This is a genomic window from Salinadaptatus halalkaliphilus (assembly GCF_006543045.1).
Classification (GTDB): Archaea; Halobacteriota; Halobacteria; order Halobacteriales; family Natrialbaceae; genus Salinadaptatus; species Salinadaptatus halalkaliphilus.
In genome coordinates this window covers 225,024-280,801 of record NZ_RBZW01000058.1, presented here as the reverse complement: position 1 = coordinate 280,801, position 55,778 = coordinate 225,024, and the positions used below count along the sequence as shown (strand labels likewise).

General features: G+C 64.0%; 56 protein-coding genes and 2 tRNA genes (1 of these 58 only partly in view). 34 read left to right on the top strand and 24 right to left on the bottom strand.

The features are described 5' to 3' along the window. Window positions 1–148 precede the first annotated feature (148 nt). Together D8Y22_RS17865 and D8Y22_RS17860 are read left to right on the top strand one after the other, a co-directional pair. Window positions 149–850, top strand: a complete 702-nt coding sequence (locus tag D8Y22_RS17865) for an MBL fold metallo-hydrolase (protein WP_141466044.1) — start codon at window positions 149–151, stop codon at window positions 848–850. A 129-nt stretch (window positions 851–979) separates the two neighbouring features. Further along, window positions 980–1,963: a zinc ribbon domain-containing protein gene (locus D8Y22_RS17860; RefSeq protein ID WP_141466043.1), complete on the top strand. Its 984-nt coding sequence runs from the start codon at window positions 980–982 to the stop codon at window positions 1,961–1,963. Window positions 1,964–2,033: 70 nt separating this feature from the next. Here the strand turns inward: D8Y22_RS17860 and D8Y22_RS17855 are convergent, their stop codons facing one another. Both D8Y22_RS17855 and D8Y22_RS17850 read right to left on the bottom strand, forming a co-directional pair. Next, entirely contained in the window at window positions 2,034–2,765 is a 732-nt protein-coding gene (locus D8Y22_RS17855) for a competence/damage-inducible protein A (RefSeq protein ID WP_141466042.1), read from the bottom strand. Between the two features lie 188 nt (window positions 2,766–2,953). Further along, window positions 2,954–4,672, bottom strand: a complete 1,719-nt coding sequence (locus D8Y22_RS17850; protein WP_141466041.1) for a glutamate--tRNA ligase — start codon at window positions 4,670–4,672, stop codon at window positions 2,954–2,956. A gap of 151 nt (window positions 4,673–4,823) precedes the next feature. On the opposite strand from D8Y22_RS17850, the gene D8Y22_RS17845 reads away from it, so the two are divergent. Both D8Y22_RS17845 and D8Y22_RS17840 read left to right on the top strand, forming a co-directional pair. Then, window positions 4,824–5,633: a cyclase family protein gene (locus tag D8Y22_RS17845; RefSeq protein ID WP_246084490.1), complete on the top strand. Its 810-nt coding sequence runs from the start codon at window positions 4,824–4,826 to the stop codon at window positions 5,631–5,633. Continuing rightward, the gene (locus D8Y22_RS17840) at window positions 5,630–6,583 is read left to right on the top strand and encodes a fumarylacetoacetate hydrolase family protein (protein ID WP_141466040.1); all 954 of its coding nucleotides are present in this window, start codon (window positions 5,630–5,632) and stop codon (window positions 6,581–6,583) included. The genes D8Y22_RS17845 and D8Y22_RS17840 overlap by 4 nt, the downstream gene beginning before the upstream one ends. Window positions 6,584–6,621: 38 nt before the next feature. Here the strand turns inward: D8Y22_RS17840 and polX are convergent, their stop codons facing one another. Both polX and D8Y22_RS17830 read right to left on the bottom strand, forming a co-directional pair. Next, window positions 6,622–8,373: a DNA polymerase/3'-5' exonuclease PolX gene (polX, locus tag D8Y22_RS17835; protein WP_141466039.1), complete on the bottom strand. Its 1,752-nt coding sequence runs from the start codon at window positions 8,371–8,373 to the stop codon at window positions 6,622–6,624. After that, window positions 8,373–8,813, bottom strand: a complete 441-nt coding sequence (locus tag D8Y22_RS17830; RefSeq protein WP_141466038.1) for a DUF5788 family protein — start codon at window positions 8,811–8,813, stop codon at window positions 8,373–8,375. Before D8Y22_RS17830 ends, polX begins: the two co-directional genes overlap by 1 nt. A 199-nt stretch (window positions 8,814–9,012) precedes the next feature. Here D8Y22_RS17830 and D8Y22_RS17825 point away from each other — a divergent pair, with 199 nt between their 5' ends. The 4 genes from D8Y22_RS17825 (at window position 9,013) to D8Y22_RS17810 (ending at window position 13,441) form a co-directional block, all read left to right on the top strand. After that, a complete protein-coding gene (locus D8Y22_RS17825; protein ID WP_141466037.1) occupies window positions 9,013–9,954 on the top strand; it encodes a rhomboid family intramembrane serine protease in 942 nt (313 codons plus the stop codon). A gap of 114 nt (window positions 9,955–10,068) precedes the next feature. Next, a complete protein-coding gene (locus tag D8Y22_RS17820; protein WP_141466036.1) occupies window positions 10,069–10,866 on the top strand; it encodes an endonuclease V in 798 nt (265 codons plus the stop codon). Window positions 10,867–11,037: 171 nt separating this feature from the next. Next, window positions 11,038–12,258 (top strand): MFS transporter, encoded by a 1,221-nt coding sequence (locus D8Y22_RS17815; RefSeq protein ID WP_141466035.1) that lies wholly within the window; start codon window positions 11,038–11,040, stop codon window positions 12,256–12,258. Between the two features lie 106 nt (window positions 12,259–12,364). Continuing rightward, the gene (locus D8Y22_RS17810; RefSeq protein ID WP_141466034.1) at window positions 12,365–13,441 is read left to right on the top strand and encodes an SDR family oxidoreductase; all 1,077 of its coding nucleotides are present in this window, start codon (window positions 12,365–12,367) and stop codon (window positions 13,439–13,441) included. Window positions 13,442–13,607: 166 nt separating this feature from the next. Here the strand turns inward: D8Y22_RS17810 and D8Y22_RS17805 are convergent. Beyond that, window positions 13,608–13,690, bottom strand: a tRNA-Leu gene (locus tag D8Y22_RS17805). A 439-nt stretch (window positions 13,691–14,129) separates the two neighbouring features. Here D8Y22_RS17805 and D8Y22_RS17800 point away from each other — a divergent pair. The 3 genes from D8Y22_RS17800 to D8Y22_RS17790 all read left to right on the top strand — a co-directional run bounded on the left by D8Y22_RS17800 (window position 14,130) and on the right by D8Y22_RS17790 (window position 16,785). Further along, entirely contained in the window at window positions 14,130–15,074 is a 945-nt protein-coding gene (locus D8Y22_RS17800; protein WP_141466033.1) for a DUF5794 domain-containing protein, read from the top strand. 46 nt (window positions 15,075–15,120) lie between these two features. Beyond that, window positions 15,121–15,294, top strand: a tRNA-Trp gene (locus D8Y22_RS17795). Window positions 15,295–15,543: 249 nt separating this feature from the next. Beyond that, a complete protein-coding gene (locus D8Y22_RS17790; RefSeq protein WP_141466032.1) occupies window positions 15,544–16,785 on the top strand; it encodes an alkyl sulfatase dimerization domain-containing protein in 1,242 nt (413 codons plus the stop codon). Between the two features lie 48 nt (window positions 16,786–16,833). Here the strand turns inward: D8Y22_RS17790 and D8Y22_RS17785 are convergent, their stop codons facing one another. After that, complete coding sequence (locus D8Y22_RS17785; protein ID WP_141466031.1) at window positions 16,834–17,769, bottom strand: LLM class flavin-dependent oxidoreductase; 936 nt, start codon at window positions 17,767–17,769, stop codon at window positions 16,834–16,836. A gap of 255 nt (window positions 17,770–18,024) precedes the next feature. Next, window positions 18,025–19,698, bottom strand: a complete 1,674-nt coding sequence (locus D8Y22_RS17780) for an aldehyde ferredoxin oxidoreductase C-terminal domain-containing protein (protein ID WP_141466030.1) — start codon at window positions 19,696–19,698, stop codon at window positions 18,025–18,027. 145 nt (window positions 19,699–19,843) lie between these two features. Between D8Y22_RS17780 and D8Y22_RS17775 the strand changes: the two genes are divergently transcribed. From D8Y22_RS17775 to D8Y22_RS17765, 3 genes are all read left to right on the top strand, one after another. Then, entirely contained in the window at window positions 19,844–20,428 is a 585-nt protein-coding gene (locus D8Y22_RS17775) for a GNAT family N-acetyltransferase (RefSeq protein WP_141466029.1), read from the top strand. Between the two features lie 126 nt (window positions 20,429–20,554). Further along, a complete protein-coding gene (locus tag D8Y22_RS17770) occupies window positions 20,555–21,616 on the top strand; it encodes a zinc-dependent alcohol dehydrogenase family protein (RefSeq protein WP_141466028.1) in 1,062 nt (353 codons plus the stop codon). A 711-nt stretch (window positions 21,617–22,327) separates the two neighbouring features. Next, on the top strand, window positions 22,328–22,543 hold the full coding sequence (locus tag D8Y22_RS17765; RefSeq protein WP_141466027.1) for a hypothetical protein: 216 nt from the start codon (window positions 22,328–22,330) through the stop codon (window positions 22,541–22,543). 53 nt (window positions 22,544–22,596) lie between these two features. On the opposite strand, the gene D8Y22_RS17760 is transcribed toward D8Y22_RS17765, so the two are convergent. After that, on the bottom strand, window positions 22,597–22,878 hold the full coding sequence (locus tag D8Y22_RS17760) for a ubiquitin-like small modifier protein 1 (protein ID WP_141466026.1): 282 nt from the start codon (window positions 22,876–22,878) through the stop codon (window positions 22,597–22,599). Between the two features lie 148 nt (window positions 22,879–23,026). On the opposite strand from D8Y22_RS17760, the gene D8Y22_RS17755 reads away from it, so the two are divergent. The 4 genes from D8Y22_RS17755 to D8Y22_RS17740 all read left to right on the top strand — a co-directional run bounded on the left by D8Y22_RS17755 (window position 23,027) and on the right by D8Y22_RS17740 (window position 25,890). Next, on the top strand, window positions 23,027–24,160 hold the full coding sequence (locus tag D8Y22_RS17755; RefSeq protein WP_141466025.1) for an ArsA family ATPase: 1,134 nt from the start codon (window positions 23,027–23,029) through the stop codon (window positions 24,158–24,160). Between the two features lie 110 nt (window positions 24,161–24,270). After that, window positions 24,271–24,501: an Lrp/AsnC family transcriptional regulator gene (locus tag D8Y22_RS17750; RefSeq protein ID WP_141466024.1), complete on the top strand. Its 231-nt coding sequence runs from the start codon at window positions 24,271–24,273 to the stop codon at window positions 24,499–24,501. A 96-nt stretch (window positions 24,502–24,597) separates the two neighbouring features. Continuing rightward, on the top strand, window positions 24,598–25,350 hold the full coding sequence (locus tag D8Y22_RS17745) for a sugar phosphate isomerase/epimerase family protein (RefSeq protein ID WP_141466023.1): 753 nt from the start codon (window positions 24,598–24,600) through the stop codon (window positions 25,348–25,350). Between the two features lie 135 nt (window positions 25,351–25,485). After that, window positions 25,486–25,890 carry a hypothetical protein gene (locus tag D8Y22_RS17740; RefSeq protein ID WP_141466022.1) on the top strand — a complete coding sequence of 135 codons (405 nt, stop codon included), beginning with the start codon at window positions 25,486–25,488 and terminating at the stop codon, window positions 25,888–25,890. On the opposite strand, the gene D8Y22_RS17735 is transcribed toward D8Y22_RS17740, so the two are convergent. The 3 genes from D8Y22_RS17735 to D8Y22_RS17725 form a co-directional block, all read right to left on the bottom strand. After that, window positions 25,887–26,348, bottom strand: coding sequence for a universal stress protein (locus D8Y22_RS17735; protein WP_141466021.1), 462 nt, complete (start codon window positions 26,346–26,348; stop codon window positions 25,887–25,889). The two genes, D8Y22_RS17740 and D8Y22_RS17735, sit on opposite strands and share 4 nt — an antisense overlap. A gap of 61 nt (window positions 26,349–26,409) precedes the next feature. After that, window positions 26,410–27,153: a class I SAM-dependent methyltransferase gene (locus D8Y22_RS17730; protein WP_141466020.1), complete on the bottom strand. Its 744-nt coding sequence runs from the start codon at window positions 27,151–27,153 to the stop codon at window positions 26,410–26,412. Window positions 27,154–27,185: 32 nt separating this feature from the next. Then, window positions 27,186–28,019 carry a VOC family protein gene (locus tag D8Y22_RS17725; RefSeq protein ID WP_141466019.1) on the bottom strand — a complete coding sequence of 278 codons (834 nt, stop codon included), beginning with the start codon at window positions 28,017–28,019 and terminating at the stop codon, window positions 27,186–27,188. Window positions 28,020–28,178: 159 nt separating this feature from the next. On the opposite strand from D8Y22_RS17725, the gene D8Y22_RS17720 reads away from it, so the two are divergent. From D8Y22_RS17720 to D8Y22_RS17705, 5 genes are all read left to right on the top strand, one after another. Further along, the gene (locus tag D8Y22_RS17720) at window positions 28,179–29,180 is read left to right on the top strand and encodes a 5-methyltetrahydropteroyltriglutamate--homocysteine methyltransferase (RefSeq protein WP_141466018.1); all 1,002 of its coding nucleotides are present in this window, start codon (window positions 28,179–28,181) and stop codon (window positions 29,178–29,180) included. Continuing rightward, complete coding sequence (locus D8Y22_RS17715; protein WP_141466017.1) at window positions 29,177–30,250, top strand: methionine synthase; 1,074 nt, start codon at window positions 29,177–29,179, stop codon at window positions 30,248–30,250. Before D8Y22_RS17720 ends, D8Y22_RS17715 begins: the two co-directional genes overlap by 4 nt. Window positions 30,251–30,582: 332 nt before the next feature. Beyond that, window positions 30,583–31,197, top strand: coding sequence for a nitroreductase family protein (locus D8Y22_RS17710; RefSeq protein WP_141466016.1), 615 nt, complete (start codon window positions 30,583–30,585; stop codon window positions 31,195–31,197). Between the two features lie 234 nt (window positions 31,198–31,431). Beyond that, window positions 31,432–31,593 (top strand): hypothetical protein, encoded by a 162-nt coding sequence (locus D8Y22_RS22515; protein ID WP_174811904.1) that lies wholly within the window; start codon window positions 31,432–31,434, stop codon window positions 31,591–31,593. A gap of 60 nt (window positions 31,594–31,653) precedes the next feature. Next, window positions 31,654–32,811: an epoxide hydrolase family protein gene (locus tag D8Y22_RS17705; protein WP_141466015.1), complete on the top strand. Its 1,158-nt coding sequence runs from the start codon at window positions 31,654–31,656 to the stop codon at window positions 32,809–32,811. Window positions 32,812–32,850: 39 nt separating this feature from the next. Here the strand turns inward: D8Y22_RS17705 and D8Y22_RS17700 are convergent, their stop codons facing one another. From D8Y22_RS17700 to D8Y22_RS17690, 4 genes are read right to left on the bottom strand one after another with little or no spacing between them, the layout of a single operon-like run. After that, window positions 32,851–34,239 carry a UDP-glucose dehydrogenase family protein gene (locus D8Y22_RS17700; protein ID WP_141466014.1) on the bottom strand — a complete coding sequence of 463 codons (1,389 nt, stop codon included), beginning with the start codon at window positions 34,237–34,239 and terminating at the stop codon, window positions 32,851–32,853. A gap of 43 nt (window positions 34,240–34,282) precedes the next feature. Next, a complete protein-coding gene (locus tag D8Y22_RS22510) occupies window positions 34,283–34,459 on the bottom strand; it encodes a hypothetical protein (RefSeq protein WP_174811903.1) in 177 nt (58 codons plus the stop codon). A gap of 1 nt (window position 34,460) precedes the next feature. Then, the gene (locus D8Y22_RS17695; RefSeq protein WP_141466013.1) at window positions 34,461–35,171 is read right to left on the bottom strand and encodes a helix-turn-helix domain-containing protein; all 711 of its coding nucleotides are present in this window, start codon (window positions 35,169–35,171) and stop codon (window positions 34,461–34,463) included. A gap of 50 nt (window positions 35,172–35,221) precedes the next feature. Then, the gene (locus D8Y22_RS17690) at window positions 35,222–35,806 is read right to left on the bottom strand and encodes a hypothetical protein (protein WP_141466012.1); all 585 of its coding nucleotides are present in this window, start codon (window positions 35,804–35,806) and stop codon (window positions 35,222–35,224) included. 109 nt (window positions 35,807–35,915) lie between these two features. Between D8Y22_RS17690 and mvk the strand changes: the two genes are divergently transcribed. The 3 genes from mvk to D8Y22_RS17675 all read left to right on the top strand — a co-directional run bounded on the left by mvk (window position 35,916) and on the right by D8Y22_RS17675 (window position 38,970). After that, the gene (gene mvk, locus D8Y22_RS17685; protein WP_141466011.1) at window positions 35,916–36,902 is read left to right on the top strand and encodes a mevalonate kinase; all 987 of its coding nucleotides are present in this window, start codon (window positions 35,916–35,918) and stop codon (window positions 36,900–36,902) included. Beyond that, window positions 36,899–37,666 carry an isopentenyl phosphate kinase gene (locus tag D8Y22_RS17680; RefSeq protein ID WP_141466010.1) on the top strand — a complete coding sequence of 256 codons (768 nt, stop codon included), beginning with the start codon at window positions 36,899–36,901 and terminating at the stop codon, window positions 37,664–37,666. Before mvk ends, D8Y22_RS17680 begins: the two co-directional genes overlap by 4 nt. Window positions 37,667–37,731: 65 nt before the next feature. After that, entirely contained in the window at window positions 37,732–38,970 is a 1,239-nt protein-coding gene (locus tag D8Y22_RS17675; RefSeq protein ID WP_141466009.1) for a hypothetical protein, read from the top strand. A 54-nt stretch (window positions 38,971–39,024) separates the two neighbouring features. Here the strand turns inward: D8Y22_RS17675 and D8Y22_RS17670 are convergent, their stop codons facing one another. After that, a complete protein-coding gene (locus tag D8Y22_RS17670) occupies window positions 39,025–41,325 on the bottom strand; it encodes a universal stress protein (protein WP_141466008.1) in 2,301 nt (766 codons plus the stop codon). Window positions 41,326–41,813: 488 nt separating this feature from the next. On the opposite strand from D8Y22_RS17670, the gene D8Y22_RS17665 reads away from it, so the two are divergent. Beyond that, window positions 41,814–43,163, top strand: coding sequence for a ribonuclease J (locus tag D8Y22_RS17665; protein WP_141466007.1), 1,350 nt, complete (start codon window positions 41,814–41,816; stop codon window positions 43,161–43,163). Between the two features lies 1 nt (window position 43,164). Beyond that, the gene (gene idsA3, locus D8Y22_RS17660) at window positions 43,165–44,265 is read left to right on the top strand and encodes a geranylfarnesyl diphosphate synthase (RefSeq protein WP_141466006.1); all 1,101 of its coding nucleotides are present in this window, start codon (window positions 43,165–43,167) and stop codon (window positions 44,263–44,265) included. Window positions 44,266–44,586: 321 nt separating this feature from the next. Here idsA3 and D8Y22_RS17655 read toward each other — a convergent pair whose 3' ends face one another. After that, on the bottom strand, window positions 44,587–45,351 hold the full coding sequence (locus tag D8Y22_RS17655) for a PHP-associated domain-containing protein (RefSeq protein ID WP_141466005.1): 765 nt from the start codon (window positions 45,349–45,351) through the stop codon (window positions 44,587–44,589). A gap of 118 nt (window positions 45,352–45,469) precedes the next feature. Here D8Y22_RS17655 and D8Y22_RS17650 point away from each other — a divergent pair, with 118 nt between their 5' ends. Then, window positions 45,470–45,757: a DUF7565 family protein gene (locus D8Y22_RS17650; protein ID WP_141466004.1), complete on the top strand. Its 288-nt coding sequence runs from the start codon at window positions 45,470–45,472 to the stop codon at window positions 45,755–45,757. A gap of 95 nt (window positions 45,758–45,852) precedes the next feature. Here the strand turns inward: D8Y22_RS17650 and D8Y22_RS17645 are convergent, their stop codons facing one another. Both D8Y22_RS17645 and D8Y22_RS17640 read right to left on the bottom strand, forming a co-directional pair. Next, window positions 45,853–46,290 carry a transcription elongation factor Spt5 gene (locus D8Y22_RS17645; protein ID WP_141466003.1) on the bottom strand — a complete coding sequence of 146 codons (438 nt, stop codon included), beginning with the start codon at window positions 46,288–46,290 and terminating at the stop codon, window positions 45,853–45,855. Further along, window positions 46,290–46,472 (bottom strand): protein translocase SEC61 complex subunit gamma, encoded by a 183-nt coding sequence (locus tag D8Y22_RS17640; protein ID WP_141466002.1) that lies wholly within the window; start codon window positions 46,470–46,472, stop codon window positions 46,290–46,292. Before D8Y22_RS17640 ends, D8Y22_RS17645 begins: the two co-directional genes overlap by 1 nt. Window positions 46,473–46,634: 162 nt before the next feature. On the opposite strand from D8Y22_RS17640, the gene D8Y22_RS17635 reads away from it, so the two are divergent. Next, a complete protein-coding gene (locus tag D8Y22_RS17635) occupies window positions 46,635–46,826 on the top strand; it encodes a hypothetical protein (protein ID WP_141466001.1) in 192 nt (63 codons plus the stop codon). Between the two features lie 208 nt (window positions 46,827–47,034). On the opposite strand, the gene D8Y22_RS17630 is transcribed toward D8Y22_RS17635, so the two are convergent. Further along, window positions 47,035–48,129, bottom strand: coding sequence for a S1C family serine protease (locus tag D8Y22_RS17630; RefSeq protein WP_246084489.1), 1,095 nt, complete (start codon window positions 48,127–48,129; stop codon window positions 47,035–47,037). Window positions 48,130–48,179: 50 nt separating this feature from the next. After that, the gene (locus D8Y22_RS17625; protein WP_141465999.1) at window positions 48,180–48,863 is read right to left on the bottom strand and encodes a protein sorting system archaetidylserine decarboxylase; all 684 of its coding nucleotides are present in this window, start codon (window positions 48,861–48,863) and stop codon (window positions 48,180–48,182) included. Window positions 48,864–48,987: 124 nt separating this feature from the next. Between D8Y22_RS17625 and D8Y22_RS17620 the strand changes: the two genes are divergently transcribed. Next, a complete protein-coding gene (locus D8Y22_RS17620; protein ID WP_141465998.1) occupies window positions 48,988–49,698 on the top strand; it encodes an RAD55 family ATPase in 711 nt (236 codons plus the stop codon). 1 nt (window position 49,699) lies between these two features. Beyond that, entirely contained in the window at window positions 49,700–50,401 is a 702-nt protein-coding gene (locus tag D8Y22_RS17615) for a hypothetical protein (protein WP_141465997.1), read from the top strand. Window positions 50,402–50,442: 41 nt separating this feature from the next. On the opposite strand, the gene D8Y22_RS17610 is transcribed toward D8Y22_RS17615, so the two are convergent. Genes D8Y22_RS17610 through cheB form a run of 3 tightly spaced genes read right to left on the bottom strand, consistent with a single transcriptional unit; the run spans window position 50,443 to window position 54,000 of the window. Further along, window positions 50,443–50,937, bottom strand: a complete 495-nt coding sequence (locus D8Y22_RS17610; RefSeq protein WP_141465996.1) for a chemotaxis protein CheD — start codon at window positions 50,935–50,937, stop codon at window positions 50,443–50,445. A 40-nt stretch (window positions 50,938–50,977) separates the two neighbouring features. Further along, window positions 50,978–52,963, bottom strand: coding sequence for a chemotaxis protein CheA (gene cheA, locus D8Y22_RS17605; protein WP_141465995.1), 1,986 nt, complete (start codon window positions 52,961–52,963; stop codon window positions 50,978–50,980). Continuing rightward, window positions 52,951–54,000 carry a chemotaxis-specific protein-glutamate methyltransferase CheB gene (gene cheB, locus D8Y22_RS17600; protein WP_141465994.1) on the bottom strand — a complete coding sequence of 350 codons (1,050 nt, stop codon included), beginning with the start codon at window positions 53,998–54,000 and terminating at the stop codon, window positions 52,951–52,953. Before cheB ends, cheA begins: the two co-directional genes overlap by 13 nt. A gap of 331 nt (window positions 54,001–54,331) precedes the next feature. On the opposite strand from cheB, the gene D8Y22_RS17595 reads away from it, so the two are divergent. Both D8Y22_RS17595 and D8Y22_RS17590 read left to right on the top strand, forming a co-directional pair. Continuing rightward, on the top strand, window positions 54,332–55,120 hold the full coding sequence (locus D8Y22_RS17595; RefSeq protein WP_141465993.1) for a ParA family protein: 789 nt from the start codon (window positions 54,332–54,334) through the stop codon (window positions 55,118–55,120). Continuing rightward, window positions 55,117–55,778 carry the 5' portion of a chemotaxis protein CheW gene (locus tag D8Y22_RS17590; RefSeq protein WP_141465992.1) on the top strand. Its footprint extends 445 nt past the window's final position, so only the first 662 of its 1,107 coding nucleotides appear in the window; it begins with the start codon at window positions 55,117–55,119; its stop codon lies beyond the right edge, outside the window. The genes D8Y22_RS17595 and D8Y22_RS17590 overlap by 4 nt, the downstream gene beginning before the upstream one ends.

Genomic DNA, 55,778 nt, shown 5'->3' with positions numbered 1-55,778 from the left:
GGCCGAAACACATAAAAGGGTTTCGGCTGGCTTATAACTGGATCGGTATTATTTTATATATGTTTCGGTTACATGGTGATTAATCATCCAGGTCGGGCACCAGTCGAGAGACGAATCTTTTTCCGCCGCGCCGAGCGAAGGAATTGCTATGACTGTACAATTCGGTGCCGTGACGATCGACTGGTTCGGGCTCGCGACGATTCGACTTGCGGGACGAACCGGTGTCGTCATCTACGTCGACCCCGGGCCCGAGCAGTACGATGTCCTCGAGGGGGCGCCGGCCGACGGCGACCTCGTGGTCGTCTCGCACGGCCACCACTACGATCCCGAGTCGATCCGCCGGGTCGCTCACGAGGACGCGATCGTCGTCGTCCACGAAGCGGTCGACGCCCGCGACCTCGAGCATACCGACGAACAGCCCGAAGCACTCCCCTACGAGATCGAGCGCGTCCGTGCCGACGAGTCGTTCATCCTTGGGCCGCTCGATCTCTACACGACGCCGGCGTACAACGACCCTGCCGGCCCGCACGTCGACGAGGATGGTCAGCCACACCATCCAGAAGGAGAGGGGTGTGGATTCGGGGTAACGATCGACGGCGTCTCGGCGTTTTGGCCCGGCGATACCGACGCGTTCGCGTTCCACGAAGCGCTCGGGGTCGACGCTTTCTTTCCGCCGATCGGCGGGACGTTCACGATGGACCGCCACGAGGCGGCGGAACTGGCCGAACGTCTGGCGCCGGATCTGGTTCTGCCGGTCCACTATGGGACGTTCGATGCGATCGCCGCCGACGCGGACGCCTTCGTCGTCGACATCGCGAACCGGGGCGTGCCGGTGGTCCTCGATTCGTGATTCCGGAGTCAGTTTATCGCCCCAGCTAAACGAGAAACGTGCGTTCACACCCTACAGAACCGATAGAAAGACAGTACACGAATCCGACCGCTCCAAAGAGTTAGTGTCGCCGTCGACGACTGCCACCGTATGGACGGCGACCGTGGTCCGAACGGCTCTGTCGATCCGCGATACTGTTCGTCCTGTGGCACGGCGCTCGAGCCGGCGGCAAACTACTGTCCGGACTGTGGCGCGGCGACCGGCCGGTGGAACGTCGACTCGAGCCGGCCACTCGACGACCGTCCTCGGTCGAAGACGGCACCGACATCGAACAGCCCGTCGGCCGATCGAGTGCGATCACGGAGGGCGACCGATCGACCCCCGCTGGAGTACCGGATCGCCGCGGCGACGAAAGACGGCTGGCGCCTCGAGCACGACTTCGGCGATCACGTCGTCATGGTCCGACGAACGGTCGGTAGTGTCGCCGACCACCTGCTCGTCGCGCTGATCACCGCCTGGTGGACAATGGGCCTCGGCAACGTCATCTACGGCGTCTATCGCTACGGCAACGACGCCGAACGAATGGTTCTCAGTGCCGACGAAAGGATGGCGGCGAACCCTCTGAGGAGGTCGTTGCTGTTTCGCTGGGCTATCGCTGCCGTCTGCTGGCTCTCGGCTGCGATACTCCTCGCAACCGCGGTCCAGCTTTCGACGGGAGCGATGCTCCTCGTCGGTGCCATCGCAGTCTTCGTCGGCCTCGTGGGGACGACACTGCTTCCCTCGGTTCGGCGCCGCCTCGAGAACCGCCACTCGATTAGGGCAACCGGACGCGTTCGCACCGTCGACGAGCGAAGCGTTCGCTCCCCCGACGAGCCCTGTACCGCCTGTGCATCGTCGATCGAGGACGGCATCGAGCGAACCTATCGGACGGACTACTGCGTGTTCGGCATTCCCGTGAACTCGAGCGCCGATCACAACCACTACTGTCGCGTCTGCGCGAACGCCGAACGCGATCCCGTCGATCCGATAGGTTCGCTCGAGACCGGCCGACCTTCGGGGCGGCGAGGACGGGACGCCGTTCGCGAGCCACAGCCGTCCGATTCCGATGGGGAGCCCGACCTCGACCGCCGCTGATCGGGTACCGTCCCGAGGCGTCCGCCGATCGACTCGTTGGGGCGGTTCCTCCCGTCTGCCCGGCCAGGGGCTACGAATCGTCGATCGTGATCTGCTCGCCAAGCCACGCGACCGCGTCCTCGACGGCCGCCGGGTCGGTGCCGGTCACTTTCAGCCGATTCTGGCGTTCGGTGTCCGGATAGCTGCCGACCGTCACGTCGAAGCGCGCTCGAGCCTCCGCGACCGTCTCGACTACCGCTGCCTCCGGAAGCGGGGTATAGAGCGTCTCCGAGACCGTATCGCCGTCGAACTCCGCAGCGACGAGGTCGAACAGGGCCTGGACCTCGGTCGGGACGCCCGGAAACGCGTAGACGTTCTCGAGGACGCAGCCGGGACAGAGCCCCTCCGGGTTGATGAGTGCGCGACTACCCGTCGGCAGAGCCGCCCACGCGTCGACGTCGAACCCGAGGTCCGCTTCGGTGACGGTGTCCGGATCGAGATCGCGATACTCCGCGACGGTCTCGAGAACGTCATCGCGAACCGTGTCGTCGACGACCAGCGAGCGATCGAACGCGTCGGCGATCGCATCCGCGGTCACGTCGTCGTGGGTGCCGCCGAGCCCGCCGGTGACGATGACCGCGCCGAAGTCGTCGGCCCACTCGGCGACGGTGTCGGCGATGAGCTGACGCTCGTCCGGGACGGTCAGAATGCGTTCGACCGTCGACCCGCGATCGGTGAGTTGGCTCGCGAGCCACGTCGCGTTCGAGTTCGTAATGTCGCCCGCCAGCACCTCGTCACCGACGGTGAGAATAGCGACCTGCATCGACGGTGTAAACGACCGCGTTCGATAAAAGGAGTGCGGTAGGCGAGGGGTTGTTTCGGGGACGATAGACGAGGGCGTGTTTCATACGGTCTGCTGTAAGTCATTGCCGGTGCAATCGCGACCGCCCTGTGATTGCACCGGTAATTCGTTACAGCAAACCGTATCAGCGATGATCGACGAGGACGCGTTTACGGATGCGTATAGTACGTGACCGTCTCGTCGTCCTCCTGGCGATCGATTCTGGCGAACCCGATGCGTTCGAACTGGACCAGCTCGTCGGCCTCGAGGGCGGCAACGCCGGGTTCGGCGCGGCCGGATACGTCGCCGTCGGGCGTTCGCATGCAGACGGGGACGCTCTCGCTCGCGGGCACCCAGTGGATCACGTCGACGTCTCCCTCGCGGACCACGTCGATATCCTCGCCGGTGTACTGGAGGACATCACGCGTATACTGGAAACAACCCAGGCCCTTGAGCCAGATGCGATCCTCGCGACCCGGGAGGTCGTCGGGCTCGACCAGTACCGAGTCGCCGACGGGAATCTCGCGGACGCCGCGATCCTCGTGGTTGGGGTGCAGCGGCGGGTTGGCTTCCTCGGGTGGACTGCCACCCAGTGGGAGCTGGTTGCCCTCCCGAACGAGGAACCGTCGGTCGGTCTCCTCGTCGACCAGGTCGCGGTTGGCGGCGTAGACCGAACTCATCGCGAGGTCGACATCGCTGGTCGAGGTGCCGAGTTCGACCATCGCGTCGACGATGGCCTCGCCGCGGATGCCGCGTCGACGGAGACTCTTGAGCGTCGGCGCGCGCGGATCGTCCCAGCCGTCGAGTTCGTCCTGCTCGATCAGTTCCGAAATCGTGGACGTACTCATCTTCACGTCGTAGGCGTCGATCTGGACGTGGCCCCAGTGGACGACCTCCGGGTACTCCCAGTCGAAGTAGTCGTAGACGAACCGCTGGCGCTTGGCCGAGTCCTGGAGGTCGATGCCGCGGATGATGTGGGTGATGCCGAGCAGGTGATCGTCGACGCCGGACTGGAAATCGAGCATCGGCCAGCAGCGGTACTCGCTAGCCTCCCCGCGGGGATGGGGCGTGTCGATCATTCGGAAGGCGACCCAGTCCCGCAGCGCGGGGTTCTTGTGCTCGATGTCGGTCTTCACTCGGAGGACCATCTCGCCGCTGTCGTACTCGCCGTCGATCATGTCCTCGAACTCCGCAAGGACGGTCTCGACGTCCTTGTCGCGGTGGGGACACGGCTCACCGTTGTTCTTCAGCTCCGAGAACTCTTCGCCCGAACAGGAGCAGGTGTAGGCACCGCCGAGTTCGATCAGTTCGCGCGCGTGCTCGTAGTAAGTCTCGAGGCGGTCACTCGCTTTGTACGTCTCGTCCGGTTCGAACCCGAGGTAGTCGAGATCCTCGAGGATCGCGTCGTAGGCCTCGAGATCGGGTCGTTTGGTCTCGGGATCGGTATCGTCGAAGCGCACGCAGAACCAGCCGTCGTAGCGGTCGCGGTAGGTGCCGATGACGGCGGGCATCCGGGCGTGGCCGACGTGCCAGGGGCCGTTGGGATTGGGCGCACAACGCATGCGGACCTCGTCGTACGCCTCGGCGGCCGGCAAGTCGGGAAGGGGGTGGTCCTCACCCTCGTCCTCGGCTTCGATCTCGGCAAGTTCCTCGGGGGCCAGCTCCTCGAGTCGGTTTCGCTTTTCCGCGTAGGAGAGGTCGTTGACGCGACCGATGACGCCGCCGGCGATCCCCGGTATCTCGTCGCCGTGCTCGCGAAAGTCGGGATTGTCGCCCATCAGCGGCCCCATTATCGCGCCGACGTCGGCGTCGTTCTCGTGTTTGACGGCATTCAGCAGCGCGTGCTTCTCGGCCTCGCGCTCGACCCGTTCGCGTAACTCGTCGTTCATTGGGCAGGGGTATTCGTGCCCGGACCAAAACCCCCGCGATGTCGGCCGGTGGCGGGATCGACCGGTGTACCGGTCCGGTGTTGGTCCGATGGGTGTGGTTGTCTCGATCGAGGAACCGAAGTTATGTGAGTGGGGGACCATGTGGGCCACGATGACACAGTTCTCACCAGATGGCTCGACGACGCTCATCGATCTGAGCGTCGGGCTGGAACCGGACGTCGACAGCGAACCGTTTCCGCCAGAGATCGAGTACCGCGATCACGACGACGGCGCGGCGCGACTCGCCGCCCACCTTCGCGAACTCGGACACGACATCGAGGCTGCGGACTTTCCGGACGGACACGGCCTGGCGTCGGAGGATCTCACGCTCATCCCCCACGCCGGCACCCACATGGACGCCCCCTGGCACTACGGGCCGACGGTCGACGGTGAACCGGCCAAGACGATCGACGAGATTCCCCTCGAGTGGTGTACTGGCGAGGCAGTGATTCTCGATTTCACGTGGAAGGAGCCCCGAAGCGAGATCTCCGCCGACGAGGTCAGATCGCAACTCGAGGACCTCGATCACGAACTGTCGCCGGGCGAACTGGTATTTATCGAGACCGGTGCCGACGAGCTCTGGGGAACGCCGGAATACCTCACGGCGTTTCCGGGCATGGGCGCCGAAGCGACGAAATACCTCGTCGAGCAGGGGATCAAGGTGATCGGCACCGACGCCTACGGCTTCGACAAGCCGTTCGACGAGATGGGCAGGCGGTTCGCCGAGGCGGACGACGACTCGGAGCTCTGGCCAGCCCACTTCGCCGGTCGCGACATCGAATACTGCCAGATCGAGAAGATGGCCAACCTCGACGCGTTGCCCCGCCGAACCGGCGTGCCGGTGACCGCCTTCCCCGTGACAATCGAAGACGCCAGCGGCGGCTGGGTGCGGCCGGTCGCGTTCGTGGAGGAAGACGCGTGAAACTCGCAACGATCGCCGTCGAGACGCCGCTCGGATCGACCCGACGACTCTGCGTCGTCGACGACGACTACGTCGACGTGACCGCCGGCTACGCGAGGCTGCTCGACGACGACGGCGAGGCGCGTCCCGAGACCGTCGCCAAGACCGTCGCCCCGCCGAACATGCTCGAGTTCCTCCGCGGCGGACAGCGGTGTCTGGACGCGGCTCGGGCGGTCGCGAAAGCAGACTTCGAGGCGGACGCACACAGTCCCGACGGCGCTCGTATCAGGTACGATCCGACCGACGCACACCTGTGTAGCCCACTCCCGCGGCCGAACTCGATCCGAGACTTCTCGGTGTTCGAAGACCACGGCGCCGACGACAAAGCCGATGTCTGGTACGAGTTCCCCTCGCCCTACAAAGGCAATCCGGACACCGTCGTCGATCCCGACGAAACGGTCGCGTGGCCGGCCTACGACGACAGGCCCGACTTCGAACTCGAGATCGCCGCCGTCGTCGGCAGGGCTGGCGAAGACATTGCGGCCGACGAGGCCGACGACTACATCGCCGGCTACACGATCTTCAACGATTTTTCTGCTCGAGAGATCCAATCCCGGGAGATGCAGGCCCGGCTCGGGCCGGCGAAAGGGAAGGACTTCGCCAACGGTCTCGGCCCGTATCTCGTCGCCGGAGACGAGTTCGATCCGACGGACGCGACGGCGACCGTCCGCGTGAACGGCGACCAGTGGGTCCAGAGTGAGGTCGGCGACATGTACCACTCCTTCGGCGATATGCTCGAGCACGCCTCGGCGAGCGAGGGCGTTCGGCCCGGCGACGTCCTCGGGAGCGGCACCGTCGCCGGCTGCTGCGGTTACGACCTCGATCGCTGGATCGACTACGGCGACGAGATCGAACTCCACGTCGAGGGGCTCGGGACGCTAACGCACCAAATCGTCGCTCCGGACGAGTAACGAACTGGCTCACTGACGAACCCAGACCCCGTCGCCGTTCAGTGCAGGAACGCCCGAAGCTCCTCGAGTTCCCACGTATTGATCACGTCGGCGGGTTCCGCCCAACCACGACGCGCCGTGTGGACGCCCCAGCGCACGAACTCGAGCGTCGAGGGCTGGTGGGCGTCGGTGTTGACGGCGATCGGTGCACCCTCCGCGACGGCGGCCTGGACGGCGCTGCCCCAGAGGTCGAGCCGCCGTGGATTGGCGTTTATTTCGAGGGCAGTCTCGTGTTCGGCGGCCGACCGACCGAGTGCGGTCGCGTCGAACTCGAGGCCGGAACGCTCGTTCAACATCCGGCCGCTGGGATGGCCGAGCACGTCGACTGCTGGGTTTTCGATCGCGTGGACGAGCCGTTCGGTGGCGGCCTCGGCGTCCTGATCGAGCGCGCTGTGGGGCGAGGCGACGACGATGTCGAGGGCGTCGATCACGTCCGCCGAGAGCCCGATCTCGCCGTTCGCGTCGACGTTCGCTTCGATTCCGGCGAAGACCGCGATGTCGTACGCGGCGTCGACCTCGCGGATCGCCTCGACCTGCTCGAGGATCTCGGTGTCGGTGAGGCCCATGTTACCGACGATGCCGGGCCCCTCGGCGTGGTCGGCGACGCCGTAGTAGTCGTACCCACGCTCCGTGGCGGCCTCGACCATCGCCTCGATCGACGTGTTGCCGTCGGACCACTCGGTGTGGGTGTGGAGATCGCCGCGGATATCGTCGCGGGTGAGCAGGTCGGGCAACTCGCCGGTCTCCGCGGCCTCGATCTCGCCGCGATCCTCCCGGAGCTCCGGCGGAATCCACGGGAGCCCGAGCGCCTCGTACATCCCGTCTTCGGTCTCGCCCGCCACGCGGTCGCCGACGCGCTGGCCCTCCTCGGCGTCCGCAAGCTCGCTGATGTCGAAGGCGCCGTACTCGTTTAGCTTCATCCCGCGGTCGATCGCGTAGTTGCGTAGGGTGACGTTGTGGTCCTTGCTCCCCGTAAAGTACTGTAGCGCGGCCCCGAACTCCTCGGGGACCACGACGCGGAGATCGACCCGAATCTCGCCGACGCGGACGCTCGCCTTCTCCGGCCCGGACTCGATCTCGTCGTCGACGGAGTCCCAGTTTACGAACGAGTCGATCACCGCCTCGTTCGCCTCGGTGCCGACGAGGACGTCCACGTCGCCGATCGTCTCCCGCCAGCGCCGGATCGAGCCCGCGACCTCACAGCGCTGGACGGCCTCGAGATCCTCGAGAAAGGCCAGTACGTCGTCCGCGAGTGGTCGACCCTCGCCAAGCAGGTAGCGCTGGCCGACTTCGCGAGCGAACTCGATGTTCTCGCGGATGTTCTGTTCCGTCTTCGGGCCGAACCCCTTCACTTTCTGAATCTCGTTCGCTTCTGCTGCCGCCTCGAGATCGTCCAGCGTCTCGATCCCGAGTTCGCGATACAGTTTGCCGGCGGTCTTGGGGCCGACGCCCTCGATGCGGGTGATGTCGGCGATGTCGATTGGGAGTTCCGCACGCAGTTCCTCCAGTTCCTCGATCTCACCGGTCTCGACGTATTCGACGATCTTCGAGGAGATAGCGTCGCCGACGCCATCGATCTCCTCGAGAACACCCTCGTCACCGTCGGCGACGCGGTCGCCGATCGGCACCGGATGGGCTTGGATGTTCTCCGCGGCGCGGCGATACGCGCGGGGCTTGTACTCGATGTCGTCGGCCTCGAGCAGATCCGCGAACTCCTCGAATCGACCGGCGATCTCGGCGTTGGTTACCATCAACGACCCCTCCGCGCACGCTGGTCGTCGTTCTGACCGAGTGCTTTCTTCAGGAACGACATCCACCGTTTCGTGTCGGCGGCTTGCTTGGCCTGCTGTTCGCGCTCTAAGTCGGTCGGGCCGAGGCTCTCGAGGGCGTTCAACGCGCGGTCGATCCCGATGACGCTCTGGGCGAGTTCCTCGCCTTCCTCACGGGAGATATCGCCCGCCTCGATTTGTTCGAGGCGTTCGGTACGCTCGCGCCGGAGGTTGCGTTTGGCCTGCTCGACGCGGTCGCGCTCGCCCGACGGCACCGTCTCACGGCGCTTGATCTCGAAGACGAACGTTTGGAGCTCGATCGTCTCGCCCTGGACCGTGATCGTCTCCGGGATGTCCGCGCCGACGGTCGCGCCCTCGCGTTCGACGCGCTCGAGCAACTGTTTGCGCTCGTACTCTTGCACGGGTGGATATCCGTCGATAGCGCAAAAAAGTCTTCGTGCAGTGGTACCGCCGCCCGTCTCGACTGGTGTGCAATCTCGAGCGTAACTCTTAGCCAAAATATGATGTGTGAGTTAGATTATGATAGGCGGACACCCGAAGCCGGTCAGATAGCGACGCGAACCCCAAATCCCTTAGCGGTGCCACACATACCCCCGGTCGATGGCCACCTGCGACGTGTGTGGGAAAGACGAAAACATGCCGTACAACTGTCGGCACTGCGGGGGGACCTACTGTGCCGACCATCGGCTCCCGGAGAACCACGACTGCGTCGGGCTCCAGGACTGGAACGATCCCAGCGGCGTCTTCGACAGCGGCTTCGACGACAGCGTCCAGCGCGGCTCGAGCGCGTCGGCGTCCTCGAGTTTCACCGATAAATTGCCGATCGACACCGGTCCCGGCGGCCCGTTAGCGTACTTCCGCGGGAACATGACCTACACGTTCCTCGCGTTGATGTGGTTGACGTACCTGCTGCAGCTGATCGTCATCCTCGTCGGCGGGCCACAACTGCACAACGCTCTGTTTACGCTCCACCCGGACAATCCGGAGTACGTCTGGACGTGGGTCTCCTCGGTCTTTGCCCACCAGCCGTTCCCCGGTATCATGCACATCGTGTTCAACAGCATCGTGATCTTCTTCTTCGGCCCCCTCGTCGAGCGCTACGTCGGCTCGAAGAAGTTCGCGATCCTGTTCGTCGCAAGCGGTGCGCTGGCCGGGCTGAGCCAGATCGCTATTCAGGCTATCCAGCCCGGACCGACAGCGGGCGTTCTCGGGGCCAGCGGCGCGGCCCTCGCGATCATGGGCGTCATCACGGTCCTGAACCCCGGCCTCAAGGTCTACCTCTACTTCATCCTCCCCGTACCGATCTGGCTGTTGACCGCCGGGACGGCGCTCATCAGTGTCTTCTTCATCGGGACCGGCGGTGGCGGCAACGTCGCGCACATGGCCCACCTCGTCGGCCTGCTCATCGGCCTGGGATACGGCGAGTACGTTAAACGGACCCAGAACGTCACCGGTCCGAGCCAGTTCCAACTCGGCGGCGGCCCCGGCGGCCCGGGTGGGCCGGGCGGTCCCGGTGGCCCCGGCGGCCGTCGTCGGTTCTAGATCCTCCATCGGTTTCGGACCGCTCGAGTCGTTCCTGATCCCGACTCCCACCGGCCTCGGGCCAGCACACAACCGCACGACTGATCGGTGGTCGTCTTCACGTTTCACATATCGATGCCCACACCGCGTCCCGACCTCGAGCCTGACGGCTCGCTTTCGCGCGAGGAGATGGAATCCCTCCAGCACGAGATTGCCGATGCTGCCGTCTTCGAGGACCAGTTTGCGTTCGATCCCGCGCACCTGTCGAACCCGCTCGAGGCGACGACCGCCGGCTCGAGCGCGACCGAACCACCGATCGTCGTCGGCGTCGATCAATCTTTCCTCACGAACGACGCCGGCGAGCAGGATCGTGCCCTGAGCGCCGTCGTCGCCATGCGCGGCGGCGTGGTTATAGAGCGCGCCCACGCGGTGACCTCGCTCGAGATCCCCTACATTCCCGGGTTGCTCGCCTTCCGCGAAGGCGGGCCGATTCTGGCAGCGCTCGCGGAACTGTCCGTCGACCCCGATCTCCTGGTGTTCGACGGCAGCGGCCGGATCCACTTTCGACAGGCCGGCATCGCGACTCACGTCGGCGTCGTCCTCGACGTCCCCAGTATCGGCGTCGCGAAGAGTCTGCTCTGCGGGGAACCCCAGGGCGGCCTCGAGAACCGCGCGGTCGGAACTCGCGTTCCGATCGAAGCGAACGCCCGCGTTGACGCGCCCGACGGGACGCTGCTCGGTTACGCCGTCCAGACGCGCCAGTACGACTCGCCCAACCGATCGATCAACCCGCTGTACGTCAGCCCAGGCCATCGCGTCGGACCCGGGACGGCCGCCGATATCGTCCTCGAGTTGGCGACCTCGTACAAGCTTCCTGAACCGGTCCGCCTCGCCGATCAGTACGCCACGGACGCGAAGGAACCGCTCGAATGATCGCTCGTATCGAGCGAGCGCTCGACAGACACCCCAACGGAGCCGTCACGGTCTCCGAGGGCTCGAGGCGGTCCCGGTCGACCGACGGCCGCAACCGTAGACAGCCGACCGAACCTTTCCGGAAACCACATTTCTAAGATCGCTGGCCTGTTTGCTCTATTCGATTCGGACATGGCCGACGATCCGGACGAGACCGGCGTTCTCTCACAGATCCCCTGGCAATCTGGGCCGCTGTATATCATCCTCTCGAGTTCGCTGATCGGCGTCATGGGTGTCTCGCTCATCAGCCCGCTGCTCCCGGAGCTTCGACCGGTCTTCGACGTCTCAGATGCACAGGTTGGCCTCCTGATTACGGTGTACTCGGCACCCGGTATTATCATCACGCCGTTTATCGGCTACGCGGCCGACCGACTCGGTCGCAAGCGGGTCCTCGTCCCCTTGCTCGTCACGTACGGCGTTGCGGGTGCGGGCATCGCATTTACGACGCACTTCGGCGTCGCGCTGGGGCTGCGATTTCTGCAGGGTATCGGGGCGACCGCCCTCGTCATGCTCTCGGTCACGCTGATCGGCGACCTCTACGAGGGACCGAGACAGGATGCGTTGATCGGCATCAACGCGAGTATGATCGGGATCGGCGCCGCGTTTTTCCCACTGATAGGCGGTGTACTGGCGATCGTCCGCTGGAGCGTCCCATTTCTGTTTTTCAGCGTCTCTATTCTCGTCGGCGTCGCCGGAACGGTCCTGCTAGAGTCGACGACGCCGACAGAGACCCAGTTTCGAAACTACGTGGGTCGGATCACCGCCGTCGTCCGATTGCCACAGGCGCTCGCGCTCTTCGCAGCGATGTTTTTCGTGTTTTTCATCCACTTCGGCGCGGTGATCACCGCGTTGCCGCTCCTGCTGAGCGACGAGTTCGGGTTGACGGTCGCCCAGATCGGGCTGATCCTGCCGATGGTGTCGCTGGCCAACGCGACGACCTCGTCGCTGTATGGCCGCTTCTCGACGTGGCTGGCGGCGCCGAAACTTATCTCGCTTGGCTTTGTCGCCTTCGGCCTCGGGTTACTCGTGGTCTGGCTCGCCCCGCATCCAGTCGTGATCGGTGCCGGCCTGCTCGTCTTCGGGGTCGGATTCGGGCTCACACTTCCGGCGATCGACCGGACGATCATCGCGCTCGTCTCGGCGGAGCTTCGCGCCGGTGTGATGGGCGTCCGGACCAGTATGCTCCGCTTCGGCCAGACGATCGGCCCGATCGGATTTACGTTCACCGCCGAACGCTTCTTCGAAAGCACGGTCGTCGGCTACCAACTGCTGATCCTGTTCGTCGGCATCGCGACGATCGGCGGCGGCAGCTGTTTCGCCGTCTACTTCTACGTCAGTTCGACGGCCGGCTGAGGCTCCCCACACTACTGTACGCTGCAAATCGTTCGTCTATCGGTGACGGTCCGATCAGCGAGACAAACCGTCGATACTTAGGTATCGTCACACGTACGGGACGCACATGGCCACCGCCGAGGACGTCGATGACCCCGACGACGGGCCCGACGATACCCCCGTCGAGGATGATACAGCGCCCGGTAGCGACCGCCAGACGACCACGAGCGGGGACGATCGGCAATCAACGCCGGACGACACCGATCGCCACCCACCGGATGAAGCGACACGATCCCCGACAGACGAGCAGGACCGGACGACCACACGCGACAGCCGACAGCACGAAACGACAACGAGCGAAGACGATCGCTACACGCGCAAACAAACAGTGCTCATCACCGGCTGTTCGTCCGGGATCGGCCGAGCGACCGCCGAGTTGTTCCTCGAGAACGACTGGCTCGTCGTCGCTACGGCGCGCAATCCCGACGACATCGCCGATCTCGCCGAAGCAGGCTGCGAGACGCTCGCGCTCGACGTCACCGATCCCGACCAGGTCGCACGAGCCGTCGAGGAGACCGTCGAGATCGGCGGTGCGATCGACTGTCTGGTCAACAACGCCGGTTACGCCCAAATGGGGCCGATAGAGGACATCTCGACGGCGGACCTTCACCGACAGTTCGATGTCAACGTCTACGGTCCGCATCGGCTCATTCACGCGGCACTGCCGCACATGCGCGCCCAGGGCGACGGCTGCATCGTCAACGTCTCGACGGTCGCCGGCCGCATCGCACTGCCCGCCATGGGCGCCTACTCGGGTTCGAAACACGCTCTCGAGGCGATGAGTGACTCACTGCGGGCCGAAGTCGACGAGTTCGGTATCGACGTGGTCGTGATCGAACCCGGACCGGTAGAGAGCAACTTTACCGACCGCGTCCAGGAAGAGCTACCCGAGTCGGATCGAACGCCGGCCTACGAGACGCTGTACGAAGTCGTCGACGACATGCAACTGCTCGGCGGCGGACAAGGCGGTCCGTTCGCCTCGACCCCCGAAGACGTTGCGACGGCTATCCTCGAGTCCGCCACTACACCCGAACCGCCGGCCCGGTATCCGGTCGGCCCGCTCGCCCAGTTCGGCGTCTACGCTCGCTTTCTCCCCGACCGCCTGCGCGATATCGCCTACGGATTCGTTCGGCGACTCGTCTGAGACGGACCGCTCTACAGCAGTCAATCACGGCCCCTCTCACGCTCGAGAGGTTCTCGGATGCCGTGCGACGTGGCTGTTCGGTATCGTCGCGAAGAATGTTGCGAGGGAAGATCACTGCCGCAGGATCTTCCGCATCACGTTCGACACGTATCGTGCCGAACTGCAATGCGAGGGGAGGGGATCGAACCCACGAACTCCTACGAGAGCGGATCTTGAGTCCGCCGCCGTTGACCGCTTGGCTACCCTCGCACGCACGTCGTCTTTATCTACGGGCGAGTGACCCGTACGCTATCTTGCTGGCGAATATATATACCACCTACGGTATCGGTTAGCCCCATTCCAACCCGTCCCCACAACGGCCCGGTAGAAGTCTACGCATCAATGCGCAGATTTGCACACTCGTGTCGAGATGCCGACTGGTCGTGAAACGAGTTCTCACACAACGTTTATTGATTCCCCTCTCGTCCTCTGGTGTATGTACGCTGTGAGTTCCAGCGCATCCCGAATCGGTGGCCAGACGAGCGACGACGCCGCCTCCAATTTTACATTCGGGAAATTTAATACAAAACTCACAGCACGAGGCCGCACTCGGGCGAGCTGGATGGCAACTGACGCCGCTTGCCACGCCAGACGGCATCATCCGCCCCAGTACCCATCGGCCCCGGGTCATGGCCATCGCCCCTGAGCGATGAGTACGTCCCAACATCCGGTCGCACTCCGCCTCGAGAACCTCGTGGGGGGTGACGCACGATTACTCGCGCTAGTGATGATGCTGCCGTTGATCGACGGGGTCTTCCCGGCGTTGATCCTTGCGGGCGCACTCGACGATCCGCTCGGTGCCGTCCAGATCGGTTTGCTGATCTTCGGCGGCAGCGCGACCGTCGCCGTCATCCTCGCGGAGATGACCGGCACGCCACGCGAACAGGCCGCGATCGTCCTGCTCGTCGGGATCCCGCTAATCTTGTTGGCTGCCGTCCAGGCCGCCCTCGCGCCTGCGATCGGCAGCGTCCTCGACGACACCATCATCACCCGCTTTGCGGCGCTGGTCATCCTCGCCATCGCGGCCAAGACCGCGAGCGCGACCATCGGCGAGTATCTTCCGAGTCCGGCGCTCATTATCGCACTCGGACTCGTCGCGAGTATCGACCTCAACGGCGCGTCGTTCACGCTCATGGACGATCCCGCGCTCGTTGCCAACGCCGTACTCGCCGCGTCGATCGGTGTCGGGTTCGCTCTCGGAATCGCGCTTGGTGGCCCCTACCTCCGCCAATACATGGACATCGACCGCTTCCGGTTCGGTAGCGCCGTCGCGCTCGGCTTGCTCCCTCTTTCCCTGTTGGGGATGGCCTTCGGACAGGCCCCGCTCGCAGCACTCGTCGTCGCCGCAATCTTTGCGGTCGACATCCCCCTCGGGCGGGACTCGAGCGAAGACGACGCAGCCGAGGTAAGCCCAGACGACGCGTCCTTCAGCATCCGTGAACTCGGCTCGCTCACCGACCGTGGCGACGCAGAACAGAGCATCTTCGGCGGCTGGGTTGCCTCCCGTCCCGAAGAGGAGCCCGACCTCGAGGACGGGCCATCCGCCCGCAGCGAGGAGACGCCCGACGCCGACGAACGCGCCCCGTGGCTGTAACCCGAATCGAAACCACTTTAGGCAGGATGCCCCAACTGCTTCTCGCGGGGTCGTGGCCAAGTCAGGGATGGCGACTGACTCCAGAGGCTACGCGCCCGGGACGACACTCCAGCTGATATACTGATCGGACACCTGATCAGTGTCCGTGTGATGACCCTCTGGAGTTCCGAGGCGCACCGGAGATATCAGTCGATCGGGGGTTCAAATCCCTCCGACCCCATTCGGAATAAAAAACGGGGAGCGGTTGCTCTCGGATTTTCGACGCACTTCTCGTAGGGTGTGGTCAACAAGCAAATCTGTGGTACCCACGTCAGCGAACGGCTCGGTCGTATCTTCGGTGACGACCGCAGCGGGCCCTCTCGGCGAGGTGACTGGGAGAGGTATCGATAATACACCACTGCGTTGTTGTTACATTGTGTTCTGTTACCCCATAGCAAATTTTTTCTCTCCCGTTCGAATCCACAGCAGTATGGCGGATGATGCGACAGATTACCGTGACATCGGCTGGGTCGACGAGCCACTCGAGGTCACCGACGAGACGTATTACATCTCACAGTTCAGTGCCGTTACTGTGTTCGAGACTGCCGAGGGCCTCGTATTGATCGACGCTGGATTGGACGAACTCGGACCGAAGCTAAACGACGCGCTTCGCGAATTCACCGACGAACCGGTTCACACGGCCGTCTTCACGCACGGCCACGCCGACCACGTCCACGGGTTACGACACTTTCTTACGGACGAGCAGGAGTCGCCGCGAATAATCGCACACGAAGCGATGCCCAAGCGCTGGGCACGATACGAACGAACGGCCGAACACAACGACGCGCTCAATGCACGACAGTTCGGCGGAGCAGTGTCGGCGGCGGACGACTGGTACGAGGAGGAGTCGAACTTTCGGACGCCCGACCTGACGCCAACCGTACTTTATGACGACGAACTCACCATCGAGGTGGGCGACACGGCGTTCGAGATCCACCACGGACGCGGCGAGACGGACGATCATAGCTGGGTTTACTGTCCCGACCGCGACGTCGTCTGTACTGGCGACTTCTTCATCTCGATGGCACCGAATGCCGGCAATCCGCAGAAAGTCCAGCGCTATCCCGAGGCGTGGGCGACAGCACTTCGGGAGATCGCCGCCCTCGAGCCGCGACACCTCTGTCCGGGTCACGGCAGTGCGGTCGTCGACGACCCGGCGGGGATCCGGACTCGACTCGAGGAGACGGCCGCATACCTCGAGTCGATCGTCGAACAGACGCTCGAGGCGCTCAACAACGGCTCGCCGCCCCACGTCGACATCGCACACGCCGTCGACCCGCCTGACACGGAGTCGCCGTGGCTCGACGAAATCTATGACGAGAGCGAATTCATTGTCCGGAATCTGCTCAGATTATACGGTGGATGGTGGACGGGGCGCCCGTCCGAGTTGAAACCGGCGCCACGGCAGGACGTGGCCAAAGAGATGGCGGCGTTGGCCGGCGGGCCGACGGAACTGATCGACCGTGCGGAATCGTTGTGGGCCGACGATCAGCACCGGGTGGCCACACACTTGGTAGATTACGCCGTCGAGGTAGCCCCGGAGGACGAACGCATCCAGGAGCGCGCAGCCGACCTGTACGACGCGCGTGCAGAGCGCGAGGACAGCCTCATGGCGGCGAATCTGTACCGATCTGCAGCGGCGTATGCCGACGCGGGGCGTCCCTTCCGGTAGTCCAACGCCGTGTGCGATCCGACACCCACGCACACCGACGCGATCCGATCAGGAAAACGCCGGGATCACGTCGCGGCTGTAGCGCTCGAGTTGCTCGACGCGGTCCTCGAACGGACCGACCGGCGACAGGACGAATTTGGTGCAGCCGGCGTCGACATATCGCTGGATCGTCTCGACGCAGTCTGCCGGGGTGCCGAATGCCGAACACGTCTCGAACGACTCGAGCGACAGCTCGAACGCGTGACGGTCGAAGTAGCGGTCACGGATCGTTCGAGCGCGCTTTGGATCCTCGTCGACGTGCGAGAGCAAGATCACGCCGGCCTCGTCGCGTTCGACCGTTCGGCCGACATCGTCGCAGTAGCTCATCAATCGCTCGAGTTTCGCGTCGAACGCTTCGGGAGACAGCAGCGCCGGGAACCAGCCATCGCCGTATCTCGCGACCCGCCGGAGGGCCGCGTTGCTGTTCCCGCCGAGCCAGATATCGAGCGGTCCCTGGGCGGGCTTTGGGGTGACGGTTACGCCCTCGAGTTGGTGGTGGTCGCCGTCGTAGTCGACGTCGTCCTCGGTCCAGAGTCGCCGCATGATTTCGATCGCCTCCCGGAGTCGGTCGGCTCGCTGGTCGGCTGAAACACCCATTACCTCACAGAGACGGGGATCGGCTCCCAGCCCGACGCCCACGATAACTCGGCCGCGGCCGCCCGTGAGGTGGTCCAGATTCGCGTAGGTGTTGGCAACCGTGACCGGATTTCGCGCTGGTAGCGTCATGACGCTCGGCCCCATCTTGATGTCCTGGGTTCGGGCGGCGATGACGGACATGAGCACGGTCGGATCTAGTGCCGGACGCTGTGAAATCGCGTGATCGGGCATCCAGATCGAATCGATGCCCAGTTCGTCGGCTCGCTCGACGTATCGGAACAGGGCCGCCGGTTCGGGCTCTCCGTCCCGAAAGTTCCCCAGTCCGACACCGATAGCGACATCGCCCATAGTACGTCCAGTACAGTTCGCGAATCGTGATAAACGTTAGCTTGGCGTCGACGCCGCTACGGCTCGATATCTCGGACGGAGATTCGATACACCGGCGGGCCGATACACGGCAGGTCGATCCGCGAAACGGACGGTCCTGGGATCAAACCGGTGATGACGGACACCGATCCGTCTCATACGGTTTGCTGTCCGTCAGTTCCGGCCCAGCCGCGACCCGGGCGGCGGCTGGGCGGGACATCGGTACAGGAATCCGTATCAGTCGTCGGCAGGAGCGACCGACTCGAGTGCGGCGTCCGGAACGGTTCCGTCGGCGTTCCACGCGCGGGCGTCGTAGTACTCGTCGATAGCGTCCTCGAGATCGGGAATCTCGTAGGGGAGCGTGTCGTCCTCGCGGTCGAAGCCGCGCTGGTTGTTGAAGTGACGTTCGCGCTCGACCGTCCGGCCGCCGATCGCCAGCAGCTCGTCGATGTCGGCGTCGAACAGCGTCTCGAGGCGCTCGTCGGTGGCGTAGTCGCTGCCGAAGACACAGACGATCCCGGTGTCGAGGAAGGTGTTGTGGTTTTCCTGCTCGACGAGGGTGTCGGCTTTGCCGAGGGTGCCCTGGGGATCGAGTTCGCCGCTGTACTCGAGGCTCAGCATGCTCGCGTAGAGGTGGTCGGCGCCGCGGTTCGCGACGGCGTAGGACAGTCCCTGGCCGTGGAGCGTTCGGCCGTCGTGGGCGGCGAACTCCATGCCCTTGACCGTGTAGTTCGGGACGCCGAGTTCGTCGTGACAACGGTCGACGCCTTCCGCGAGCGTGTCGCCGACGCCGTCTCGGTAGGCGATTTTCTCGGTGATCTCCTGGGCTAACTCGGCGTTGCCGAACTCGTCGACGCTGTCGAGGTAGGCCGCGACGGTGACGCCGGCCGAGATGGTGTCCATCCCCAGCGTGTCACAGCGTTCGTTGCCGTGCATTACGTCGACGATGTCGTCGACACCCTGCATTGCGCCGAAGGAGTAAATCGTCTCGAACTCCGGTCCTTCGGTCTCGAGGCCGGTTTCCTCGTCCCGGGTGGGGAGTTTGCAGGCGTAGGCACACGCCGAACAGGCGCCTTTTTTGTACTTCTTCTCTTCGACGGCGTTACCGCCGATGTCGGCGACGCTTTCGAACTCGTAGTCTCGGAAGTACCGCGTCGGCAGGGAGAACGCCTCGTTGATGAACTCCGTGCCGCCGGCGGTGCCCTGGCTCCGCATCCGGTCGTCCGACGTCGCTGCCTCCCGGTGGATCTCCGACTCCGGCGGGTCCGGTATCTCGACCTCGACAGCCGGTGTGGCATCGCCCTCGAAGGTGACGCACTTGACGTTTTTCGAGCCGAGGACGGCGCCCAATCCGCCGCGGCCGAACGCTCGTGAGTCGAAGGTCATCACCGAGGCGAACCGAACCAGGTTCTCGCCGGCCGGTCCGATCGCGATGCAGTGTTCGGGGCCGAGATCGTGGTGCTCGGTCATATACGCCGAGGTTTCCGGTACCGTCGCCTCCTCGAGTTCGGGGACCGTTTCGAAGGAAACGCCCTCGTCGCTGACGTGGACCGCGAGCAGTTCGTCGCTCTCGCCGACGACCTCGAGGACGCTGATGCCGGCCCCGGCGAAGTTTCGCGAAAGATAGCCCCCGGCGTTGGCAGAGACCAGTCCGTCGGTTAGCGGCGAGAGTCCAGTCATGTTCATCCGTCCGGTAAAGGACATCTGGGACTGCTGGAGCGGTCCCGTCGAGAGATAGGCTCTGTTCTCGGGCCCGAACGGGTCGGCGTCGAACGGAATGCGGTCGTGAGCCAGTGCGGTTGCGACGGCTCGTCCGCCGACCTCGCGCTCGAGCAGGTCGTCGATTGCGGTTTCGGTTGCCGTGCGCTCACCGACGTCGACGGTGAGCATCGGTCCGACAGCGTGGAGCATAGTCGTCTACGCCGTTACACGTGACACCCCTTAGCTTTGTGTATGTGTCGCGTACCACATGCCGTTCTCGGAACGAGGACGATCTCCGGACGGCAATCGGTGTCGCCCGCAAATCCTTTTGGCCACAGCGACCCTACGTCGAATCATGTACGTGCGGGACGCGAAAAACAGAGAGGAGGTTTGGCTGCTCGATCACATCGAGGCGATGGGTTTGGACGAGACGGCGTTTCGCTCGCGCGATTACGTCGTCGCCGTCGACGAGCACTCCGGTGAGAAAGGCGGGTTCGGCCGCATCCGCGTCCACAGAGGCGAGGAGGACGACGATGTCTGCGAGCTGACGAGCATCGGCGTTCTTGAGGAGTGGCGCGAGCAGGGTATCGGTGCTCACGTCGTCGAACGGCTCGTCGAGTACGCCGGTGACGAGGGGTTCGACACTGTCTATGCCCTGACCGGCAACGGGGCCTACCTCGCCCAGTTTGGCTTCGATCGCATCGACAAGTCGCGCCTGCCGCCCCAACTTCAGGGTCGGCTGACGGACAAGCGCGAGGGTGTCGATCCCGAGGCGGTGCCGTACGCGATCGACGTCGCTTCCTTCGAGATGCCCGACCGTCGGCGAGAGGCGTTCAAGCGCGCACCCGATGGCCGAGACGAGGTATCGACGGCGGAATCCGCTGAGGATTTCGGAATCGACTCCGATTCGGCCACCTACAAGTACGATACGGGTCGGTAAAACTCGCGATATCCTCGAGCAGCGCCGGCCCGCGCGATCGGGACACGATCGTCCGAAAACGACCTCATCGTTCCTAGTTGTTTATTTCTCCTACACTTTTGTGTGTTGGATCAAAATTCGTGACCGATGCGAGCAGCTGTCGTCGAGGAACATGGGGAACCGCTAGCCGTCAAAGACGTCGAGTATCCGGAGCCACAGCCCGATCAGGTCATCGTCGAGACCGAGGCCTGTGGTATCTGTCGCAGCGACTGGCACGCCTGGCAGGGCGACTGGAGCTGGATCGGGGCATCAGTTCCGGAGGGCCAAATCCTCGGCCACGAACCTGCAGGCATCGTTTCTGCGGTCGGCGAGGATGTCGAAACGCTCGAGGAAGGCGACCGCGTCGCGGTGCCGTTTCACCTCGGCGACGGCACCTGTTCACACTGTCAGGAGGGGCGGGCGAACAACTGCGAGACGGTCGTTCCGCTCGGGCTCTCGAGTGTCGCCCCCGGTGCGTTCGCCGAGGCCTTCCCGGTTCGGGAAGCCGACTTCAACTGCGTCAAACTGCCGGACGATGTCGGCTTCGCCGAGATGGCCGGCCTGGGCTGTCGGTTCATGACGGCCTATCACGCGCTAGCAGACCGTGCGAACCTCCGGCCGGGCGACTGGGTCGCCGTCCACGGCTGTGGCGGCGTGGGACTCTCGGCGATCCACATCGCGAACGCCCTGGGTGCCCATCCGGTCGCCGTCGATGTCCTCGAGGACAAACTCGAGCGAGCGGTCGAACTCGGCGCTCGCGAGACGGTCAACGTCTCCGAGGCGGACAACGTCGGACAGGAGGTCAAAGCGCTCACCGGCGGCGGCGCCGACGTTTCCATCGATGCGCTTGGCATTGCCGAAACATGTCAAAATTCCATTAACAGTCTCGGGACCCGTGGCAGCCACGTCCAGGTCGGACTGACGACCGGCGAGGAGCAGGGCCAGATCGACCTGCCGGTCGACGTGATGACGATGCAGGAAATCGACTTCCACGGCTCCTTCGGCATGCCCCTAGTGCGCTATCAGGAACTGTTCGACCTGATTGCCCAGGGCACCCTCGAGCCCGACAAGATCATCGGCGAGACGCTGTCGCTCGAGGCGGCACCGAACACGCTGGCCTCGATGGACGACTACGAGACGGTCGGCATTCCCGTCATTACCGAGTTCTAACGCCGGCCGGGAGTCGACCCCGTCGTATGCCGGTTAGAACTAGTCCCCTGTCCGGCGAACGCTCTTCAGCGACCGCTGTCCGACAGTATCAGTATCGGGGTCTCAGCGGTATCGGCGATAGCAGTCGGGTGGGTACGAATCCAGGACGGGGGCGGGAGCCCGTCCCAGCGTGAGAGACATGAGCTAACTCGAGTGGGGGCGAGTCCACGTCGAGCGATCCGGGTACGACCGCACGAAATCGACCGGTTGGCACGATATTGCCTGGGGCCGAACACGCACCCGACACGGGGTCACACCCCGCAGACGGATCGATTTCACCCTCGCCCTTTGTTATGCAGGCAAATGATCGGCCGTAACCACTCCACAGCGTACGCAGAGCTGGACTACGCTGTCAACTGCGTCCGTTCGGGGCACTCACTCGAGATCGTAGGTCCGGGCTACCGAATCCGTCGTGTCGGCACGCGGGCGTCGGCGGACTCGAGGCTCGGTCAGAAATCGGTGCCCAACGATAGCTGCGTGTCGGTAGCTAGTGATTACTCTAGACAGCCACCCGCTGTACGCTCGTCACAACGTCACATATGCCACTGTCGCACGATGGCCGATTGCTCTCACCGGGATAGTTGCCGAAACGTCAGTAATACCGCCGTAGAGGCCGCCCACTTTCGGTTACAAGCCAGATAACTACAACCCATGGCCCCTCACCCATCGGATATGATCACCTGCACTAACTGCGAAACCCCTCAGTTCCTGCAGATCACCCAGAGCCGCATCTACTTCGAGGACGGTGAGATGATCAACGAGATTACGGAAAGCTACGAGTGTACGCTCTGTGGCGCAACCGGACAGTACAGCTACGACGACGACCACGACGAGGAGACGGTCTCCGGGGGGGTGTCCCTCACCAAAGAACGCCCGAAGTTCGCCTGACCAGCCGCCCCCACAGGGGGCGACGGACGACCGGGTATACGCGCTGAGCGTTCTCAACCGCCGTACACAGACGGAACCAGTCGAACGACGGTCGCTGCGTCTATCTCCGTCTCGAGCCCGTCGATGTGAGTAACGTTTCGTTCGTCCGCGGTGACGACCGTATCGCCGACTAGCCCCGTCTCGTCTTCGTCGAGCAGTTCCCCCTCGAGGGCCGGATAGGCGTCCTCGAGTTCGCGGAGTAGTTCGCCGACGGTTTCGGCGTCGGTCTCGTGGTGAATCGTCTTTCGACCGACGGCATCCCGGAACGGCCCGAAGAACGCACACTCGACGTTCATGCCACCCTGTTCGACGGAATCGCTCTTGTAGCCGACGGTTTACTCGGCCGGCGACGATCGCGACCAGGTCGATCACGTCGCGGTCGTCCTCAAAGACCCGCGCTCGAGGGACCGACGAATACTCGTGTGGGGACTGGGAAGGGTACCTATGAGCGGACTCGACGTCGAGCCGGCCGACGAGGGTGAGAAGACGGCAAGCGACAACACGATCGAGGTGACACCGACCGACTCCGTCGACGACGAGCGCGAGACGATCGCCGTGTCGCCGTCAGAGGAGCCACTCGAGGGGCCCGAATACGTCCTCTACGGCGGCAAGGGTGGGGTCGGCAAGACCACGATGGCAGCGGCGACGGCGCTGGATAGCGCTCGCGGCGGGACCCGAACGCTCGTCGTCTCGACGGATCCGGCCCACTCGCTGTCGGATACGTTCGAGACCGACATCCCCGCCGAGCCCGCCCAGATCCGAGACGAGATACCGCTGTACGCAGTCGAGATCGATCCCGAGGTGGCTATCGAGAGTGGGCAGGCAGCCCTCGTTGGCGGCGACGGTGGCGCACCCGGGGGACTCGGTGGCCTGGGTGAGATGCTCGGCGAAGAGAATCCGATGGACGCCATCTTCGGCGGTTCGATGCCCGGCGCTGACGAGGCCGCAGCGATGCAACTCCTACTCGAGTATCTCGACGATCCGCGGTTCGATCGCGTCGTCGTCGATACCGCCCCGACGGGCCACACGCTTCGGTTGCTCCAGTTGCCCGAAATCATGGACACGATGACGGGACGGATCCTCCAGTTCCGCCAGCGTATCGGCGGCATGTTCGAAAACATGAAAGGGATGTTCGGCGGCGAGGAACCCCCCGAGCCCGAGGCCGGCGATCTCGAGGATCTCGAGGAACTTCGCGACCGGATCGAGCGATTGCGCAGGGCCCTCCGTGATCCCGCGCGAACCGACTTCCGGATCGTCCTGATCCCCGAGGAGATGAGCGTCTTCGAGTCCAAACGACTCCGCCAGCAGCTCCGGGAGTTCGAGATTCCGGTCGGCACCGTCGTCGTCAACCGCGTTATGGAACCGCTCTCGGATGTCACCGACGACGTCGAGGGTACGTTCCTCGAGCCGAACCTCGACGACTGCGAGTTCTGCCAGCGCCGCTGGGATGTCCAGCAGTCGGCCCTACGGGAAGCCCAGGAGCTATTCCGTCACAACGAGGTCCGACGCGTGCCGCTGTTCGCCGACGAAGTTCGCGGCGAGGGCATGCTCGAGGTCGTCGCGGCCTGTCTTCGGTGACCGATCATCAGTAAGTGACACGTTATCGACGCTCGGTCGACCCCATTCTCAGTAGCTGGGAACGAAAAACGCCGTTGATACGTCGTTCGAGTGAACGCCTGCTCGAGGCAATGTCAGACGGTGTGTCCGGTGACCAGAGCGGTACTGATGCGATGCTCGAGATGCTTCAGGAGGTCGGCCCGATCACGATTCCCGAACTAGCCGGCATCGTCGACCGGCATCCGGCGACGGTCGAACGTCGCTGTCACGTTCTCCAGCGCCAGGGGCGCATTCGCCAGTGTACCGGTGGCGTCGTGACGGTTATCGACGAAACTCGCCAGCGGCCGACTGTCGACGATTGACTGTCTCGGGGCGGACAGTCCCTCCAGTGGTGGCGAAAACCGCACCAGTCGGTCGCCGGACGCCGCCATTATCACGACCGCGGTCCAAGCATCCGTATGGACATAGGGCTCACGGTCGGCGACTCGCTCGAGCGCACGGCAGAGACCGTCGACGGTTTCGACCTGGCGGAGTTTTCGATCGGCGAGACGACCGATCCGGGTGATATCGACACCGAGCGGCTCGAGGCGATTCTCGCGGACGCCGACGCCGACTGCTGTGTCCATCTCCCATTCAAGCAAGACGTCGTCACGTCGGTTCCGGAGATCAACGACGCGATCTGTACCTATCTCGCCCGCCTCCTCGAGTGGGCGGGTGACATCGACGCTCGGAAGGCGGTTCTCCACGGAACGGCCCGGAACCCACACGATACGGCGTTGCGGCCGCTATTCGTCGAGCAGCTCGAGGCACTCGACGAAGCCGCCGCCGATAACGGGATCGAACTGGTCGTCGAGAACGTCGGCCACCAGAAACGGGGGTTTCCGCTCTCGGTACTGGGCGAGCTCGCGAGCGACGCGGGGACGGCGATCTGTTTCGACGTCGGACACGCCTACATGGAACGGGGCAACGACGGTATCGACAGCTTTTGCTCGCAGTACGGAGAGCTGATCTCGCACCTGCACGTCCACGACGCGCGGAGCCGCGGTGACACGCACATTCCGATCGGCGCCGGCGAAATCGACTACGGCGTTCTCGAGAGTCACCTCGCCGGATTCGACGGCACCGTCGCGATCGAGGTGTTCACCGACGATATCGCCTTGTTGCGTGACACTGCAGAGCGCATCCGAACCGTCCTCGACGGCGATTCCTGATGCCAAGGGCTTTCCCGCAGGCCGCGCCTAACCGTCGGTTCGAGTCGACTCGAGTGGCTGGCGATCGAGATTCTCGAGGCGGTGTCGCACCATACTATCGGTAAATTGATTACTTTCGTGGTCGCCGTGGTTACTATGGATTCTCGGACGGTGAGCGGGTACGTCCTGCTGGCTGTGACGTTGCTCGCGCTCGCGGTGGTCTATCTCGGTCTCGTGCCACGAACCATCGAGGCGGGTACGCCCTCGCGTGCCGTCCGCTATCTCGTCGCCGGCTGGGTACCCTACACCCTCTGTTTCTATCTGCTCGGCCGGCTCTTCTCGTCGCCGGCAGCCATTCCGAGCATGCGGTCTGCGGATGTCGGCCTGGGGCTCTTTCTCGTCTCGCTGTTGCTCAGCCTCGGGCTCGAGGCGTGGGGTTTCTCACCGGAGGTCGTGCCGGAGGCACACCTGCTGCAGGCGCTTGGGATTTTCGTCGGCCTCGCGTTGCTTGGTTGGGGGCTCGGGCGGCGATCGCACGCACTCGCCGATCCCCCGACCTAATCCGAGGACTCGCTCGAGCCGGCGGTCTCGTCGCGTCCAACCACGAGCACGTCCAGGTCGCTGTGGCGCGACACGCCGTCGGTGACGCTGCCTAACATCATCCGACTGATCCCGCCGCGGCCTCGCGTCCCCATGACGATGACGTCGGCGTCGATCTCGTCCGCATAGCCGAGGATCTCCCGGACGGGGACGCCGTCTCGCAGGTCGGTCGTCACCGCGACATCGTGCTCGCGACCGCGATCCGCGATTCGATCGACGTACTCGGTCGCACGCTCGGTAAATACCTCCTCGGCGCTGGCGGTATCGCCGGGGAGGCCGATCGATCCCAGCGGACCGGATTCGATGACACAGAGGGCGTAAACGTCGGCTTCGAGGTCGCTCGCGAGCTCGAGTGCCCTGTCGGCTGCCGCGTCCGCGTGGGTGCTGCCGTCCGTCGGGACGAGGATTCGGTCGTACATACCGGCGCCACGTCACGAACCCGCATAAAGACGGGGCATCCCCGCCGGACACACACTCGCGTTATCGGTTGGTATCCGCGTCTTCGGTTCGGACGCCGACCATCCATCGCCACCGTTGGGAGAGCAGCCCTTCGATGTCGGCGAGGAGCGCAGTCGCGTTCTCGATACGGGTTTGTGCGTCCAGCCGCGGATAGAGCCGGGCCGCCATCGCGGGAACCGCGTGAAACAGCCGTAGATTTCGGGGTGTTGTATCGAACGTCCAGATTCCGGTCCTGAGATCGAACGCATCGCCAAGCGCCGCTTCGACCTCGTCGGTGGCAGATGGGGACCTGGATCTTCGCTCGAGACCGTCGAAGACGTCGGTTCCGTCGGGCCTGCTCCATCCCAGCGGGGCGACCGCGCCGACCGTTCCGCCGGTCCGAATCACGCGAGCGGCCTCGGCGACGGCTCGCTCCGGCGTCGGCGTCAGAAACAGTGACGCGGTAAACGCCACGGCATCGAACGAGGCCGGGGCAAACGGTAGATGGTCGAAGTCGGCCTGGACGCGACCCGACGCCGGATTCTCGGTAAGCATCGCTCGACTGATGTCGAGCGCGACAACGCGCGCTCCTCGCTGCTCGAGCGGTCCCACGCTCGCACCGGTTCCCGATCCGGCGTCGAGCACCGTCTCGAGGGGCCGGTCGTGGCGCTTGTCCATCGCGGCCGCCAGTTTGTCGGCCAAGTCCTCGAACCGTCCGGTGCGGGCTTCGTATTCGTCGTAGGCTGTCGCGCTCGCCTCGAAATTCGCTCGGACGTGCTCTTTCATAGTGGTGAGTGGGATATTAGAGGATCGACGCGTTAGCGGGGCCGTTCGACGACGCCGAGTCGGTGCCCGAGCAGTTCCGACTCGAACAGCGCGATCCGACCGTCCGGCCACGCCGTGGGCGCTTCGAGTGGATACTGTTCGCGTGCGCGCTCGAGGTCCTCGGTCGCGAGCAGACACGAACACGGGCCGTCGGGGAACTGCTCGAGGCGGTCGGCCAGCCAGCCGTCGTCGGTGGGCGTGGCGAACGCGAGGGGCTGGCCAGGGATCGATGCGACGGTCCCGAAGCCGGGGACGGTCTCGCGAACGGGCGTCGGGATGTCGTAACAGCGACGGAAGGTATCGACGGCCGCCTCGAGGTCGTCGACGGCGACGACGACCTGTCCGACGCCCGTCAGCGGCTCGTCACTCACGCTCGGGCTCGGATCGACGCGGTAGGACAGCGGCGTCCGATCGGTGATCGCGAAGGGAAAGAGCAGTCGCTGGTCTTCGGTGCCGAACTCGGCGCGGTCCCACTCGACGAGCGTTCCGTCCTCGCGCTTGCGGGAGCCGGGAACCGGGCCGCGGATCACAACGCCGCGCTCGAGCAGTCGTTTGCACTCCGCGCGGACGTCCGGAACGCGAACGCACCACGCGGCCGGGCCGGCGTTCTCGCGGATGTGGTCGGGCCAGTAACCGTGATCGCCGTCCGTACGCCTCGCGATGAGTTCGACGTACGACTGATCCTCGAACCCCAGGACGGACATATGGGTGACGCCGTTACCGTGGACGCCGCCGTACTCCGGCGTGAGTCCGAGACGCTCGAACTCGTCGCTAATCGTCTCGAGGTCGTCGAATGCGAACGGCACGTGATCGATACGGAACGACATACCAAGGTGTGCGGACCGGCGGCTCATATAGTATCGGTCGTCGTCGAGCCCGTCGACCGAATCGGCCGACTCGTGGAGCTGCCACCGATCGAAAATTACTGCAAAGCATTAGAGAGGATGGAAAATATTAAGCGTCGGTATAGCCTAGCCGGCCCTACGATGACTGAGTACGTTTCGACCACGCCGGGGCTGTTCCCGCTTCCGGACTGGGCGAAAGACGACCTCTCGGACCTGAAGGGCCATCAGAAACACGACCTCATCAGCGGCGACGAGGACGACGCGATCACCGCTGCCTACGACGAGGCACGCGACGAAGTGGTCGGGGTGCAACAGGACGCTGGTCTCGACCGCGTCGTCGAGGGACAACTGCGCTGGGACGACATGCTCGCCCACCCACTCGCGGTCAACGATGCCGTCGCCACCGAGGGCATCGTCCGCTACTACGACAACAACAACTTCTATCGCGACCCCGTCGTCACCGACGAACTGCGCTTCTCGGGCGACGTCGCCGAGGAACTCGAGGCTGCAAGCGACCAGACCGACGGCGAGCTGCAGGCCGTCCTTCCCGGTCCGTACTCGCTGGCCGACCTCGCGACCGACGAGCACTACGGCGACGACGCCGCGTTCCTCGGCGCTATCGCGGACTACCTCGAGGGTGAACTCGAGGCGTTCCCGGCCCACGAGACCCTATTCTTGCTCGAGCCGTCGCTCGTCGAGAACGCGCCCGACGACGGCGAGGACGAGCGCGCGAGCGAGGCGATCGACGCCGTCGCGGGCGCCACCGACGCCGACGTCGTCGTCCAACCCTACTGGGGCGCACTCGAGGAGAAGGTCTACGCGCACTTGCTCGACGCCGATATCGACGCGGTTGGCTTCGATTTCGTCGCGAACCAGGAGGACAACGTCTACAACCTCCAGGAGTACGGCGCGACCGACGATGTCTCACTCGGGCTGGCCGACGGCCAGAGCACGCTCGTCGAGGATCCCGAGGCGATCCGGGACCGCGTCGAGTGGGTCTTCGAGCAGGCTCCCGTCTCGGACTTCGAGACGGTCTACCTGACGACCAACACCGAGACGTTCTACCTGCCCTACGCCAAGTTCGAGGAGAAACTCGCCGTCCTGGCCGAAGCCGCGGATCTCGCGGAGGTGAAAGCCGCATGAGCAACGAAAACAAAGATCAGTTCCGGCCCGAGAATCACGCAAACGACAACTTTCTGCTGACGACCGTCGTCGGCAGCTATCCCAAGCCGAAGTGGCTCAATCGTGCGAAGGAACTCTACGAGGACCCCGACCACGGCTTCGACGAGGACGATTATCAGGAAGCGAAAGACGACGCCGCTCGCCTGATCACCCAGGAACACGAACGCGCCGGACTCGACGTCGTCGTCGACGGCGAGATGCGACGCAACGAGATGGTCGAGTTCTTCGCCCACCGCATCGAGGGCTACGAGTTCAACGGCCCCGTCAAGGTCTGGGGCCACAACTACTTCGACAAGCCGTCGGTCGTCACGGAAGTCGAGTACGACGAAAGCTGGCTCGTCGACGAGTACGAATTCACCGCGGACGCGACCGACCGTCCCGTCAAGGTCCCGATCACGGGCCCCTACACGCTCGCGAGCTGGGCGTTCAACGAAGCCTACGAGGACGACGCCGAACTCGCCTACGCGCTGGCCGACCTCGTCAACGAGGAGATCGAGAAACTCGTCGAGGCCGGCGCGCGATACATCCAGATCGACGAACCCGCCCTCGCGACGACGCCCGACGACCACGCCATCGTCGGCGAAGCGCTCGAGCATATCGTCGACGACATCCCCGAAGAGGTCCGTATCGGGCTGCACGTCTGTTACGGCGACTACTCCCGCATTTATCCGGAGATCCTCGAGTTCCCCGTCGACGAGTTCGACCTCGAGCTGGCAAACGGCGACTACGATCAGCTCGATGTCTTCAAAGATCCCGAGTTCACCGCTGACCTCGCACTGGGGGTCACCGACGTCCACGTCGCCGAGGCCGAATCGGTCGCGCAGATCGAGGAGAATATTAAAAAGGGTCTCGAGGTTGTCCCGCCGGAACAGCTCGTCCTCTCGCCGGATTGTGGCGTGAAGCTGCTGCCTCGCGAGGTCGCCTACGGGAAGATGGCCAACATGGTCGAGGCCGCCCGGAACGTCGAGGCCGACCTCGACGAGGGCAACATCGATATCGAACGCGGTGCGCCGACGCCCGCCGACGACTGATACGGGGGACTCTCATACGGTTTACTGTACGTCGTTTCCGGTGCAATCGCGTCCCGTCCTGCGGTTGCACCGGTACACCGTTACAGGAAACCGTATCAGTCGCTTCCGGTGTGACCGTGACGAGTCGTCGGTCGACCGGAAGGCATACACCAGTTTACGACGTTTTGCCGTCGATTTCGCTGGCCTGGAGCGTCTCCCTTCTCGAGAACGTACTGCCGACAGCCACGACACGTCGCCGTGTCACACGTGGACACTCGCCGACGACACGGACGTTACCTGGTGAATAGCATGTCCGGGAACGTACATATGGGTCGGGTTCGAACCATCGGTCGATGCAAGAAACCGCGAACCCGCGTACTGAACTGGACGACGAAGTCGCCCAACACCGCGACCCCGACCACGATGTCGACCCACTGTTCGTCAACCGCTGGTCGCCGCGGGCGATGACTGGAGCGAGCCTCGAGGCGGAGGCGTATCTCCCGCTGTTCGAAGCGGCCCGCTGGGCGCCGTCGGCGTTCAACAACCAGCACTGGCGCTTTCTGTACGCGACCCCCGAGGACGAGGAGTGGGAGACCTTCGTCGACCTCCTGAGCGAAGGGAACGCGTGGGCGGCCGACGCGGGCCTGCTCGCCGTGATCGTCTCGAAGACGACGTTCGATCACAACGGCGAACCGGCACCGGTCCACTCCTTCGACACCGGTGCGGCCTGGCAAAACCTCGCGCTCGAGGGTGCACGTCGTGGCCTCGCCGTCCACGGGATGGCTGGCTTCGACTACGACGGTGCCGCCGAGGAACTCGACGTGCCGGAGGAGTACGCCGTCGAGGCCATGTTCGCCGTCGGCGAACGCGCACCGCCAGAGACGCTCTCCGACGAGCTTCGCGAGCGCGAACAGCCGAGCGGTCGCAAACCCGTCGACGAAATCGTCCACCGAGGCGGCTTCGAGTAAGTTACCTCGTCACGTCGGCCTTTCTCCCGGTTTTCGGCACAAGCGCGGGCCGACCGCGGGTGCGCCGAGACTGATCCGGTTGCTGCCAGCCAGTTCCGGCGAAACCGCGTTCCTTGTGGCGGTTGCGCCAGGAAATCGGTACAGCAATCCGTCTGCACCAGAACGTATTACGGGTGCAGTAGCAACGAGTGTCCACAAAATAACCATTCGGAATCGAATTTGATTTTTACCGTCATGAACGCCGAACCACCAGCCGACGGGGAGGCTCGAGGGATATCACGACGGACGTTCGTCGCGCCGGTCGCCGCGATGACGGCGGCGCTCGAGGGCGAGCGTGCCGTATTCGTCCATTCGTTCTCGAGCGACCGAAATTGTCGGTTTGGGCGTACATATTAGTATCCATCGCGTCCAAATCCACCGTACGAATAGAGTGGCTTGTCACCACTGTGCATACACATGAGTTCAGAGACCGAAACCGAGATCCAGCCGTTCGACGTGACCGTTTCTCGAGACGCAATCGAAGACCTCCAACGGCGGTTAGACGAGGCCCGGTGGCCCGATCAGCTTCCCGAGGCGGGGTGGCAGTATGGAACCGATCGGAACCATCTCCGAGAGCTGTGTGACTACTGGCGGACGGAGTACGACTGGGGGACCCTCGAGGACCGTCTCGGTCGGTTCGACCAGTACGTGACGACGATCGACGGCCAGCAGCTCCACTTCTATCACGTGCAATCGCCGGAACCCGATGCAAAACCGCTGTTGTTGAGCCACGGCTGGCCCGGCTCGGTGGCCGAATTTCTCGACGTCCTCGGGCCGCTCACCGATCCGGCGGCCTACGGGGGCGACCCGGCCGACGCCTTCCACGTGGTCGCGCCGTCGCTGCCCGGCTTCGGCTTCTCCGGGCCGACTCGGGAGTCCGGTTGGGGGGTTCGACGGATCGCCGAGACGTTCGCGACATTGATGGACCGACTCGGCTACGAGTCCTATTTCGCACAGGGCGGCGACTGGGGGTCGTTGATAACGGCGATCCTGGGAGCGCGGTATCCGGAGCGACTCGAGGCGATCCACATGAACATGCTGTTCGTCAAGCCGTCGTCGCTCGCCGATCCCATGGAGGGTCTCTCCGAACAGGGCAAAGCCGACTACCAGGAGACGAAGACGTTTCGCGAACGAGAGACGGCCTATCAGGAGATTCAGGGCACCAAACCGCAGACGCTCGCGTACGGACTGAACGACTCGCCGATCGGACTGGCGGGCTGGATCGTCGAGAAGTTCCACGGCTGGAGCGACTGTGGGGACGACCTCGAGTCGAGTTTCGACCGTGATCGCCTGCTCGACAATCTGAGCGTCTACTGGCTCACCGAGACGATCAACGCCTCGATGCGGCTCTACTACGAGACCGATACCGGCGCGGCGATTCCGGAATCGGTCGACGTCCCGACGGGTCACGCCCGCTATCCGGCGGAAATCACGAAGACGCCGCGTGCCTGGGCCGAGGCGGTCTACGACATCACCTACTGGGAGGACCAGCCCGAGGGCGGGCACTTCGCCGCGATGGAGGTGCCAAACCTGTTCGTCGACGACGTCCGATCGTTCTTCCGGACGGTTCGGTAGTCGAGGTCGGTGTCGGACACGGCCGGCAGGAATCGCGTCCTACCAGGTCAGCCCTTCGTAGACCTCGAGTGCGTCCTCGTCGACATCGATCCGGCGGCCGTCGACGAGCACGCGGCGAGCCATTCCCTCGAAGGAGAGGTCGTCGAACTCGGGCCAGTCGGTCGCGACGACCGCGCCGTCGGCTCCCTCGAGTGCGTCGGCGGCCGACTCGGCGTAGGCAATCTCGAGATCAGGATACGTCTCCCGGACGTTTTCGACGGCGACGGGGTCGTAGGCGACGGGCGCTGCGCCGGCCTCGAGGAGGTGATCGATCACGTCGAGCGCGCGTGACTTCCTGATGTCGTCGGTGCCCGGCTTGAACGAGAGTCCGAGGACCGCGATGGTGGCGCCCTCGAGGTCGACGTGGTCGGCGAGCAGGTCGACCAGTCGCCGTGGCTGGGTGTCGTTGACCGAGACGGCGGCATCCAGCAGGTCGGGCTGGTAGCCTTGCTCTCGGGCGCCGGCCCGGATCGCGTCGACGTCTTTCGGGAAACAGGAGCCGCCCCAGCCAAGTCCCGAGCGCATGAAGCGTTCGGAGATCCGATCGTCGAGCCCGACGGCCTCGAGCACCTCGTAGGCGTCGGCGCCGTACTCCTTGGCGACGTTTCCGAGGTCGTTGACCAGCGAGACTTTCGCCGCCAGGAAGGCGTTGTTGGCGTACTTGATGAGTTCGGCCTCGCGGAGGTCGGTCTCGACGAGGTCCGGCGTCGCGGTCGGCTCCGAGGTGGCTATCTCGACGCTCGAGTCGTCGGCACGCTCGCTCGAGCCGTCCGCAGCCGCGACGCTCGAGACGGCCTGGACCTCGCCCTCGAGGATCGGTGCGTAGAGCTCGCGGAGGGTGGCGGCTGCGCCCTCGTTGGTCGCGCCGATCACGATCTTGTCGGGTTCGAGAAAGTCCTCGACGGCGGTGCCCATCCGGAGGAACTCCGGGTTCATCGCCAACTCGAGGCCGTCGCCGACCGCGGTACCCGACGCCTCGGCGACGATGGGGCCGACGACGTCCTCGGTCGTCCCCGGGAGGACCGTGCTCTTGACGACGACGAGGTGATCGTCCGCCTTGTCGGCGAGGGTCTGACCCAGCGAGCGAGCTCCCGACCGCATCGGCCCCAGCTCGAGGCTGCCGTCGTCGGCACTCGGCGTGGGGAGACAGAGGAAGGTGAGATCGGTCTCGAGGAGTGCATCGTAGTCGGTCGTCGCCCGCAGGCGGTCGCCGGCGTGGGCCTCGATTCGCTCCTGGAGTCCCGGTTCGTGGATCGGTGCCTCGCCGGCGTTGATCGCGTCGACGGTATCGGGGTCGATCTCGACGTTGACGATGTCGTGGCCGAGGTCCGCGAGACAGGCCGCGACGGTGGTCCCGACGTAGCCGCTGCCGACGATAGAGACGTGCATGGACGAGGAGACGACGGGCTCTGGTTAGTCGTTTTTGGATCGACTACTCCGGCGGCGGCTGTGATCGGTTCGTCCAGATCAATACGCCGCCAGCGAGGACGACCATCGCGACGCCCCAGCACAGCCACGCGACCGCCGTGTCGACGTAGATCGTTCCCGCGAGTGTCACGCCGAAGACGAGAGCCACCACGAGTGTCGCCCGTTCGGTCCAGTCGAGCATCCTACTCGAGCGTGACGAGGTGCTCGAGCATTCCATCCAGATCGGTCGTCGTCACGGCCAGGGAGTAGCCGTCGATGCGAGCGAGATCGGCGGCGTGGTCCCAGAGCTCGTCCTCGTCGATTCCGTGGAGAATAACGGCGTTGGGCGTCGGATTGACGACCCGCAGGGCGACCAGCGGTGATTCGCCGCGCGTGACGCCCGTAAACACGAGCACGCGGTTCGTGCTCTGGCCGTAGAGCCGGAAGAACTCCTCGCTCGAGAGGCGAGTGATCGCCTCGATACTGTCGATGACGGTGTGGCCGCTGATCTGGTCGGTCCCCCCCGAGGCGATTTCGGTCGCCTCGAGGTCGTCGTACAGCTCCGAGAGGCGGATCGACGTCGGATACTCCCGGAGGTCCAGTACGACGTCGCTGTCGAAGCCGGCCGAGAGCACCCGGCCGTACTGTCGGATGCGATCACCGCCACGTCGCTCGTCGATCTCGAGTAACCCTTCGACGAGTCGACCGACGACGCCGATGCCGGGACTCTCACGACGACCGCTCTCGTAGTCCGAGACGACCGACGAGGATACCCCGAGTTCGGTCGCGAGATCCGTCTGCGAGATATCGAAGTCGGTTCGCCACTTGCGCAGCGTCGCGCCGGGATCGTCACTCAGCGTTATCTCTCCAGCAATCTTCTCTGCCAACTCCCGTTTCGGTCCGCGTCCGCCCATGGGTGGTGGTCGCACGGTCTGCTCAAGTAGCTACCGAAGTACGAACCGCGTCACTCGTCGGCGGTGACAGCCGCTCTCGAGGCGATCAGGAACGAAACGAGGCCGCCGAGCGACCCGAACGCGATCGGAGAGGCGAGCCCGAGCACCACGCCCGTCAGCAGGTCCGGCCTGAGGGTCGACCCCTCGAGGGAGACGCCGAACGCGAGGAGCCCGATACCCATACAGCCGAGGTAGCCGACGCTCACGGTGGCGCCGAGTATAGCCGCGTCAGTCTTCGTTTCGACCGGCTCTCGATAGTGCCACGCGAGAACCGCGCCGGAAGCCACCAGCGTGAGAAACGGCACGGCATACAACGGCGTGACACCGCTTTCGGCCACGAGGGTAACTGTCGACTCGCCGACCGTAATTGGCGTCTCGGCGCTTCGGATAGCCACGCCGTGAGCGTTGAAAAACAGCCAGCCAGCCAGTTGCCAGTCCGTCGCCGCCGCCACGACCACCTCGAGTTCGGTGCCAGTCAGCGCTTCGCGAACGGCATCGGTCGCGAGGACGAACGTGGCGAGGTAGCCAGTGAGCCAGGCGGCGATGCCGGTGACCGTTCCTGCAGCGAACGGGTGCGCGACTCGATCCGCTGCCATACGATCGATCGTTTGGCCGACGGGAAAACGGTTCTGCCCTCGAGATCGCTCGCCGTTCTTTCGATCGCGAGAGGATAGATATTAAGCGCCCTCGTGCGAACACCCGGCTATGACGGTCTCGAGCGCTCCCGGGAAGGTGTATCTGTTCGGGGAGCACGCAGTCGTATACGGCGAGCCGGCGGTACCGTGTGCGATCGAGTTACGAGCGCGAGTCGAGGTAACCGAGCGATCGGACGGCAAGTTGCGGGTCCACGCCGAGGATCTCAGCTTAGACGGATTCACTGTCGAGTACGGCGGATCCACGGCTGGACGGCCGGATGTCAATGTCTCGGAGTCGCTTGTGAGCGCGGCGATGGGCTACGTCGACGAGGCGATCGGACAGGTCCGGGACGTCACCGATACGGACGACGCCGGCTTCGACGTGACCATCGAGAGCGACATACCGCTCGGGGCCGGCCTTGGATCGTCCGCGGCGGTCGTCGTCGCCGCGATCGACGCCGCGACGCGCGAACTCGGGGTCACGCTCGAGACCGACGAGCTCGCCGAGCGAGCCTACCGCACCGAACACAACGTTCAGGACGGGCAAGCCTCCCGTGCGGACACGTTCTGTTCGGCTACCGGCGGCGCGGTTCGGGTTGAAGGCGACGACCGACGATCCCTCGAGGCGCCCGACCTCCCGTTCGTCATCGGCTTCGACGGCGGGGCCGGCGATACCGGCGAACTCGTCTCGGGTGTGCGCCAACTGCGCGAAGAGTACGACTTCGCGAGCGATACGGTCGCGGCGATCGGCGATATCGTGAGACAGGGCGAACGGGTCCTCGAGGACGGCGACCTCGAGGAACTGGGTCGACTGATGAATTTCAATCACGGCCTGCTCTCGGCGCTTGGCGTTTCCTCGCGGTCGCTCGAGACCATGGTCTGGTCGGCTCGCGACGCCGGCGCCTACGGGGCGAAGCTTACCGGTGCGGGCGGTGGCGGCTGTATCGTGGCTCTGGATGCGACGCCGGAAACGGAGACGGCCCTGTCGTTTACGCCGGGTTGTGAGGAGGCCTTTCGGGCAGAACTCGCCGAAGCAGGGGTGAAGCGGCTCGAATGATCGTCCTGAAACTCGGCGGCAGCGTCATTACGGAAAAGGACCGGCCGGAGACGCTCGACGGCGCGGCGCTCGAGCGAGTCGCCGACGTTATCGCGGCCACACGCGAGCGGGCAGCCGACGGCGCGGCCGGTAATCTCGGCGACGAAGGGCTCGTCATCGTTCACGGTGCCGGAAGCTTCGGACACCACCACGCGAACGCCCACGGCGTGACGACGACCGACGGGACCCACGATCCGACCGCCATCCACGATATCCACGGCTCGATGAAGACGCTGAACACCTTCGTCATGAGTCGGCTCTTAGAGCGTGCCGTCCCGGTGGTCCCCGTTCATCCTCTGTCGATGGCCCACTGCAACGCCGACGGCGACCTCGAGTTACCCACCGGCCAGCTCGAGACGTTGCTCGCGGACGGGTTCGTCCCCGTCTTACACGGCGATCTCGTCGCTCACGCGGGCGAGGGGACGACGGTCGTCGGCGGCGATCGACTCGTCGCCAGAATCGCAACGGACCTCGAGGCCGATCGGATCGGGCTTTGTTCGACGGTCCCCGGCGTCCTCGACGAGTCTGACGCGGTGATCGACGAGATCGATGCGTACGACGACGTCGCGGACGTCCTCGGCGACAGCGACGCGACCGACGTGACCGGCGGAATGGCCGGGAAGGTCCGGACCTTGCTCGAACTCGAGGGCGAGGCGTCGATCTTCGGCGCCGACGATCTCGAGGCGTTTCTGACGGGTGCACAGCCGGGGACGACGATTCGCTGAGGCCGCTCGTCGACGGTCGTCGGAAAGCGAGAACTGTTTTGCCGCCCCGTGAGAAGAGGGGTCAGATGTACTCGAGACGAACGTTGCTCCGACTCGGTGGTGTTGGGACGGCGGTCGCGCTCGCTGGCTGTGCGGTGCCACGAGCCGATCCCGGATCCCGTCGCAGTCAGGCCGGCGTCGACGCTGGCGAACCGACGTACAGGACGTGGCTGCCAGCGGCCGACGCGCCAGACGAATCGTCCGGACTCGGATCGGCGACGGTCAGATACGTCGATGTCGATCGAGCGTTCGAACGGGGCGAGGCCTTGCCGAGGACCGTGGCGATCTCCGCGTTCGAGAGCTGGGTCGTCGGCGACTGGTTCGGCCACGAGGTCACCGATCTCGAGGGACTGCTCGCCTTCGATACCGATCCGACCACGATCGTCTATGCGGGCGATATTTCGGTCGACGCCGCCGCCGCGGCGCTCGAGGAAACCGGGTACGACTCGCGCGACACCGGCGAGGGATGGGAGCTCTACGTCGGCGAGACGCGCCCTCGAGTCGTCGGCGTTACCGAGTACGGCGTGGTCCAGACGAGGGTACGGGCACCGTCTGCGGACGCAGTCGAGGAGGGCGCCGATCGCATTCGGACGATCGTCGACACACGAGACGGCGCTATCCAGCGGCGTCACGAGGACGACCCGCAGTTCGAACGACTGACGGACCTTCTCGGACGGGGTATTCGGACGACAGTCGGCCTCGAGCGTCCGTCCTGGCTCCCCGACGGTGGCCAGTGGGGGACGGCCGTCGATGCCGGCGACGACTACGTCCAGCGAGCGTCGGTCACCTCGCCCGATCCGGACGCCGAGATCGCCGACGCGTTCGCCGACCATTTCCAGGAACTTTGGGGAACGGAGCCGAGCATCTACACGGACGACGGTGTCGCCGACGGGTTCGCGACGGCCGTGCCCGAGACGCCGATCGAGGACGTCTCGACGGCCGTCCCGCCGCGAGCGTCGATCGCGTTCGAGTACGACGACGACGAGCAGCGAGGAACGGTGCGCCATCTCGCAGGCGAATCGCTCGAACTCCCGCGACTCGTCATCACCGTCGACGGCCTCACCGGCGAGGAGTTGCGCTTCGACGAGGGCACGTTCGAACCCGGGACGCGATTTTCGATCGGAGGACTGCCAAACGACGTGGTCGTCGGGCTGGAGTACGAACTCGAGAGCGGACTCACTGTTCCCCTCGAGGGCTTTGCCGCAGCGGATACGACAGTTGCCGACGCGCCGGCGCCCGATCCGGTCGACGATCTCGAGGAGTAACCGACTGGCTGTCCGTTTCTCGGCGTCAGGGCTGGTGAATACGAACGCCCGAAATCAGTCGAACAGCACGCGATCGAGGATCGGTCGCAGGAACGATCCACGACGGGTTTGTTTGGAGTGGACCAGCAACACCGGCTGTTCGATCGCCGCAGCCAGTCGATCCGAACGCTGTTCGATGATCAGGTCCGGGAGTCGGTGGTGAGTCACCGTACTCAGCATGACGATATCGGCCGATTCGAGTGCCGCGGAGAGCCCCTCGACGTCGTCGTCGGTCCGCACGATCGTCGATTCCACGGGCACCGTACAGAGTTCGTCGAGTTCGGCGTGGTAGTCCTCGATCGTCTCGAGGAGTTCGTCGGGAGCGTCCTCGGAGACGGCAAAGAGGAATCGTACTCGTGCGTCGAGAACGTCGGCCATCGCGTCGGCGAGTTCGACCTTGAGCGGATCGTTGAACGGGCTCCGATCCGTGACGATAGCGATCTCGTCGACGGCCGTGGGCTGTTCGTGCTGGACGAAGACGACGTCACACGGTGCGTGTTCGAGGATCCAGTCGGTATCCCGGCCGAACAGCGTCCCGAGTCTGCTGGTGGCCTCCTGGCGGGCGAGCACGAGGTCCGCGCCGGTCCGCTCGGCGAAGTTGACGACCGCGTGGCGCGTGTCGTGGCTGACGATCTCGCCGACCTCGACGGGCACCTCGAGATAGCGCACGAGATCGTCGGTGCGCTCCTCGAACTCGATGTCGGCCTCGGAAAGTTCCTGGGCGGCGGTATCGAGTGGCACCTGGTCGGGCACCTCGTCGAAGCGCACGACCCGGATGTGGCCGCCGCGGCGTTTGACGATCGGGGCGGCCATCTGGATCATCGCGTCTTCCTGTTCGCGGGAGACATCCTGGCGAATCGGGATCAGGATCTCGAACTCGTCGGCGCGCTCGAGGACGGCTTCGGTATCCTGAACGAACTGCTTGCCGGCTTCACGGCGGGCGAGGCCCTTGGCGACGCCCTCGCGATCGATCTTACCCTCGGCGTAGAGTTTGAACCAGACGAAGCCGAAGATCACGATGGCGATCGAGCCGAGGATCTCCTGAGTCTCCATCTGCGTGATGATGAAGATCCCCGAGACGATGCCGAACAACTGGACCCAGGGATAGCCCGGCGTGAAGAAGTCGGGATCGTACCACTCGAGGTCCCGCTCGCGGAAGGCGATTAGGGCGGCACAGACCAGGATGTAGACGAGGATCTGGAAGGCGCCGGCCATCTTCGCGATCTCGTCGACCTCGAGCGTGGCGACGATCGCGACGATGATCGCGCCGGTCACCAGGATGGCGACCGACGGCGTGTTGAATCGCGGGTGGATGTACTCGAACTTCTTCAGGAAGAGGTCGTCGCGACTGAGTGCGAGCGGATATCGCGAGGCGGTCAGAATGCCGGCATTTGCGGTACTGACGAGTGCGAGGACGGCCGCGAGAATGATGCCGGCGACGGCGAGCGTGCCGACGGGAACGCCGGCCAGTACCGCCTCCCCGAACAGAATCTCCGTCGCGAGGGCCATCGGTTCCTCGGAGTCCGCGAGTTGATCGCCGTCGACGACTCCGACGAGGACGAACACGAGCAAGGCGTAGAGGAACGCGGTGACGGCCAGCGAGCCGAGCAGTCCGAGCGGGAGGTTCCGACCCGGATTCTCGATCTCCTCGGCGACCGCGGCGACTTTCGTCACTCCGGCATACGAGACCAGAACCAGGGCGGTAGCGGTGAAGACGCCGTCGATCCCCTCCGCGAAGAACGGATCGTAGTTCGCGCCGTCGACCTGGATGATGGTGACCGCGACGAACCCGCCGAGGATCACGAGCATGACGATGACCATCACCAGCTGGATGCCGCCGGTCTGTTTGACCCCGACGAGGTTGATCGCGATGAACACGAGCGCGAAGGTGATCCCCAGCGCGCGGACGCCGGGGATCGGAAGCGTCGCGCCGAGGCCCGGAATCGCCAGATCCCACGTCGGGAGCGCATAGATGAAATTGATGTAGAACATACCCCCATAGAGCGCGAGCGATCCTTTGAGCATCAACATGAGCCAGGTGCCGAGGCCGGCTATCGTCCCGAAGGAAGGGCCGAGTCCCCGCTCGATGAAGACGTAGTCTCCGCCGGCTTCCGGCATCGCGGTCCCGAGCTCGGCGATCGATAACGCCGCCGGGATCACGAGAATCGCCGCGATGACGAACGCCAGAATCACCGCCGGTCCGGCTTCGGCCATCGCGACGCCGGGGAGAATGAAGATACCACTGCCGATCATCGCCCCCATACTGATCGCGATCACCGCGAACAGACCCAGGTCGCGCTCGAGATCTTTCGCCATTGGTCTCTCCTTTCGAACGGAAGTTACAAAACCTTCGCATTTCGGAAGCGAGTGTGAGCTTCCCACACGGCGAATCGAAATCAAGCCAAAAATATCTTCGAATGGAAAACGATTGATTGATTCTGGCTCCCCTATCGTGGTACCAACCACCACGATACTCGAGCACCGCCGTCGCCGGCTGCCGCCGCAGTAGCCGGTGTGTTCGGCCCAGAGTGACTGCCATCGACGATTCGTGTAGCTCGACCGTTCGTCTGGACGACCAACCCACTGCGTTTTTAACACCCCGGCGTGTAGATGGACCTAGCGAAACCCGCGGGCAAGTGCGTTCGACGATGTGACGGCGGTATACGTCGTAGATATCGTGCGGTTCTCGAGCGCATAGCGGGATTGCGGTGGCCGACGCGCTGTAAGATGCCGGGGCCGCACAACCGGGAGTCCGCGGACCGTTTCGATGAGAGTCCACGACGCGGCTTTCAGTGCTACGAACCATGGAAATAGAAATTGCAACAATTGGCGGCTACGAGGAAGTCGGACGGCAGATGACTGCCGTCCGCGCCGGTAACGACGTCGTCATCTTCGATATGGGTCTGAACCTCTCGCAGGTCCTGATCCACGACAACGTCGAAACCGAACGGATGCACAGTCTCGACCTGATCGACATGGGCGCGATTCCGGACGACCGGATCATGTCCGACCTCGAGGGCGATGTCCAAGCGATCGTCCCGACTCACGGCCACCTGGATCACATCGGCGCCATCTCGAAACTGGCCCACCGATACGACGCCCCGATCGTCGCGACGCCGTTTACGATCGAACTGGTCAAACAGCAGATCGAGGGCGAACAGAAGTTCGGTGTCGAGAACGACCTGGTCAAGATGGACGCCGGCGAAACGATGACGATCGGCGACCACGGGGTCGAACTCGAGTTCGTCAACGTCACCCACTCGATCATCGACGCGATCAACCCCGTCCTCCACACGCCCGAAGGCGCCATCGTCTACGGGCTCGACAAGCGGATGGACCACACGCCCGTCATCGGCGATCCGATCGACATGAAGCGGTTCCGTGAGATCGGTCGCGAGGACGAAGGGGTGCTGTGTTACATTGAGGACTGTACGAACGCGAACAAGAAGGGCCGAACCCCCTCCGAAAACGTCGCACGCGAACACCTCAAGGACGTCCTCTACAGCATGGAGGACTACGACGGCGGTATCGTCGCGACGACCTTCTCGAGTCACATCGCCCGCGTGACCAGTCTCGTCGAGTTCGCGAAAGACATCGGCCGACAGCCGGTCTTGCTCGGACGCTCGATGGAGAAGTACTCCGGTACGGCCGAGCGACTCGACTTCGTCGACTTCCCCGAAGATCTGGGGATGTTCGGCCACCGCAAGTCCGTCGACCGTACGTTCAAGCGGATCATGAACGAGGGCAAAGAGGACTTCCTGCCGGTCGTCACCGGTCACCAGGGCGAGCCACGCGCGATGCTCACCCGGATGGCCCGCGGCGAGACCCCCTACGAACTGGACGACGGCGACAAGGTCGTCTTCTCGGCACGCGTCATCCCCGAACCGACCAACGAGGGCCAGCGCTACCAGGCCGAGAAACTGCTCGGTATGCAAGGCGCTCGCGTCTACGACGATATCCACGTCTCGGGCCACATGAACCAGGAGGGCCACTACGAAATGCTCGACGCTCTCCAGCCACAGAACATCATTCCGGCCCACCAGGACCTCAAGGGACTCTCGGGCTACGTCAACCTCTGTGAGAGCGAAGGCTACCAGACGGGTCGAGACCTCCACATCTCGCGCAACGGGAACATCATCCAGCTCGTCGACTGATATGACCAGTCCCGAGGCACGAGAAGAGACGGTGCTCGAGGCCGTTCGACAGCGCCGCGAGCAGGTCAACGACGCGATTCCCGAAGAGTTGCCGATCCGCGAACCCGAGCGACTCTACGAAGCCTCCCGGTATCTGCTGGATGCAGGTGGCAAGCGCCTTCGACCCTCCGTACTGTTGACGACCGCAGAAGCGCTCGCTGACGTCGAGCCGCTATCGACCGAGTATCGATCGTTCCCGACGCTCGATGAAGCCACGCAACCACGTTCGGACGACGACGCGAGCGCCAAGCGACGAGCGCCGGAGACGATCGACGTGATGGACGCCGCCGTCAGCGTCGAGGTTATTCAGTCGTTTACCCTGATCCACGACGACATCATGGACGACGACGACCTCCGTCGGGGCGTTCCCGCCGTCCACAAGGAGTACGACCTCGAGACGGCGATTCTGGCCGGAGACACGCTCTACTCGAAAGCGTTCGAGATCATGCTCGAGACCGGTGCCGATCCCGATCGGATGGTCGACGCACTCGACGTGCTAGCGACAACCTGTACGAAGATCTGCGAGGGGCAGGCGCTCGATGTCACCTTCGAGGAAGACGACAACGTGACGCCCGAAGCCTATCTCGAGATGGTCGAACAGAAGACCGCCGTGCTATACGCCGCCTCGGCCTGTCTGCCCGCCATCTTGATGGGCGCAGACGACGAGACCGTCGATGCACTCTATGGCTACGGACTCGATATCGGTCGCGCCTTCCAGATTCAGGACGATGTCCTCGATCTGACCGTTCCAAGCGCCAAACTCGGTAAGCAACGCGGGAGCGACCTCGTCGAGAACAAACAGACCCTCATTACCGTCCACGCACGCGAACAGGGCGTCGACATCGAAGGCCTCGTCGATACGACCGATGTCGATGCGGTTACCGAAGCCGAGATCGACGATGCCGTCTCCGAACTCGAGGCGGCCGGCTCGATCAGCTACGCGAACGAACGGGCACGATCGCTCGTCGACCAGGGGAAGGACCGACTCGAGGTGCTGCCGGACAACGAGGCTCGGCGGTTGCTGTGTGAACTCGCAGATTACTTGATCGAACGCGGCTACTGAAGCGGATCGGTGGTTCCTGGTTCCGTGCGACCGCGAGCCGGCTCGCGGTCGCGATGGAACACCGTGTACCAGCCCGTCTCATACGGTTTCCTGTCCGTCAGTTCCGGCGCACCCGCCGCCCGGGTCGCGGTTGCGCCGGTTGATTCGCTTCGCTCCGCAACCGAGGCTCGTCTCACGCAGTTCGACTCACTGCCGGGACATCGGCACAGGAATCCGTCTCATAGGGATTATCGTAGGAGTTCATAGATTTCCCGACCCAGGATCGAAACACGGTATCAATCCCTGTGAGGCGAAACATCCGGCTGGCTACGATAATCCCTATCAGTAGACGGCGACATCGTCGAACCGCCCATCGTAGGCGATATGACGAGGGTGGGTCGGCTCGAGCCCCGAGAGAAAGAACCGATCGGTTTTCTTCCAGCAGTTTTCGTAGGCGAGGTGTGCAAGCTCCGTTGCCGTCGTTCGAGCGTGCTCGAAACCGGTTTCGTGGACGATGCGCCGCGGGATACCGTCTTCGAGGGCGTCACGGAGGTCGGCTGCGGTGTCGACCGAGGTGTCGAACCTCGTGTGACAGATCCCGACGGTCCCCGTGAGGTGGGCATACGAGGAGGTAAACGGCGGGATCTCGAGTTCGGTTGCAAGCGTGCGTGCGCGTTCGTTGTTCCAGGGAAGGTGTTTCGGATTGAACACTTCGACGGCATCGATCGTCTCGCGATACTGTCGAAGGTGGGCTTCGGTCAGCCCGACCGTCGCGAACTCGGGGTGGGGAACGAGAACTGTCGCCGCCTGGCGCTCGAATTCGGCAATTGTGGCCTCGAGCGGGATGAAATCCGGTACGGGGTCGGTCAGTCCGATCGCGAGGATGTGTTTGCGATCGTGCCAGGGGCCGGTAAACACCTCGCGCCCGGGAACCACCAGCAGCTCCTCGCTCGAGTAGCGGGCCGCTTGCTCGCGAATGTCGGGGAGGCGCGTGAAGTGTGGTGCGTAAACGATCGCGTCGAGCCCGGCCCGTTTCGCCCGCTCGATGACCTGCTCGTTCAAGATCTTCACGTGACAGTCGACTCGCGACGGTGCTCCCTCGCTCACGAGGTGTGCTTTCGGGACGTGTGAGTTAGTGATTCTGATTTTCCCCAACGAGGGCGGCAGTTTCGTTCCGAGATGGCGACGAAACAATCATTACACCGGCCCATCGATGCACTAACAAATGGCCTGGGAATGTGGAATTACGAATTGTGGCGCCGTCTTCGAGGACGTCGAGTCGGCCGTCGTCCATCAGGCGACCGAACACGAGCGCCGCGAGTGTAAGGTGTGTGGGACGGTGGTCCCCGACGGCTATCTTGCGATTCGTCACGCCTTTACCGATCACAGCCGCGCCGAGTACGTCCGCGCCTACGGTGCCGACTCCGAGGACGTTCGCAAACGCGAGAAACTCTTAGAGGAAATCGAATCGAACGCGGACATGGATCTCATTGCAGCGGAACTCAAACGCTGACAAACACACTCGGCGCCGACACTGTCGTCCCATCGATACCACCCGACACGGACGACAATACTCGCCGTCACACCTTCCGCGAGCGATCCGCCTCGCTATCGCTCGTCGCTATCGAGCACGCGAATCTGATCGCCACGAACCGTCACGGGAATCGGGACCGTCGCCTCGTACAGTTCGACCGTCACCTGATCTTTGCCTTCGTCGATGCGCTGGACTTGGGCCTTCTCGCCTTTGAACGGGCCGGCGATGAGTTCGACGATGTCGCCCTCGGCGATCCCTTCAACGTCCGGCTTCGGCGAGAGGAAGTGCTCGACTTCGGAGATGTCTGACTCGCCGGGGACGATGCTGCGAGCGTGGGGGATGTCCTCGAGGACGCGCTCTAAGACGGCGTTGCCTTCCGATTCGACCATCACGTAGGAGGTCAGCGAATCGGGTGCCAGTGCGGCGTGAATCTCGGGTTCTTCGCGGTTGATGATCATGTCGGCGACAGTGCGCTCCTGACTCGCCGTGGTCTTGACCGCGTAGATTCCCATCAGAAGCCACCACCGGTACCGGTCAGGAACATCATGATGGTTCCGATGATGAAACCGATGAACCCGACGAGTAGGATGCCTGCACCGGCAATTTTCGACACCTGAACGAATTCCTCGGTCGTGGGTGTCGTCGCCATTTTCAACACCCGAACGTACGAGGTAAGATCGTACGGAACGTCCATATCTGTCTGTTTACAACGCAGCGTCTTTTATCTGTCTTTCGTGTCCGTCGCCAACGAGTAGTATCGTGTTCACGTATCACAGTGATCTCGGTGAACGGGGACGGCGCCGGCGTTGCAGACGACGGCCTGAGACTCAACTCGCGGGCGAGATAACCCAGGCACGTGGCCGAAGACGACACCGATAGAGCCGACGAGCGCGAGGCCGAACGAGCGGCAGAAATCGGAGACGAACTCGAGCGGATCGGCCGCGATCCCGACGAGGTCGACGACGGTAGCGCCGATCTCGGCACGCAGAACGCGCCTCGAGAGGAGGCCGAAGAGCTCGAAGACCTCGAGGAGGCCGACGAAGGCTGATACGGGTCGCTGGCACCGCTGGGGAAGCAGTGACCGGGCGGTTGCGTGCCAACGGGAACACGGACGGCCCCCCTCGACCCTGCCCGTACTCTCCTGGTCGGTATCCACGCAACGGCCCCGTTGCTCTCATACGGATTGCTGTAACGATTTACCGGCGAAACCGCAGACGGGTCGCGGCTTCGGCGGTAACGACTTACAGTAAACCGTATCAGGGTAGGTCGACATCCGGACGCTCTCCGAGGGTCAGTTCGACGAGGTCGCGCTCGCCGTCGCGAACGACCTCGATATCGATCGTCTCGCCGGGCGATGTCTCGAGCGCGAGATACGACGAGAGCCGTTCCTGGTTTGGGATCTCTTCGTCGTCGATAGCGACGATGACATCGCCGCCGACGAGGGCGGGAGCCCCATCGACTGTCGTTACGCCGTCCGCCGGCTCGAGAACGCCGTCTGCGGGCGAGTTCGGCGTCACGTCACCGATCATGACGCCGCGCGGTTCCTCGAGGTCGTTTGCCGCAGCGATCACCGGCCCGACCGGCTCGACGCCGACGCCAACGTAGGGATGGTCGTACGCGCCGTCCTCGACGAGCGCTGGTACGACGCGGTCGGCCAGGCGGGCGGAGATCGCAAACCCGATCGTCTGGCCGGCACCTGCAAAGACCACGCCGAGGACGTTGCCCTCGAGGTCGACGAGTGGGCCGCCGCTGTTGCCCGGGTTGACGGGGGCGTCGGTCTGTATGGCGGCAGGGATGGAGAACCCAGTCGGACTCGGCAGCGAGCGATCGACGCCGCTGACGATCCCTTGTGAGAGCGATGCGTCCAGTCCGAGGGGGTTCCCGAGGGCGAGTACCTCCTGCCCGATCGTCGGTTCGGCTTCGGCGAGCGCAAACCCGTCGACGAGATCGGGGAAATCCTCGACCTCGAGGACGGCGAGATCGCTATGGGGATCCGAACCGGCCACGGTGGCTGTTCGCCACCGTTCGTCCCGGAACTGGAGTTCGGCTTCCGGTGCGTCTCGAACCACGTGGTGGTTCGTCACGACGTAGTCGTCGACGACGAATCCCGTCCCGAGTCCGCCCGGCGTCTCGTCGTCGACGGCGCCAACGGTGACGAGGACGACGTCGTCGATCGTCTCGTCGTACACCGCGGTATACTCGCCGGTCTCTTGGGCCTGTCTCGAGAACACGTTCAAAGATGCGTCGCGATTCGTCGCCGACGCGGTCGTCGCGAGGCCGGCCGACGCGATTGCGGACCCGGTGAGACGTACCAGTCGTCTGCGGCTAAGCTGGGGGTGGTTGGCCGTCACGGTGAGTGCCACCTCGAGCAGCGTGATAAAATCTACATCGTAACGGATGGTTACTCGAGTTCGGTCTCGAGGGAGAAGTCGTCGACTGCCGAGTCGAGGACGACGGTTTCACCCGCGGTCATCGAGTCGCCGGCCTCGGCACGGACGTCCTCGAGGCCGACCGACGGCGGAAAGCGCACGTCGACGCGGCTGCCGAAGGCGATGTGGCCGATGCGATCGCCGCGATCGAGGTCGTCGCCGGGTTCGACGTAGGGGTGGATTCGTCGTGCGAACGCGCCGGCGATGAGGGTGACCTCGAGTTCCTGACGTGCCGTCCCATCGCTCGAGGCGTCGGCTGGCTCGGGGAGCTGTGTGGAGTCGGTCTCGAGGCACACGTGGACGCGTTCGTTACGATCGGACTCCTTCGAGAAGGCGGGTCGATTGGCACCGGAGACGTGTTCGACATCGGTGACGCGAGCGTCGACCGGCGTGCGGACGACGTGGACGTGCCAGACGTTCATGAACGTGCCGAGCCGAACTCGGTTGCCCTCCGCTCGTCGGACCGAGACGGTACCGTCGGCGGGTGCGACCACGCCGGTCGGCGGCGGGGTTCGGTCGGGATCACGAAAGAACGCGAGCGTCGCCAAACCGACGCCGAGGGCGACGACGCTGACCGTGACGCTCCAGATGAATGCAAACGGCGCGGCGACCAGCGGGACGATGGCGTACTTCCAGGCCCCCGGCGCAAACTTCATATGTCTCACGTGGCGGGCGATCCGTTTGGCCGTTTCGGATAGTCACCGAGGCGTTTCCAACACTCCTCGAATGTTTGAAACCAACACAGAATATATTTATCCGGGACAGTCCTGATTGACACCAATGCGAATTACAACGGGCGTACCAGGCTTCGACGAGTTAGTCGATGGTGGGATCCTGAAGGATCGCCTGTACGTCGTCAGCGGCCCACCCGGAAGTGGCAAGACGACGTTCTGTTCCCAGTTTGTGACGAAAGGTGCCATCGAGGGCGAGACGACGTTATTTCTCACGTTACACGAGTCCGAGGAGGAACTCGTCTCCGACATCGGCAACTACGAGTTCGGGTTTGATCAGGCCGTCAACTCGGGCCACGTGAAGGTGTTAAACGCCTTCGAAAGCGAAGCCCAGCGATTGCTCTCGTCGTCCTCACGGAGCAGCGGCGAATTTCCATCGAACGTCGATAACCTGGCGAATCAACTCGTCGCCTTCGTCGAATCCCGTGGCGTCGATCGGCTGGTCATCGACTCGACGATGTTGCTCGAGTACTACTTTTCGGACGATCTCAATGCGCTCATCAAGTTCCTGACGAAGCTCAAGCGAGCCGACGCCACCGTCATGTTGATCTCGGAGATGACCGATCCGACCTCCTACACCGACGGCCACTATCTGGCCCACGGCGTCGTGTTCATGCACAACTACCTCGAGTCCGGTGGGATGACCAGAGGGATTCAGATTATCAAGATGCGCGGGACCCAGATCGACTGCGATATTCACGAGATCGAGTTCACAGACCGCGGGCTCAGAGTCGATCCGGACGAGAAGATCCAGGCCTGAGATGTACGAGGATAGCTTCGGGACCGACTGGGAGACGATCGAGAGCCGAGACGAGGCGATCACGCGAGCCTACGCGTTAGGCGTCGCGACGCGACTCGGTGCGTCCCATCCTGGCGAACTCGAGCGACTCAACGCACAGACGGCGACGACGTACGATCGCAGTTTCGTCGAACTCGCCTACCAGAAAGGCAGAGACGAAGCCGCCGAGGCGACGGCCGAGGGCATCAGCGGCGTCTGGGAGACACTCGTCGAGGAGAAAACGGAGATCGACCCGTTAGACCGAGCGGACGACGACGAGTGGGACGACGAGGTGTCAGCGGGATCGCTCCCCGACGCGCTCGGACTCATCGATATCGATACGCTGCCGGACGACAGCACGGAACGAGTTCGACGGCCGTCGATGCTCGACCGAGACGCCGATGGCCGCCCGACCGCGCCACAGGGCGAACGGACCGTCTTCGGTCGGGCGGTGAGTGATGTCCGACGCGAGTCGGGTGAGCCCGCCGGTGGCGACGGTGATACCGACGGCGATAGCGGGGCCACCGACGAAAGCCCCAGTGACGACACCGCGAACGATTCGGCGTCGGCACCGGTACGCGAGCCATCCGACGACGGATCACCGGCGGACGACCGGGCTCCAGACGGCGACACGAACGCCGACCAGTCCGACGACACCGCGAGTGAGGGCGACCGGAGCGAGTAGCCGGTCGAGGAAGCGATAGTATCGCTCCCGAATCCGACTCGTTACAACAGCCGTTTTGACCGGTCTGCGCTATTGACAGTCAACGTTCCGGTTTCCCCGTCGAACTCGAGTGAGCGACCGAAATCACCGCCGACATCCGTCTCGAGGATAGCGATGCTGCGAGCCGCGAGCTCGCGTCTGGCGGCCTCGAGGTTGCGGTCGCCGATCGATCGATCCGCGGCGTCGAACTCAACCATCGACGCGCCGCCGGCGATCTTGGCCCACGACCGGTCGGGGACGCCGCCGGCGGCTGTAAACGCCTCGAGTAGTGACGGGATGCCCGTATCGGCGAACTTCGCGTCCGCGTAGTTCCCACTCGTTTCGCTCGAGTCGGGGAGCATAAAGTGTAACAGGCCGCTGACGCCGGCGGTTTCGTCGTAGATGGCGACGCCGATACAGGAGCCGAGTCCGCTCGTTTTCAACAGTCGTGGCCGATCCGTAACGGCGTAGTCGGCGATGCCGACGACGATTGCGTCGGATCGATTGTCGAACCTCATGGGAATCTCCAACCGTGGCAACTCGTCGGTCGAAGTGCAGTCACAGCGTATCGACGTCCAAGATCATGACGACTTCCCCTTCACCAAGGACCGAGGCACCGCTGATTCCAGGGGCGCCGCTGAGGACGCCTTCGAACGGTTTGATGACGACCTCTTCCTGGCCGACGACATCCGAACAGCGCAGACAGACCTGCCGGACGCCGTCTTTGATACGGACGACCATGTCGTCCGCGTCTGTGTCGGCGTTTGGCACGTCGAGTCTGTCGGCAAGCGAGAGCAGTGGATAGACCTTGTCGTCGTGGGTTACCGTCTCACGTCCTTCGACGGATTCGATGGTCACGTCCTCTCGCTCGGAGATTTCGTCGATATTCTTGATCGGGACGCCGTACTTCTCGTCGCCGACGGTGACGAACAGCACCCGGACGATCGCAACGCTCACCGGCAGCATGAGCGTGACGCTCGTCCCCGCGTCGGGCTCGCTTTCGACGTTGATCGAACCGTCGACGCCGCGAACGACCTGGTTGACGACGTCCATCCCGACGCCGCGCCCGCTGACTTCGGTGACCTCGTCCGTCGTCGAGAAGCCGGGGTGGAAGATGAGGTCGTACACTTCCGAGTCGTTGAGCATCCGCCCCTCTTCCTCAGTGATAACGCCCTGGTCGATCGCTTTCGATTTGATCTCCTCGACATCTAACCCGCCACCGTCGTCCTGGACCGTCACCGAGACGCGATCGCGCTCGCGTTCGCCGATGAGCCTGATCGTGCCCTCTCGAGGCTTGCCTTTCTCTTCGCGGACCTCGGGCGGTTCGATCCCGTGATCGACGGCGTTTCGAATGAGGTGCATCAACGGATCGCCCAGTTCATTCAGGATCGAGCGATCCATCTCGATGTCGACCCCTTTCATCTCGAAGTCGATCTCTTTGTCCTGCTTGCGCGAGATGTCCCGGACGACCCGCGGGAAGTTGCCGACGATCTTCTTCAGCGGCACGAGTCGAATCTCGAGGACGGTATCCTGCAGACTCGAGGTGATCTTGCCGTGTTCCTCGAGTTCGTCTTCGGCCTCGACCAGGTCGTTCTCCTCGATGATCTTCCGGAGCTTGATCCGGCTCGTGACCATCTCCTCGACCTGGTTGTAGAGCTGGTCGACCTGTTCGACGTCGACGCGGATCGACTCGACCTCCTGGCTGTCGTGGGTGGTGCCGGGGTCGCTATCGTCGGCATCGGCGTCGTCTGTGTCGTCGGTCGCGGCCGCGGCGATGTCGTCGGTAACATCGGTGACGCGTGCACCCTCGAGATAGCGGTTGTCCTCGAGGAACGTCGCCACGTCGTCGGTGTCGACGCTCGAGTCGGTCAGGAGGTACGTTTCGAAACTACCCTCGAACTCGCCGTCTTCGATCGCCTCGCCGTCCGGGACCGTCTGCAGGAGCTCGTACTCGTCTTCGATGGCGTCGAGGACGAACATCGCGTCGACGTGTTCCGAACCCGTCTGTTCGAACTCGAGGACGGCCTGCAAACACTCGGCGTCCTCGAGGTCGCCGTCGACATCGGCGACGAGTTCCTCGAGCGGAAGGTCGTCGGGTGACACGGTATCGGCGGCGCTACCCTCGTTGCTCGCTTGTGCGTCTCTTTCATCCTCGCCGGCGTCGATCGAGGCACGGATCTCGGCGATCGTCTCGTCGGGATCGGTCTCGGTCTCACCGTCGTCGGAGATCTCCCGGACCATCTGGTCCAGTTGGTCGACGCCGCTGAAGATGAGGTCCATGCGCTCGCCGGTCACCGAGAGTTCGCCGTCTCGGATGCAATCGAGCAGATCCTCGACGGCGTGGGCCATATTGCTCGCGTCCGTATAGCCCATAACTCCGAAGTTTCCTTTCAGGTTGTGTGCGACCCGGAACACCGTCTCGATCGCCTCGGAGTTCTCCGGGTCGGCGGCGTCCTCGAGCTCGAGCAGTGCATTGTTGAGCTTCTGGATGTCCTCTTGGCTCTCCTGGACGAAGGTACTGGTTGGATCGCTCACGCCGACCACCCCTTGAAGGCGTTGGTGATCCCTTCGGCGATGCGGTCTTTCGGCAGGACCATGTCGATGTCGACCTGTTCGGCGGCGACTTTCGGCATGCCGTAGACGCGCGAGGTATCCTCGTCCTGGACGATCGCCTTGCCGCCGGCGTCTTTGATGGCCGCCAGCCCCTCGGCGCCGTCGGCCCCCATGCCGGTGAGGATGACGCCAGCGAGGTTGCCGGTGACGGTTGCTGCGGCCGTTTCCATCGTCACATCTATCGCCGGCTTGACGTTGTGACGTTCGGGGCCATCGTCGTGTGCGACGACGAGGTCACCGTTTCTACTGCCGGAGACTGCCAGATGGATGCCCCCTTTCGCGAGGACGCCCTCGCCGGGGCCGATTCGCTCCCGGCCGGCAGCTTCTCGAATGTCGTACTCCGTTCGTCCGTCGAGACGCGTTGCAAAACGTTCCGTATAGTGGTCAGCCATGTGTTGTACTACCAGAATTCGAAATCCAGCTCGTTCGGGCAGTTCGGACAGCACCCGCTCGACGACGCGCGGGCCGCCGGTCGATGCACCGATGACGAGCGTCGGATCGTTCGGAAACGCGCCGTCGGCGTCGATCGTTGGCTCGCGGTCGGGCTCGGACCGATCCGACGACATTCCCGTCACGTCGGCCTCCGCAACGGCCTCGACGCGCTCGACGATCTCGTCCTGCCGACTCCAGATATCGACCGAGTTATCGCCCGATGGCTTCGCGAAGAAATCGACCGCCCCGGCCTCGAGCGCCTCGAAGGTCGCGTCGGCGTTCTTCGTCGTGTGGGAGCTGATAACGAGCATCGGCGTCGGGTTTGTAGCCATCACCTCTGCGATCACCTCGTGGCCGGTCTTGCGTGGCATCTGGATGTCGACCGTCGCGATGTCGGGGTCGAGTTCGTCGATCAACTCGATGGCTTCGACGCCGTCTTTTGCACGCCCGACGACGTCGATCCCGCCCTCCTCGAGGATTTTACCGAGCGTTTCGCGCATCACCGCCGAATCGTCCGCGATAACAGCTCGAACCATTAGATACCGGTATCGGTGGGCCGACGATCGATCGAATCGGCCATGGAAAACATCGGCTCGACCGTCGTCGGGGTTGGTCGTCGGATTCGATCGATACCGGTCCTCGGGCCCGTCTGCCCTCCGTTCGGCGGGTCCTCGGCGACGCAGCGGCCGTTAGAGATCGTCGCGTCGGCGGTATCGACGATCGGTCCACTCACTGCCATGCGGGTGGATTGTGATGATCGCCGCATAAAGAATTCGGCCGAACGGGGACGCCACGGCTGCGACACTCGCGCCTCGAGCCTGCTTGGCCGTGTGAGTTATGTATGCAGAATCGAAACGACCCAAGCGAATGGCGGGATCCGCTCGGCTCTGCGTGACAAATCAAAAAGGAGGCGTCGGGAAGACGACCGTAGCTATTAATTTGGCCGGTGCCTTGAACGAACGCGGTCGGGACGTACTGTTCGTCGATCTCGACCCACAGGGGAACGCGACGGAGGGGCTTGGGCTGCTCGAGGCCTACGATGCTGACCCTCCGACGTTGCTAGACGCGCTCGTCGATCCGACCGACGTCGATCTAGACGACCTCGTCTACGACCATCCCGAGATGGATATCGTCGCGAGCAACGTCGATATGAACGCCGCCGACTCGACGCTCGCTCGGCAACCCGATCCCGAAACGAAACTCGACGCCGTGTTGACCGAACTCGAGACGGACTACGATGTCGTCGTGGTCGACTGTCCGCCGTATCTCGGACTCGTCACTGACAACGCGTTGTACGCGACGGAGAATCTGGTGATTCCGGCGCTGGCAGAACCGACGAGCAAGCGATCGCTCGAACTCTTGTTCGATTACGTCGGCTCCCTCGAAATGGACCACGATATCGAAATCGAGCCACGCGCACTCGTCGCCAACCGCATCGAAAACACCAAAGCCGCGGACAACATGCTCGAGTGGTTCGACGACGCCTTGCCGGACGTGCCGCTGTATCGCGTGCGCAAACGCGTTGCGCTCCAACGGGCCTTCGCCGACGGAAAGTCAGTGTTTGCCGTCGAGGAGAACGTCGATATGGAATCGGTGTTCGCGTCGATGGCCGAGCAACTCGAGGACGAACGCGCAACCGAGGAGGTACCAGCATGACAGACGACAGAGCACGGCGCATTCGTGATCTACGGAACCGACGCTCGAGCGATGGAGACGACGAACAGTCCGGCGACGCCCCGGACGAGGGTGACGCCGGAACTACCGACGAGGAGGCCGTACCCGACGGAAACGGGTCGGCAACGGAGGACGACGCTGCTGGAGACGCCGAGACGGCCGCCGAAGACTCCGATGCCGTCGCGGAGAACACGGAAGCCGAAGACGATTCCGACGACGATCCCTCACACCCAGGAGAGACGGAGTCAGCAGCCGGCTCGTCGACCGACGAGCAGCCGGCTCCACCGAGTGTCGCGTCAGAACCAGTCTCGAGCGACGGATCGGCGTCGACCGATGCCGGCGACGAACTTACGTTCGACGAATCGTCTATTCCGGCGGCCGACGCGGCCGAACCGACGGTGAGCGACCACGAAGCGAGCCCGATGGTCGACAGCCAACAATCGGCCGAGTCGGCATTCGGCGGCGCGATCGCCGACGCGAGTATCATGTCCGAGTTCGTCGACGACATCGGCGACGAGGCGACCGCTGACGCTGCAGCGGTCGCCGACACGGAGGGCTATGGCGCGGGAGCGGCCGGGCGTGGCGCCGCGGTCTTCGAGCAAGGTGACAGTCTCGTCGCCTCGACTCACGACGACGACGA

Bases quoted from the DNA above. Each gene is read 5' to 3' on its own strand.
- D8Y22_RS17865 (WP_141466044.1), top strand. From the start codon at position 149: ATGACTGTACAATTCGGTGCCGTGACGATCGACTGGTTCGGGCTCGCG.
- D8Y22_RS17860 (WP_141466043.1), top strand. From the start codon at position 980: ATGGACGGCGACCGTGGTCCGAACGGCTCTGTCGATCCGCGATACTGT.
- D8Y22_RS17855 (WP_141466042.1), bottom strand. From the start codon at position 2,765: ATGCAGGTCGCTATTCTCACCGTCGGTGACGAGGTGCTGGCGGGCGAC.
- D8Y22_RS17850 (WP_141466041.1), bottom strand. From the start codon at position 4,672: ATGAACGACGAGTTACGCGAACGGGTCGAGCGCGAGGCCGAGAAGCAC.
- D8Y22_RS17845 (WP_246084490.1), top strand. From the start codon at position 4,824: ATGACACAGTTCTCACCAGATGGCTCGACGACGCTCATCGATCTGAGC.
- polX (WP_141466039.1), bottom strand. From the start codon at position 8,373: ATGGTAACCAACGCCGAGATCGCCGGTCGATTCGAGGAGTTCGCGGAT.
- D8Y22_RS17825 (WP_141466037.1), top strand. From the start codon at position 9,013: ATGGCCACCTGCGACGTGTGTGGGAAAGACGAAAACATGCCGTACAAC.
- D8Y22_RS17820 (WP_141466036.1), top strand. From the start codon at position 10,069: ATGCCCACACCGCGTCCCGACCTCGAGCCTGACGGCTCGCTTTCGCGC.
- D8Y22_RS17815 (WP_141466035.1), top strand. From the start codon at position 11,038: ATGGCCGACGATCCGGACGAGACCGGCGTTCTCTCACAGATCCCCTGG.
- D8Y22_RS17810 (WP_141466034.1), top strand. From the start codon at position 12,365: ATGGCCACCGCCGAGGACGTCGATGACCCCGACGACGGGCCCGACGAT.
- D8Y22_RS17800 (WP_141466033.1), top strand. From the start codon at position 14,130: ATGAGTACGTCCCAACATCCGGTCGCACTCCGCCTCGAGAACCTCGTG.
- D8Y22_RS17790 (WP_141466032.1), top strand. From the start codon at position 15,544: ATGGCGGATGATGCGACAGATTACCGTGACATCGGCTGGGTCGACGAG.
- D8Y22_RS17785 (WP_141466031.1), bottom strand. From the start codon at position 17,769: ATGGGCGATGTCGCTATCGGTGTCGGACTGGGGAACTTTCGGGACGGA.
- D8Y22_RS17780 (WP_141466030.1), bottom strand. From the start codon at position 19,698: ATGCTCCACGCTGTCGGACCGATGCTCACCGTCGACGTCGGTGAGCGC.
- D8Y22_RS17775 (WP_141466029.1), top strand. From the start codon at position 19,844: ATGTACGTGCGGGACGCGAAAAACAGAGAGGAGGTTTGGCTGCTCGAT.
- D8Y22_RS17770 (WP_141466028.1), top strand. From the start codon at position 20,555: ATGCGAGCAGCTGTCGTCGAGGAACATGGGGAACCGCTAGCCGTCAAA.
- D8Y22_RS17765 (WP_141466027.1), top strand. From the start codon at position 22,328: ATGATCACCTGCACTAACTGCGAAACCCCTCAGTTCCTGCAGATCACC.
- D8Y22_RS17760 (WP_141466026.1), bottom strand. From the start codon at position 22,878: ATGAACGTCGAGTGTGCGTTCTTCGGGCCGTTCCGGGATGCCGTCGGT.
- D8Y22_RS17755 (WP_141466025.1), top strand. From the start codon at position 23,027: ATGAGCGGACTCGACGTCGAGCCGGCCGACGAGGGTGAGAAGACGGCA.
- D8Y22_RS17750 (WP_141466024.1), top strand. From the start codon at position 24,271: ATGTCAGACGGTGTGTCCGGTGACCAGAGCGGTACTGATGCGATGCTC.
- D8Y22_RS17745 (WP_141466023.1), top strand. From the start codon at position 24,598: ATGGACATAGGGCTCACGGTCGGCGACTCGCTCGAGCGCACGGCAGAG.
- D8Y22_RS17740 (WP_141466022.1), top strand. From the start codon at position 25,486: ATGGATTCTCGGACGGTGAGCGGGTACGTCCTGCTGGCTGTGACGTTG.
- D8Y22_RS17735 (WP_141466021.1), bottom strand. From the start codon at position 26,348: ATGTACGACCGAATCCTCGTCCCGACGGACGGCAGCACCCACGCGGAC.
- D8Y22_RS17730 (WP_141466020.1), bottom strand. From the start codon at position 27,153: ATGAAAGAGCACGTCCGAGCGAATTTCGAGGCGAGCGCGACAGCCTAC.
- D8Y22_RS17725 (WP_141466019.1), bottom strand. From the start codon at position 28,019: ATGTCGTTCCGTATCGATCACGTGCCGTTCGCATTCGACGACCTCGAG.
- D8Y22_RS17720 (WP_141466018.1), top strand. From the start codon at position 28,179: ATGACTGAGTACGTTTCGACCACGCCGGGGCTGTTCCCGCTTCCGGAC.
- D8Y22_RS17715 (WP_141466017.1), top strand. From the start codon at position 29,177: ATGAGCAACGAAAACAAAGATCAGTTCCGGCCCGAGAATCACGCAAAC.
- D8Y22_RS17710 (WP_141466016.1), top strand. From the start codon at position 30,583: ATGCAAGAAACCGCGAACCCGCGTACTGAACTGGACGACGAAGTCGCC.
- D8Y22_RS22515 (WP_174811904.1), top strand. From the start codon at position 31,432: ATGAACGCCGAACCACCAGCCGACGGGGAGGCTCGAGGGATATCACGA.
- D8Y22_RS17705 (WP_141466015.1), top strand. From the start codon at position 31,654: ATGAGTTCAGAGACCGAAACCGAGATCCAGCCGTTCGACGTGACCGTT.
- D8Y22_RS17700 (WP_141466014.1), bottom strand. From the start codon at position 34,239: ATGCACGTCTCTATCGTCGGCAGCGGCTACGTCGGGACCACCGTCGCG.
- D8Y22_RS22510 (WP_174811903.1), bottom strand. From the start codon at position 34,459: ATGCTCGACTGGACCGAACGGGCGACACTCGTGGTGGCTCTCGTCTTC.
- D8Y22_RS17695 (WP_141466013.1), bottom strand. From the start codon at position 35,171: ATGGGCGGACGCGGACCGAAACGGGAGTTGGCAGAGAAGATTGCTGGA.
- D8Y22_RS17690 (WP_141466012.1), bottom strand. From the start codon at position 35,806: ATGGCAGCGGATCGAGTCGCGCACCCGTTCGCTGCAGGAACGGTCACC.
- mvk (WP_141466011.1), top strand. From the start codon at position 35,916: ATGACGGTCTCGAGCGCTCCCGGGAAGGTGTATCTGTTCGGGGAGCAC.
- D8Y22_RS17680 (WP_141466010.1), top strand. From the start codon at position 36,899: ATGATCGTCCTGAAACTCGGCGGCAGCGTCATTACGGAAAAGGACCGG.
- D8Y22_RS17675 (WP_141466009.1), top strand. From the start codon at position 37,732: ATGTACTCGAGACGAACGTTGCTCCGACTCGGTGGTGTTGGGACGGCG.
- D8Y22_RS17670 (WP_141466008.1), bottom strand. From the start codon at position 41,325: ATGGCGAAAGATCTCGAGCGCGACCTGGGTCTGTTCGCGGTGATCGCG.
- D8Y22_RS17665 (WP_141466007.1), top strand. From the start codon at position 41,814: ATGGAAATAGAAATTGCAACAATTGGCGGCTACGAGGAAGTCGGACGG.
- idsA3 (WP_141466006.1), top strand. From the start codon at position 43,165: ATGACCAGTCCCGAGGCACGAGAAGAGACGGTGCTCGAGGCCGTTCGA.
- D8Y22_RS17650 (WP_141466004.1), top strand. From the start codon at position 45,470: ATGGCCTGGGAATGTGGAATTACGAATTGTGGCGCCGTCTTCGAGGAC.
- D8Y22_RS17645 (WP_141466003.1), bottom strand. From the start codon at position 46,290: ATGGGAATCTACGCGGTCAAGACCACGGCGAGTCAGGAGCGCACTGTC.
- D8Y22_RS17640 (WP_141466002.1), bottom strand. From the start codon at position 46,472: ATGGACGTTCCGTACGATCTTACCTCGTACGTTCGGGTGTTGAAAATG.
- D8Y22_RS17625 (WP_141465999.1), bottom strand. From the start codon at position 48,863: ATGAAGTTTGCGCCGGGGGCCTGGAAGTACGCCATCGTCCCGCTGGTC.
- D8Y22_RS17620 (WP_141465998.1), top strand. From the start codon at position 48,988: ATGCGAATTACAACGGGCGTACCAGGCTTCGACGAGTTAGTCGATGGT.
- D8Y22_RS17615 (WP_141465997.1), top strand. From the start codon at position 49,700: ATGTACGAGGATAGCTTCGGGACCGACTGGGAGACGATCGAGAGCCGA.
- D8Y22_RS17610 (WP_141465996.1), bottom strand. From the start codon at position 50,937: ATGAGGTTCGACAATCGATCCGACGCAATCGTCGTCGGCATCGCCGAC.
- cheB (WP_141465994.1), bottom strand. From the start codon at position 54,000: ATGGTTCGAGCTGTTATCGCGGACGATTCGGCGGTGATGCGCGAAACG.
- D8Y22_RS17595 (WP_141465993.1), top strand. From the start codon at position 54,332: ATGGCGGGATCCGCTCGGCTCTGCGTGACAAATCAAAAAGGAGGCGTC.